Consider the following 45,203-nt stretch of genomic DNA (forward strand, 5'->3'; position numbering starts at 1 on the left):
CGTAATAACGGCAGTATGTTTTTTAAGAATTGGGGGGTTATCTGCCTTCCTTCGTGCCGCCGATAGGCCCCGCCCGGGCAGGAAAAGTAACGCTCATTTCGTATATTAAGCTTCTCACCAAACCTTACTGCCATGTCTGATTCCACGGTCAATAGTCCGTACGTGCTGGCCAGAACGTTTGTGTTCCGGCGCTACGTTACTGCCCGCCACCACCTGGCCGGCCTGCGCCTGACAGCCGAAGCTATCCGCGAGGCACGCCAGCGCCGCCGCCAGGAGCGCCACGATGCGCGTATGCGTATTTTCTACAGTTGGTGCGAGACGTTCCGCGGGTTGGGCTTTATGTTTTAGCACGCTGTACTTACTGCTCCAGCCGCTGGATCATCGCCTTCATCTGGCTAATTTCCCGCTCCTGCGCCACAATGATGCTGTCGGCCAGCTGCCGTACTTCGGGGTCCTGAATAGTGGCCCGTTTACTGACCATAATGGCAATGGAGTGATGCGGAATCATGGCTTTCAGCCAGCTTGTGTCATGCACAAAAGTCTGTGAACGGACCATCAGCAACGCGGTAATAAACACAGAAATACTGCCCGCAATGATGAGCGCATTGTGCCGTTTATTGGTGTACATTTTCTGCATGAACAGCAGCATAACAAGCGCCATGGCTGTAATCATCAGCACGGTCATGTAGAAGCGCGTCAGGCTGAAATACACGTGGTCCAGCGCGTAGGTATTCAGATACATCACGCTATACATGACAACGAACGAGACGCCAAGCATTATGAAAAACCGGCGGTAGTGATGCTGTTCCATGAGGCAGGGAATTAAGGTGTGCAGTCGAATTGGCCTATACGATGCATTCTGCCTTATAGAAGTGCTGTGCCCATATTACATGCTTTTTTCGGCCGAATTCTGTACGTGGCCGCCGCTCCGGTTGCCGGAAACCAACAGCGCCACCGGGTGAGGGTGGCGCTGGAGAATTGCTGATTGTACGGTGAAAATTCAGGCCGTTATGGTGCCTTGTCTGCTTCTGGCAGGAGCCGGAAATACGTGGCCACAAACCGGTCGTTCACCACTTCGCCCTGCACCCGTGCCTGCCTGGTTTTCTGGCAGAAACCGTCCTCGGCGTGGGCGTCGCCGTGCGCGTCAATGTGGGTCCCGTCTACGAAGTAGGCTTTGCCGTTCAGACGCACCGCTAAGTCGCAGCTTTTGCCCGGCAGGCCCAGCCGGCACTGCCCGCAGGCGGCTTCCAGCACCTGCACCGGCCGGCGCTGGTCGGCAACGGCAACTTCCGGTTTAACGGTCGTCGATTGGGCCAGGGCCGGAGCAGCCGGGGCCACCCCCAGAAACAACAGAAACAGCAGGTTTTTCATCGGAAGCCGGGGTTGAGGCCGGTGCTAATAAGACGGATATACTGCGCCTGTCAGCGGCCCTGGCAAAGCGGTAAAGGTGCTCCAGACACGGGCGCTATGCGCCGCACGCTCAGCACAACGGTCGTTCTTCAGTTGCGCAACAACCCTAAAGGGCTACGGAAACTTGGGATACTTGTCGAAATCGGGCTGGCGCTTCTCTACGAAGGCATTGCGGCCTTCCTTTGCTTCCTCCGAGAGGTAGTAAAGCAGCGTGGCGTTGCCGGCCAGCTCCTGAATACCCGCCTGCCCGTCCAGCTCGGCGTTGAAGCTCGATTTGAGCATGCGCAGCGAAAGGGGGCTTTTCTGCAGGATTTTGTTGCACCATTCCACGGTCGTTTCCTCCAGCTTATCAAGCGGTACTACCTTGTTCACCAAGCCCATATCGAGGGCTTCCTGGGCGTCGTACTGGTCGCAGAGGAACCAGATTTCGCGGGCCTTCTTCTGGCCCACCACGCGCGCCAAGTACGAAGCACCGAAACCGCCGTCGAACGAGCCAACCTTTGGGCCGGTCTGGCCGAAGCGGGCGTTGTCGGCGGCAATGGTCAGGTCGCAGACGACGTGCAGCACATGGCCGCCCCCAATGGCCCAGCCGGCCACCATGGCAATTACGGGCTTGGGCAGCGAACGAATCAGCTTCTGTAAATCGAGCACGTTGAGGCGGGGCACGGCATCCTCGCCGATGTAGCCGCCGTGGCCGCGCACGCTCTGGTCGCCGCCCGAGCAGAAGGCCTTACCGCCCTCACCGCTGAACACGACCACGCCGATATCGGTCCGGTCGCGGCAGATGTGCATGGCCTGGATCATCTCATCCACTGTGAGTGGGGTGAAGGCATTGTGTACCTCAGGCCGGTTGATGCTGATTTTGGCGATACCGCCGTGCTGGGTGAACAGGATTTCCTTGAACTCCTTGATGGTAGTCCACTCGATTTTTTCTGACATAGTAAAAGAAGATTACCTCCGCGCACAGGTTTCCCAGTGGTGCGCAGAGCAGTTCTAAAGTGAAGTCCGGACGAAGGTACGGTACTGCTCAAAAAACTCGGCGTTGGTTTTCGAATCGGTGAAGACCTCAAGCAGGGCCGCGCCACCTTCCGGCGCAAAGAAAACCGGCAGGGCGGCTTCAAGTTCAGTGAAACTGGAAATTGGGAAGTAGCGCAGCCCGAAGTCGCGGGCCGTGTTGGCGGCCGTCAGCAGCTGGCGCGTCTCGAAGAACTCCTCCAGTTCGGGCTGCTGGCGCGGCCCGTCGATGATGCGGAAGATGCCGCCTGCGTGGTTGTTGAGCAGGATAACGCGCAGATTGGGCGTGGGATAGTTGTGCCAGAACGCGTTGCGGTCGTAGAAAAACGCCACGTCGCCGGTGAAAAGCACTACCGGCCGGGCCGGCTGGGCCAGCGCCGCGCCCACGGTCGTGCTCGTGCAGCCATCAATACCGCTGGTGCCGCGGTTCGCAAACACCTCGGCCCCGTGCCCGGCCGGCAACCCCAGAATGTTGGCGTAGCGCACGGCCATGCTGTTGGCCAGGTGCAGTGCAGCACCATCGGGCAACTGTTGCAGGGCCCTGGAGATGGTGGTGAACTCGTTAAAAGGCTGGTCAGCGCGCTGCATAAAGCCCGCGAGCAAGCCGGTAGCCCAGTTCTCGGCCGCCAGCCAGGGCCGCAGGTAGGCCGCTTTGGCCGTATCGGCCTCCGCCGGAGCCGACCAGTTCAGGCGGGGCCGCGGGGCTACGCGGGTCGCGTCGGGGGGTAGTACGTTGCGGCCCGGCTCGGTTGGCGCTGGAAGTGCAACGCTTTCTGTCAGACCATGAATATCTTCGTTTTCAGCGCTGAGTGCGGCAAAAAAATCGGCCGGCTCCATCCGGATAACCTGGGTGAGCGACTGGAAGGTATCGGCTACCGGACCGGCCTGCTGGATATGCCAGTGCTGGGCGGGGCGGTGCTGGCGCAGGTAAAGCTTAAGGGCCTTGGAAATAAGCGACTGGCCGAAGGTGATGAGCAGCTCGGGCCGCAGCGCGTCTTTCAGGCCGGGCTCGGGTACGGTCAGAAACACATCCTGGCGGCCTGTAAAGCGTGGGTGCTGGTTGTGGCCGGTGGCGGCGGGCTGGTGCAGGTTGGCAATCAGGTCGCCGACTACCGGCACCTGCCAGGCGGTGGCAAACTCGCGCAGCGCCAGCCGCAGCGGTACTTCGGCCGGGTGCTGGCCACTTACTACCAGCACCCGGGCCGTGTCGTGCAGGGTGTCGCGCAGCTCCCGAAGCGTGGCGGCTGGCAGCTGCGGCCGGCCGGGCAGCTCGCGCGTCACTTTCACCGGCCCAAACGCCAGCTCCTCATCCGGCTTGGGGTAAAATGGTTCGCGCAGCGGCACATTCAGCTGCACCGGCCCGGCCGGAAACTGCTGGGCCAGGTTTACGGCTTCGCTCACGAGGCGCGCCGCGTGCCACCCGGCATCGGGGTGGCTGGTGTCGGCAGGAAATGTAAATGAGCCCTTGGCATGTCGTCCGAACAGGTCGGTCTGGCGAATGGTCTGGCCGTCGAGCTGGTCAATCCACTCCGGCGGGCGGTCGGCCGTGAACACCACCAGCGGTATCTGTTGGAAAAACGCCTCGGCCACGGCCGGCGCGTAGTTGAGGCCGGCCGTACCCGAGGTACACACCAGCGCCACTGCCCGCCGCTGCGCCTGCGCCAGCCCCAGCCCGATAAAGGCCGCCGCCCGCTCGTCGGGTACCGTCCGCACCGTAATAGCAGGGTGGCGGGCGAAGGCAATGGTCAGCGGCGCACACCGGCTGCCCGGCGACAACACCACATCGGTAATGCCCAGCTGCGCACAGATTTCGGGGATATTATGAACTGCTTGCAGGCTATTGGACATGGATAGGTGAAAGAAGCGAGGGGTTAACTGTAAGGGCAAAAGTGGTTTTTATGCTGAGCGAAGGGGAGTCGAAGCATCTCTACCGCAATGGTAACCCTCTACTACTGCAACGAAGCGGTAGAGATGCTTCGGCAAGCTCAGCATGACAACCACTCAGGTCTGTAATCACTCCAGAACCGCCCCAATCGTGCGGAGTTTCATCTCGGTTTCCTGCCACTCTTTGGCTGGGTCGGAGTCGGGGGTGAGGCCGGTGCCGGCATAGAGCACGGCCTGGTCGGGGCGCAGCTGCAGGCAGCGCAGGTTTACGTAGAGGCGGGCGGCGCCGGGCTCGGGCAGGTTCACGGGGCCCAGAAAGCCGGCGTAATAGGCCCGGTCGTAGCCCTCGTGCTGCTTTATAAAATCCAGAGCCGCCTGCCGGGGCATGCCACTTACGGCCGAAGTGGGGTGCAGCAGCCGCAGCATATCGGTGCCCAGCGTGGCGAAGGGTACGTTGCGCAGGTCCACCGCAAAGTCGGTGCGCAGGTGCAGCACGTCGCCGGCGGCCACGGTGCGCGGGCCGGTTTCGTGGTACTCGCGCAGCCGTACCTGCTTGAAACAGTTCACGATGTAGCGGGCAACCAGCGCCTGCTCCTCAATTTCCTTTTGCCGCCAGATGGCCTCGCTCGGGGCGTGGCCCGGCAGCAGCGGCTGGGTGCCGGCCAGCGCCATCGTCCGGAACACCTGGTCTTCGCCCACCTCGGCCAGCACCTCGGGCGTGGCTCCCAGCCAGGTGCCGGCCCCCGGCGCACTCACCAACGACACAAAGGCCGTAGGGTAGCGCCCCTGCAGCTCCTCGAATGCCTGCAGCGCATCAAAGTCTGCCGGCAGCGCCCGATGCACCGCCCGGCTCGATACCACTTTCTGCACCGTGCCGGCCCGCATGGCCTCCATTCCGGCCCGCACCAGCGCCTCGTACTCGGGCCGGGTGGCGGGCCGCGGCGCGTGCCGGGGCCGCACGTGCCAGGCCAGCGAGTCAGGGTCGGCCAGCGCGGCAAACTGCTGGCGCAGCTGGGGCAGCCGGCTGACGGCCGCCGCGCTCAGGCGCACCTCATCGGGTCGGGCCAGGTCAAAATACAGGTCGGCCGGCAAAAACAGCGGCGGGTTGTGGTCGGAATCCTGGAAGGGGAAGAACGCAAAGCCGGCCGGGGCACTGGCCTCCAGCGCGGGCGGCAGGCCCACGTAGGCCGCTTCCACCCGCAAACTCAGGCACAGTCGGGCGGCGGCCTCGCCGGGCAGCCGCCACAGTGCCACCGGCCGGCCGCTGCTTAACGCCAGTGCCACCAGCCGCCGTAGCCGCTGGGCCGGCGGCAAATCAGGGTTCCAGGCAACGGATTGGAGCATAATAAGGGCTTGGGAGGCTTACGGCGGAAGAACGTAGGAACCGGGAAACGGGAGAAAAGATGTGACGAGCAAAAAAGAACGTCATGCTGAAAAGAGAATGTAATGCTTCGACTGCGCGGACGCCAGATGAAGCATGACGTCCTAATTGATTCCTGGCACTTCCTAAACAGCTTCAAAGCATGAGTTACCCTTCCTCACTTCTCACGCTACCAAATACTTCCTACTAAACATCAATAACCGCCATAGTGATGCGGCTGATGCAGACCAGGGCGCCGGTTTCTTCGTGGGTGATGCGGATTTCCCAGACCTGCGTGCGGCGGCCGACGTGCAGGGCCGTGGCCCGCCCGATAACGTGGCCGTCGCGCACACCTTTAATGTGGTTGGCGTTGATTTCGAGGCCCACGCAGGCTTGTTTGGTGGGGTCGGCCAGGCGGGTGTGGGCCGCTATGCTGCCCAGTGTTTCGGCCAGCGCCACCGAAGCGCCGCCGTGCAGCAGGCCCATGGGCTGGTGGGTACGCCCATCAACGGGCATGCGGCCTTCGAGGTAGTCGGCCGTGAGGGCCGTGAGTTCGATGCCCAGCGCATCGGCCAGGGTGGGGCGGGTGCTGACCCAGTGCTTGAGTTGGTCGATTGTCATGAGCAGAGCAGGGGAGAGGAAAAGCGCTGGTTGAACAGACCTGAATGGCTGCCGGCCGGCAACAAAAAACGCCCGAAAACTTGCAGCTTGCGGCCTGAAGCTTGTAGCTTTAGAAGTGCTTCAAGCGTAAACCGCAAAACTAGGGGTAAAGTGAGCGTCAAAAAAATATACCTGATTCGCCACGGGCAAACCGACTTCAACGTGCGCGGCATCGTGCAGGGCAGCGGCATCGATTCGTCGCTCAACGAGGCCGGCCGGCGGCAGGCAGCGCGCTTTTTCGCCGCCTACAGCCACGTGCCCTTCGACAAGGTATACACCTCGCTGCTGCGCCGCACCCACGAGTCGGTGGCCGGTTTCCTGGATCTGGGCCTGCCCCACGAAGCCCACGGCGGCCTGAACGAAATCGGCTGGGGCACCCGCGAGGGCACCCGCATCACGCCCGAAGAAGACGAGGAGTACCACCGCGTGCTACAGGACTGGCACGCTGGCCGCACCAGCTCGGCCCTCGAAGGCGGCGAAAGCCCCGAGCAGGTAGCGGCCCGCCAGCGCCCGTTTATCGAGCTGCTGAAAAGCCGGCCCCGCGAGCAGACGGTGCTCGTGTGCATGCACGGCCGGGCCATGCGGGTGCTGCTGTGCCAGCTGCTGCACTACCCGCTCAGCCAGATGAAAAACTTCGAGCACCACAACCTGGGCCTCTACGAGCTGGAATTCACCGGCTCGCTGTTCACGGTGCGCAATTTTCTGGACACAAGGCATTTGCAGGATGTCAAATGAGAACGGCTAGGACCATCCTAATCGGGCTGCTAGTAAGCATCGTTGGTGCTTTCGCAGCTCATACTGCCACTGCTAATCCAACCCGCGTTTGGAACGGTGCAGAACCAGACACTATTCGTGGATTCGGCTGTTGTCCAGCGTATTGCTATCGGCTAGTTGAGCCTGCCCCCGTTCCACTCGTCGTTCATCACCGGGAGTTAGCAGGCCGGGTATTTGTGGAGTTCGTGGTTGATTCGCTGCTCAACAAAAAGGAGTTTACGATTGCCTGCGCCCGGCTAACCTGGCGCAAAACAGGTAAAAAGTACGCTCTCGATTGCCAGCAACTGAGCGCGGCCCAACGGCAGGAGTTGCTGGCACTGGTGGTTCCCTTGCTACAGTCTTTGCGTTTTGTGCCCGACCGCGCCGACCGCCGGGGCTGCGGGCAGGAGCGGTGGGCGATGCCGGTAACTTTCCGCTGACCGTGGAGTACGCCTTTATGGGATATGCACTTGTCAGCTGGGCCGTAAAACTGCGGCCGGCGAAAATTCGCCCTTTCACTGGTCAATCATGGCAAACTGCTTTCGTTTGCTCCCCCGAATTTTCGGGCTAATTTTGACCCTATTCAATCCAACGACGACGACGCAGATGGCCGAACTCATAAAAATGCCCAAGATGAGCGACACGATGACCGAAGGGGTTATTGCGGCGTGGCTCAAGAAAGTAGGCGATAAAGTAAAATCCGGCGACGTGCTGGCCGAGGTCGAAACCGACAAGGCCACCATGGAGCTCGAAAACTACGAGGACGGCACGCTGCTCTACATCGGCCCCAAGGAAGGTGAGGCGGTGGTAGTAAATGGGCTACTGGCTATTGTAGGCAAGGAAGGCGAGGACATTGCTTCCCTGCTGAAAGACGCCCAGGCCGAAACTGCCCAGCTCGCTACCGGCGAAACGGAAGAGGCTCCGGCTGCCGAAGCCCCGGCCGCTGCCCCCGAGGCTCCCAAGGCTGCTGCGCCGGCTCCGGCTGCACCTGAGCCTGCCAAGGCGGAGGCTCCCAAGCCCGCGGCTCCGGCCGGCAACGGCAAAAAGGCAACGGTCATCCGGATGCCCAAGATGAGCGACACCATGACCGAGGGCACCATTGCCGCCTGGCTGAAAAAGGTGGGCGATAAGGTGAAGTCGGGTGATATTCTGGCCGAAGTGGAAACCGATAAGGCCACCATGGAACTGGACAACTACGAAGACGGCACGCTGCTTTACATTGGTCCCAAGGAAGGGGAAGCGGTGCCCGTAGATGGCGTATTGGCCATTATCGGCGAAGAAGGTGCCGACGTGCAGGCCATGCTCGGCGGCCAGTCGGGCGGTGCTTCCGACGCAGCTCCGGCTCCGGCTGCTGCCGCCGAAGTTGTTGCTCCCGCCTCCGCTTCCACCTCGGCTCCGGCCCCGGTAGCCGAAGCCGCGCCTGCCGCCACCGGTGGCCGCATCTTCGCCTCGCCGCTGGCTAAAAGCATTGCCAAGGATAAAGGCATCGACCTGAACACCATTAAAGGCTCGGGCGAAAACGGCCGCATCGTGTCGCGCGACCTGGAAGACGTAGCAGCTTCGGCCGCGCCCGCCCAGGCTGCTGCGCCCGCTGCGGCCCCGGCTGCTCAGCCCGCCGCAGCTCCGGCTCCGGTGGCTGCCCAGCCGGCTCCGGCTCCGGCCGCTGCGCCTGCCGCCCCAGTCGCCCAGCCCGCCGACGGCACCTATACCGACACGCCGGTGTCGCAGATGCGCAAGGTAATTGCCCGCCGCCTCTCCGAAAGCCTGTTTACGGCCCCGCATTTCTATCTGACGATGGAAATTCTGATGGACCGGGCCATGGAGGTGCGCACCCAGCTCAACGAACTCTCGCCCGTTAAGCTCAGCTTCAACGACCTCGTGATTAAGGCCGCGGCCGTAGCACTACGCCATCATCCGGCCGTAAATTCCTCGTGGCTGGGCGACCGAATCCGTCAGAACCACGTCATCAACATTGGGGTGGCCGTGGCCGTGGATGAGGGCCTGCTGGTGCCGGTGGTGCGCAACGCCGACGGCAAAGGCATGTCGCAGATTGCCACCGAGGTGAAAGAGCTGGCCGGTAAGGCCAAGAGCAAGAAGCTGCAGCCCGCCGAGTGGGAGGGCAGCACCTTCACCATCTCCAACCTAGGTATGTTCGGCATCGACGAGTTCACCGCCATCATCAACCCGCCGGATGCCTGCATCCTGGCCGTGGGCGGCATCAAGCAGACGGCCGTGGTGAAAAACGGTGAGCTGGCCGTGGGCAACATCATGAAGGTAACGCTGAGCTGCGACCACCGCGTGGTGGACGGTGCTACCGGCGCGGCCTTCCTGCAAACGCTCAAGAGCTTGCTCGAAGACCCGCTGCGCATGCTGATTTAACTCGGCCCATTTGTTATAAAGGAAAGCCAGTCCCACCCGGGGCTGGCTTTTTTGTTGGCCTTTGCTAAGCTGCTTCGGGATGGAAGGGGCCACACGGGCTTGTGCGGATTTGGTAATGCTGCGGCTTCCAGAGGCCAGGGCCGAAGTCCGGGTCGCTGTCTGGCCTGCTGACCGGGCCGGCTGCTGTTGCCAGCTATACAGTGGTAATTTGCTATCGAAACATATTGATTACATATAAAAATAACTATACTTACAGCCAGTGGGCGTTGCCTCGGCGGCACCCGATTTCACACCGGTCAATCCAGTATACCTATGAAAAAGACTTTACTGACAATTGCACTGGGCGTGGCCACCGCCACCGCCTACGGACAGGGTCAGAGCATTTCGGGCCAGGTGCTCGACGGTGCCGGCAAACCCGTTATTGGGGCTACGGTGGTGGAAAAAGGCACCAACAACGGCACGGCCACCGACAACGACGGCCGCTTCGTGCTGAAGGCCCGCACGGCTTCGCCCCGCCTGCAAATTAGCTCTATCGGCTACGGGGCGCAGGAGGTAGCCGGCAGTGGGGAGGTGAGCGTGCGCCTGGCCGATGCCACCAACAGCCTCGGCGACGTGCAGGTAGTAGGCTCGCGCAGCCAGAACCGCTCCATCACCGACTCGCCTTCGCCGGTCGATATCATCGATTTGCGCGAGGTGACCACCAAAACCGGCCAGCTCGACGTGAACCAGCTGCTGCAATTCGTGGCGCCTTCGTTCAACTCCAACCGCCAGACCGGCTCCGACGGCGCCGACCACGTGGACCCGGCCTCGTTGCGCGGCCTTGGGCCCGACCAGACGCTGGTGCTCGTGAACGGCAAGCGCCAGCACCAATCGGCGCTGGTGAACCTGTTCGGCTCGCGGGGGCGCGGCAACACGGGCACCGACCTGAACGTGATTCCGGCCGCCAGCATCGAGCGGATTGAGATTCTGCGCGACGGCGCGGCGGCCCAGTACGGCTCCGATGCCATTGCGGGCGTTATCAACATCGTGCTCAAAAGCTCGGTGAAGGAGCTGACGGCCAGCGTGAACTACGGGGCCTACGACGCCCAATACCGCCGCGACGACCAGAAATTCGACGGCGGCAACTTCAACGCCAACCTCAACTACGGCCTCGGGCTGGGCGAGAAGGGCAGCTTCATCAACACCACGGTTGATTTCAACCAGCGCCAGCACACCCAGCGCGCGGCCGTGCCGGCCCCCGATGGCCTGGCCCGCCGCGAGTATGGCGACCCTAAAGTGTCGAACCTCTCGGGCTACCTCAACTCCAAGTTCGCTCTCACCGACCAGACCCATATTTATGTGTTTGGCGGGGCCAACAAGCGCCGGGGCGACGCCTACGCCTGGACCCGCTTCCCCGACGATGACCGGAACGTGCCCGCCATTTACCCCAACGGCTTCGACCCCATCATCACCAGCGACATTATTGATGTGTCGGCCGTGGCAGGCGTGCGCACCAAGCTCGGCGGCTGGGACCTGGACCTGAGCAACAACTTCGGCTCCAACCGCTTCGATTACGGCGTGGAAAACTCGCTCAACGCCTCGCTGGGAGCCAGTTCGCCCACTACCTTCGATGCCGGCGGCTTCCAGCTGCAGCAGAACGTGGTGAACCTGGGCCTGACGCGCAACTACGGCGCCGTGCTGAGCAGCCTGAACGTGGCTGCCGGGGCCGAGTTCCGGCGCGAATGGTACGCGCTTTTCGCGGGCGAGGAAGCCTCGTACCGCAACTACGACCCGGCCGGCACGCCCGATGAGGAGCGCAACGCCAGCGGCTCGCAGGGCTTTCCGGGGTTCCAGCCCACCGACGCCATCAAGGCCGACCGCGACAACGTGGGCGTGTACGCCGATGCCGAATTGAACGTAACGCTGCGCTGGCTGCTGGCCGGCGCCCTGCGCTACGAGCACTACACCGACTTCGGCAGCACGCTCAACTACAAGGCCTCGACCCGCTATAAACTGACCGAGTTTCTGACCCTGCGCGGCACTTACAGCACCGGTTTCCGGGCCCCGTCGTTGGCCCAGATCAACTTCAACTCCACCTTCACCAACTTCATCCAGGGCCAGGCGGTGGAAGTGCTGCTGGCACGCAACAACAGCGCCTTAACCCAGAAACTGGGCATCCCGGCTCTCAGGCAGGAAACCTCCAACAGCGCCAACGTGGGCCTCACCAGCCGCATCGGCTCGGCGCTGAGTTTGACGCTCGACGGCTACTACATCAAGGTAAAAGACCGCGTGGTGCTCACCAGCCAGTTCGGCAACGACGACCCGGTTATCGGGCCCGACCTAGTGGCCTTGAACGTGGGGCAGGCGCAGTTCTTTGCCAACGCCGCCGACACCCGCTCACTGGGCCTCGATGTGGTGCTCAACCACACGGCCCAGCTGGGCACGGCCGGCCGCCTCAACTCCACGCTGGCCGCCAACTTCAACCAGCTGAAAATCGACCGGGTGCAGACTTCGGGCCGGCTGGCGGGCCGTGAGGACGATTTCTTCGGACCCCGCGAGCAGGCCTTCGTGAAGGCGTCGGCCCCGCCGTCGAAAATCAACCTCACCTTCGACTACCAGGTGGCCCGGTTCGGGACGCTGGTGCGGTTCGTGCGCTTTGCCGGCGTGGATTTGATTGACTGGGACGGCAACCCGATGAACTACGACGCCCGCATGACGACTGACGTGACGCTGAGCTACGCCCTGACCAACCAGCTGCAGCTGATTGCGGGCAGCACCAACCTGTTCAACCGCTACCCCACGCTCTTCAATCCGCAGCTCACCGAAACCGGCGGTGCCTGGGACCCGGTGCAGATGGGCGCGAACGGGCGGTTTTACTTTGCTAAATTGCAGGCCCGATTCTAAGCAGCGGTCAGCTGTGCCTAAGCTGTCATCCTGACGAAGGAAGGACCTTATCCTGCGGGAACTGCCAGCGCACCAGCGTGGCAGCCAACCGGGGTAAGGTCCTTCCTTCGTCAGGATGACAGGCTTTTCCCCGACAACTGACAACTCCCAACTGACAACTATCCAATGAAAATCCGCTCTACTACCGTCCTCGGCGTCCGTCATAACGGCCAGGTGGCCCTCGGGGCCGATGGCCAGGCTACCATGGACAAGCACGTAGCCAAAAGCAACGTCCGCAAAGTCCGCAAGCTCCACGAGGGCAAAGTGGTTACCGGCTTTGCCGGCTCCACGGCCGATGCGTTTATGCTGCTCGACAAGTTCGAGGAGAAGCTGGGGGGCTACAACGGCCAGCTGCGCCGCGCGGCCATCGAGCTGGCCAAGGAGTGGCGCAAAGACCAATACCTGCGCAAGCTCGAAGCCATGATGGTGGTTTGCGACAAGGACGAACTGCTCATCATTGCCGGCACCGGCGACGTGCTGGAGCCCGACAACGACGTGGCCGCCATCGGCTCGGGCTCGATGTACGCCCAGGCCGCCGCCCTGGCCCTGAAAAAGCACGCCCCCCACCTCACGGCTCGTCAGATGGTGGAAGAAGCCCTGCACATCGCCGCCGACATCTGCATCTACACCAACCACAACCTCATGATTGAGGAACCGGTATAGCTGTTTTGAGCTGCAAGCCTCAAGCTACAAGCTGCAAGCTTTCAGTTAGGACTATTTAAATCATCTGTTTTTCGTTTTGCCATAGAGCTTGCAGCTTGCAGCTTGAGGCCTGAAGCTCCTAAAAATGCAAATCACCAATTTCCTCAAGCACCACTACCGCCACTTCAACGCCGCCGCCCTCATTGATGCGGCCGAGGGCTACAACAAGCACCTCGCCGACGGTGGCAAGATGATGATAACGCTGGCCGGCGCTATGAGCACCGCCGAAATGGGCATCCAACTGGCCGAGTTGATTCGGCAGGACAAGGTGCAGGTCATCAGCTGCACGGGTGCCAACCTGGAAGAGGACATCTTCAACCTGGTAGCCCACGATTTCTACGAGCGGGTGCCCAACTACCGCGACCTGACGCCCGCCGACGAGCAGGCCCTGCTGGAGCGCCACATGAACCGCGTAACCGACACCTGCATCCCCGAGGAGGAGGCCATGCGCCGCCTGGAGCACTCGGTGCTCAAGTTCTGGGAGAAGGCCGACAAGGCCGGCGAGCAGTACTTCCCGCACGAGTTCTTCTACCAGATTCTGCTGAGCGGCGAGCTGGAGCAGTACTACCAGATTGACCCCAAGGACTCCTGGATGCTGGCCGCCGCCGAGAAAAACCTGCCCATCATCTGCCCCGGTTGGGAAGATTCCACGCTGGGTAACATCTTCGCCGGCCACGTCATTTCGGGCGACATCAAGAACGTGCACACCGTGCGCACCGGCATCGAGTACATGATTTACCTGGCCGGCTGGTACACCGAGCAGGCCACCGACGAAAGCCCGGTTGGCTTCTTCCAGATTGGCGGCGGCATTGCCGGCGACTTCCCCATCTGCGTGGTGCCCATGCTGCACCAGGACCTGGGCCGCACCACGGTGCCGCTGTGGGGCTACTTCTGCCAGATTTCGGACTCGACGACCAGCTACGGCAGCTACTCGGGGGCCGTGCCCAACGAGAAAATCACCTGGGGCAAGCTGGGCCAGGACACGCCCAAATTCATCATCGAGTCGGACGCTACGATTGTAGCGCCGCTGATTTTTGCCATCGTGCTGGGGCAGTAAATCATAATCGAACTGCAGCAGAAACGCCCGTCGCTACTCAGTAGCGACGGGCGTTTGGGTTTTTGTGAGATTAGCGGCTTGTTACATTGGTTTGGCCGCCTTCGCCGCCTGGGCCTGCTGTTGCATTTGCGCCTTCATGGACGCTTTAAACATCGACCAATTCAGGGCGTAGGTTGTCAGGGTAATAACTAGCACGCAGGTCAGGTAGCCTAAAAAGAAGGTCATGAAGCCGCGCCAGAGGCGGCCGGGCAGCTTGATTTTGGTGTGTTTAAGCAGAGTACTGTAGGCCCAGGATACATAGACGAAAGAGAAACACGCATAAATAAAGGCGGCTGTTTTAATCTGGGGCGTACCGTTATAGTGGTATAGAACGGGTAGCATGAAGAGAGCGAAGAAGTTGGAAATAGCCGTGATAAACGCTGCAATAATCAGGCATTCGGCGTAGTTGAAACCTCCTTTCTTCAGAAACAATCTGGCAAACAGCGCCCACACCGGCACCATGGCTACGTAGCACCAACTCATGTATTTGGCCAAGAAGGTGGTCGACTTTACCTGCATCTGCCACACGACATCGGGCATGGTTAGGTCTCTAGGTCCTACCATATCAATGTGCAACACCGCCGAAAGCAGCGCGTAGAAGCCGGTTATCATGAACAGCAGCGACAAGGGCCGGAAATGGTCGACGCGCTTGCCGGCCAGGTAGGCCCGAATGGTGGCCCCCGGCCGCCGTACCATCGTGCGCAGCGTGTACAGAATGCCTTTGTCGATGTGCCAGATGCTATGTAGCACATCGTGGGGCATGTCTTTCAGCGTGAGGCGGTGCGTGTGGTGCGCGTCCTGCCCGCACTGCCCGCAAAACCGGTCGGGCACGGGGTGGCCGCAGTTCAGGCAGTGGGCCGGGCCGTGCGCAGTGGCTGTCGGGGTGAATGTCGCCGCACTTAATACCGGAGTTTCTGCCGGACCTGCCAAGGCAAGGTCTTGGGTAGGTGCAGGGGTAGAAGTTAGTTGCATGAGGAGTGAGATTTGCTGACGGTAAATCTACTCGATTTTGTCTCTCACGCAAACAGGCCCGCCGCTGACGTTCAGCGGCGGGCCTGTTTACTGAGTGTTTCCGCTGATGCCAGCGGCCAGTGCTTCGGTTAGCAACTCGGCTTCGCGCTGCATCCCGGCGAGGCGGGCTTCGAGCAGCAGCCGGGCCGTGGCGCCGCAGTTGTTGCGCAGCTGGCGGCGAGCTTCCAGCTCGAAGATTGTGAGCCAGTTCGTTTTGTCCTCGGGGTTGGCGATGGGGCCGGGGTAGGCGCGCAGGGCCGGGGCAGCGGCCAGTCGGGCCACGTAGGGGGCAGCCCGGCGGGATAGGATTGTCAGTTGCAGCTCCAGGCCCTGGATTTTCGCTTGGCACTGGCGTAACCGGTAGCTCAGCTCCGCTACATCAGGCAACGGTTCGGGCAGAGCGGACGGGGCCCGAAAGCTGCCGCCCGTGCCATCGTACACGAGGCCCTGGCTGGCCAGCGTCAGGCGCGCGTTCTGCCCCCCTAGCTCCGAGGTATCCGACTGATACCCCAGTTCCGCCAGTGCCAAAGAGGAGCGCGCAACTCCCAGCCAGTCGGCCAGCATAGCCTGAGTCAGCCCAAAGTGCGCACGAAGCATACGGTTATCCATAGCCAAAGATGAAGTAGTCCCATGAAGCTAAACAATTTCAGAACAAACAATTTCAAATTGTTTGTTCTGAAATTGTTTAGGTGCGCCAGTGGTATGAAATGGTAGTTTTGGCGGCGCTTGTATTACTGCTACTGGTCTGGTTCACCTGCTGAAACAGGCTGGTTTGGCGGAAGAGGATATGGAAAAAATAGCTAATAAACAGGCCCGCCGCTGATATTCAGTGGCGGGCCTGTTTCGTTTTCGTAATCTCATCATTTACCAAAACGTGTCCGAACTACGTAGAGAACGGTAGAAATCGAAAAAATTAGGAATAAGATTCCAATGCCAATAATAGCTGGTCTGCTCATACTTTCTCCCGCTCTACCGGAGATGCTGTTTATAAAAAACCAGAGCACAGTTGCTCCCCAGATAACTGCTCCTACGATAGTAATTACTGCTACTGCTCTCTTTGAAGCTGTTTAGGAAGTCAAAGGACCGTCATGCTGAGCGGAGCCGAAGCATCTCTACCGCTTCGTTGAACAACTGCTACGAAGCGGTAGAGATGCTTCGACTGCGCTCAGCATGACGGTCCTTTGACTTCCTAAACAGCTTTTTTCTCATAAGTGGTTTCTGTTGCTTGTGCGGCATTAACCTACGCCATTTCCGCCACCGCAACTTCTCTCACCATCCCTACGGCTTCAAAGGCCTGACCCAAATCCAGCATCAAATCCTGGGGGTCTTCTACGCCGATGCTCAGGCGAATCATCTGGGGGGTGATGCCCATTTCCTTCTGATCTTCGAGGGTGATGTCGGAGTGGGTCATGGTACCGGGGTGCTCGGCCAGGCTTTCGGTGCCGCCCAGGCTCACGGCCAGCTTGATGAGTTTTAGAGCATTAAGGAAGCGGAAAGCCTCGGCCTCGCCGCCCTTGATGTCGAACGAAATCATGGAGCCCGGCGAGAGGCACTGGCGGCGGTAGATGTCCTGCTGCACGGGGTTGCCTTCGAGGTGGGTGAGGTAGTGCGTGCGCGCTACCAGCGGGTGCTCGCGCAGCCAGTCGGCAATGGTCTGGGCCGATTGGGCGGCGCGCTCCATGCGCAGCTTCAGCGTTTCGAGGCTGCGCATCAGCATCCAGCCGGTGTTGGGGTCGCACATGGTGCCCATGAACGTGCGCATGGCCTTGATTTCTTTCATCAGGGCGTGGCTACTGAGCGCGGCGCCGGCAATCAGGTCGGAGTGGCCACCCAGAAACTTGGTGGCCGAGTACAGCACCACGTCGGCACCGTGCTTGAGCGGGTGCTGGAATACGGGGCCCAGGAAGGTGTTGTCGACCACGAAGCGCACGGGCTTGTCGGGCGTGGCGTACTGGCGGGCCAGGGCGGCGCAGGCATCCAGGTCGATGAGGTGGTTGGTGGGGTTGGCGGGCGTCTCCACGTATACCATGGCCAGGCGGCCAGGAGCAATGGCCGCGGCCTGAGCCTGCATTTCTTCGGGGCTGGCGCTGGGGCGGAAGCCCACGGCCTCGATGCCGAACTTGCGCAGCACGTTTTTCAGGAAGAAATCGGAGCCGCCGTACACGGGCTCGGAGTGCAGCACTACGTCGCCGGGCTGCAGCAGGGCCAGCAGGGTGGTGCTGATGGCGGCCATGCCCGAGGCAAAGCTGGCAGCTTCCTCGGCCTCATCCCAAAGCGTGAGCCGGTTTTCGAGAATTTCGAGGCTGGGGTTATTGAGGCGGGAGTAGATGAGGCCCATTTCCTCATCGGGCCCCTGCTGGCGCAATCCGTAGGCCAACTCGAAGAAAGCCTTGCCCTCTTCAGCGTTCTTGAACACGAACGTAGACGTCTGGAAAATGGGGGGCTTGATGGCGCCCTCGCTCCAGGCGGGCGTGTAGCCGTAGCTCATCATCAGGCTCTCGGGGTTCAGGCGCTGCCCGGCAATGCAGGCGTGGTCGGCGGGGTTCGTCATGGGGGTGGGAATGAGGGGTGGGAGGGAAATGTGGGTACCGCGAAGTTACCCTTTCTGCCAACCTTCCCTAAATACGTCGTCCTTTCCGCCTTCAACCGCGTACCTTGGCCTACCACCGACCTTCCACCGCCGCGCCATGTCCCTCGACACCTACACCTTCCTCCAGCACACTACCGAAGCCGAAAAAACGACCGTCTATACCCGTGGAGAGGACGAAGACGGCGACGAGGTGCTGATTCCGTGTTCGGCCCTGCTCATCGCTCAAACCGAGCACCAGAAGCTCTACATCACCCTCGAACCCCGCCGCCGCTACCTCACCCACACCCTGATTCCAGGCGAGCCGGAGCCGGAAATCGACTTCCTGCGCGACTACGAAGAAGTGGAAGCCCTGCTCGAAGACGCCGGCCTCGACGGCATCCACGACGGCGAGCAGGGTATCCTCTACCACAACCTGCTGTTCCTGCTAATGAACCCGTAGGTGAGAAGAACGGTGTAGGGTGCGGGGCTTGTCCCCGCCCGCCGTTGAACGACCACAGCAGGTCCCGTTCAACGGCGGGCGGGGGCAAGCCCCGCACCCTACACCGTTCTATCGTCCCTTATAGTCTGCCCGCAGGCCCTCGTAAATCCAGTTGGCCAGGGCCTGGCGGTTGTCGGGGAGCAGGAAGCGGGGCTGGTCGCGGGTGTTGTGGATGTTGCCCAGCTCCATGAATACGGCCGGAGCGTGGCTGTTGCGCACTTCGTAGAGCGAGCTGCGGGGCAGCACATTGCCCGAGTAGGGGCGGTTGGGCTGCGAGCGGGCGTAGCGGTTGGTGAACACCCGGTGAATGTTGCGGGCCGTGCGTGCCCCGGCTGTACTGTTGGCGTGGTGGTAGAAGAAAACGTCGATTTTCTGCCCTTGGCTGCGGCTATCCACATGCAGTGCCAGTAGCCGCTGGTAGGCTCCTTTGTGGCGGGCATGCAGCTTATTGGCCTGCGTGATGCGCTGGCGCAGGCGGGCCAGCTGGTTAAGCGGAATGCGCTGGCGCGGATAGGTTACTTCGTCGCGGTCGATTTTAAGAAACTGCTCGTCGCGGATGCCGTCGTTAGGGTCCTGCACCAGCATGTACACAGTAGCGCCGTGCTCCATCAGTCGCCGGGCCAGGCGCAGCGTTACGTCGTAGGCGTATTCGTCTTCGGCCAGCCGGTGCGGGCCGTACTTACCCACGGCCCCCGGGTCGGGGCCGCCGTGGCCGGGCGAGAGGTAATACACGGCCCCGCGCATCGAGCGGTCGAGCACCCGTACGCGGCTGTATTTAGAACCGAAAACAGGGGCATGCAGCGCCGCAGCCGAACTCCCAGCGGGGTGCCGAGCCGGTGTGGCGGCGGCCTGACTGGCCTTGCCCCGGGCCGGCAGGCGGTAGGTGCGGCCCGCTATCAGGCCCCCTTTGGCCGTCAGGCGGCCCTGGTTCAGGGTCAGAAACTGTTGGAAGTGCCGGGTATCGGGCAAGCCGTTGCGGCGAAGCAGGGCGTGGGCCCCCTCGCCGGAGCGAGCAACGGCCGTGGGGCCACGCTGGCTGAAAACAGGGAGTGCAAAAAGGCAGAACAGGCAGAAAAAAACAACGAAACGCAACAGCAGTAACCTAACAGACGAAACCAAAGCCGACACGGCAGCAAAAACCGGGCAGTAATCGGGAAGCGGTAAAACGGGCGCTCCGCGCCGAACCACCCGCGGGCAGTCCGGCGCGGAGCGCCTTTAAAGGAAAAACGGGACAGCGCCGGCCCCTAGCGGAACAGCGGCCGGGCCGGGTTCCAGATGCCCCACGGAATCATCAGCAGCACGATAAGCAGCGCCACCGTAAACCAGATAAAGGCCTTCTTGTGCTTCAGCACCGGATCGGGCGCTTTCTTGGAAAGGATACGGCCCACCTGCGCGACAATCACGGCCAGAATCATGCCCACCAGGTGCTCCACGGCGAAGAAACGGCTCGTTGCATCCTTCATTACAGCGCCGCCGGCCGTTTCGAAGGCCTTGGCACCCACCGGGCTGATGAAGTACAGAATCAGGCCCAGCAACAGCTGCAGGTGCATCGAGCCCACAAACGACGCGCCCATGCCGTTGTCGGCACCAGTGAACGGGCTACGGTTCTGCCAGCCCGAGAAAGCCCGGAAAATGGCAATCAGACCAAAAACAAGGACGAGCCAGCGGGTCCAGGAGTGGATGAGTAGCAGGGTAGGGTACATAGAACAGGGAATTAGTGAACGGCAAAGGTCGGGGCTGGCGGGCAGTTTTGCATGCCAGAAGCCAAGCGCCGGCCCGGCTGGCAAAAACTGCCTGCCAGATAATTAGTTGCAGCCTGGCATCGCCTGGTTTTCGGGGACGGACAACGCCGGCACCGGTTCCTGCTTGTGCCCCTCGAAGTCGAAGACCTTCTCGGCCGTAAACTTATCGCCCTCCTGGCGCAGAATGGCCAGGTTGGTAATGTTGAGCTTCAAATCGAAGGTCTGCTGGTTGAGGTACTGCATCACCGGGCCCAACAGCTCGGGCGTGGTGTCGTGCAGGGCCAGCGAAATGTGCGGCAGCCAGCAGTCGTGGCCGCTGAACCTGTCGGTGCGCAGGCATAGCGGTGCGGTGGCCTGCCGCACGCGGTGATGGAGCTGGTTGAGCGCGTCGGAGCGCAGCACCGGAATATATATAACGGGGTTGGGACCCGGAAAAATGCCCAGTCCGGTGGTGTGGGCCTCGAACGGGCGGGTGTTGCGGGCCACGTCGCGCAGCACCTGCCGCAGGGCCGCGCCCTTGCGCACGCCCGCCAGCTGGTAGGTAATGTGCGGATCGGGCGTGGCCTGCACATCGTCGAGGCCAAACTCGGTTTCCAGGCTACGGATAATGGAGTTGATGCGGTCGGCGTTCTGCGGGTTGAGCAGCGAGGTTATGGCGAGCATCGGCGAAGGGGCTGAAAACACGGTCAAAATAGGAGCAGGCGGCTTATGAGTAAGGTATGAAGCTATGTAAAAAGCCAGATAACGCCTGACGTGCGCATCCGAATGAACGGCTTTTTAAACAGCTGCTACAGATAGGAGGCGGACCACCTACTACGCAGAATGCACCGGTGCGGCCGTGGAGGCAGCCCCGGCCCTGGCAGCGGGCGGCAGCAACGAAGATACTAGCCCCGAAATTACAGCCGGGTTTTCAAGCCGCGCCGGCCTTATATTGAAGCCCTAAACCCACCCATCCCATGAACCGTCGAATCTTCCTGCGCCAGGGCTCCCTCACCGGCCTGAGCCTGTCCGTTCTCTCACTGGCCGCCTGCTCCGCGCCCGCCGACCAAACCCCGGCTGCCGCCGGGGCCGCTGAAGTTGCCTCCGGAGACGCATCTGCCACCCCCGAAACTGCCGACTTTGCGCTGCTCGAACTTACGCTGGCTGAGCTGCAGGACAAGATGACCCGCGGCGAAATGACCTCGCGCGACATCACCGAGCTGTACCTTAACCGCATTGAGGCCCTCAACCGGCAGGGCCCGAAGCTGAACGCGGTGCTGCTTACCAACCCCGAAGCCCTCGATCTGGCCGCCGCCCTCGATCAGGAGCGGAAGGAAGGTAAAATCCGCGGGCCGCTCCACGGTATTCCCATTCTGCTGAAAGATAACATCGACACCGCCGACCAGCAGCCCACCACCGCCGGCTCGCTGGCCCTGGCCGGCCACCGGGCCAAGCAGGATGCCTTTATTGTAGAGAAGCTGCGGGCCGCCGGGGCCGTGGTACTGGGCAAAACCAACCTCAGCGAGTGGGCCAACTTCCGCTCGACGCGCAGCACCAGCGGCTGGAGCAGCGTGGGCGGCCAGACCAAAAACCCCTACATCCTCGACCGCACACCCAGCGGCTCCTCAGCCGGCTCGGGCGCGGCGGCGGCGGCCAGCTTCTGCGCCGCTGCCATCGGCACCGAAACCGATGGCTCCATTGTGTCGCCGGCTTCGTGCAGCGGGCTGGTGGGCGTGAAACCCACGGTGGGCCTCTGGAGCCGTGCCGGTATCATCCCCATCTCGGCCACCCAGGACACGGCCGGCCCCATGACGCGCACCGTGCACGACGCGGCTCTGCTGCTGGGCCCCCTCGCCGGCCCCGACCCCCGCGACCCGGCCACCAAAGCCGGTACCGGCAAAGCTGCCCCCGATTACACCACTTTCCTCAAGTCCGACGCCCTAAAGGGCCAGCGCCTGGGCGTGGAGAAAGGCCACCTCACGGGCTCCTCCGAAGCCGTGCCGCTACTGCTGGCGGCCCTGGAAGTACTCAAAGCCCAGGGCGCGACCATTGTGGAAGTCGAAGTCGAGAAGCTCACCGACCCGCTCGGGCAGGCCGAGTACGACGTGCTGCTGTATGAGTTCAAGGACGGCGTAAACCAGTACCTGGCTACGGCCGGCGCGCAGGTGAAAACCCTGGCCGACGTCATCAAATTCAACACCGAAAACAAGGGCAAAGCCATGCCCTTCTTCCAGCAGGAAATCCTGGAAGCCTCCGAAAAGCTTGGCGACCTGAAAACGCCCGCCTACCAAACGGCCCTCAAAAAGTCGCAGGGTGGGGCCCGCGCTGCTCTTGATGGCGTACTGAGTAAGAACCGCCTGGCCGCCATCGTGGCCATCACCAACGCCCCCGCCCGCTGCATCGACCTGATCAACGGCGACTCGGGCGGCGGGCCGGGCTTTTCATCGCCGGCCGCTATGGCGGGCTACCCGCACGTTACGGTGCCTATGGGCCAGGCGCACGGCCTGCCCGTAGGTTTGTCGTTTGTGGGCGCGCCCTGGCAGGAAGGCCCGCTGCTGGGCCTGGCCTACGCCTACGAGCAGGCCTCTAAGAAGCGCGCCGCCCCGCAGTTTAAAGGGCCATTTGTGGGGTAGGGGCGTGGGCTATATGCTTGTAGCGCGAAGCTCCAGCTCCGCGTATCGATTAACGAGGTCGTATGGCCGTCAGCAACGATACGCGAAGCTGGAGCTTCGCGCTACTGCCGTTTTTCGGAGTCGCGCTACCGCTATTATAACTAGTCGCCCCGATTGCCCGAGCAGGCCAGCCGGCCACGGTCTGCACAACAATGCATCAGCTGTCGGCGTAAACTCATGTAGATACATATATATTCAACCAAGATTCTTCTTCATGATCAAGCCCACAACCCAAGTCCCTAGCCTCAAAGTTGACCTGATTGGCGGCGGTAGCTTCAGCCTCGCCGATGCCAAGCCCGAGTACATGACGATGCTGGTATTCTACCGCGGCCACCATTGCCCGGTTTGCCGCAAAAACCTGCAGCAGCTGCAAACAAAGCTCGCCGACTTTGAGGCCCTTGGAATCAAGGCCGTGGCCATTTCGACCAACACCCTGGAGCTGGCCGAGCAAACCAAGCAGGACTGGAAAATTGCCGACGTGCCGCTGGGCTACGGCCTGAGCACCGAGAAAGCCCGCGAGTGGGGCCTGTACATCTCCAAGGGCATCAGCGACTCGGAGCCGGCCGAATTCAGTGAACCCGGCCTGTTTCTGGTGCTCCCCGACGGCACGCTCTACGCCGCCTCCATCCAAACCATGCCCTTCACCCGCCCCGATTTCGAGGACCTGCTCGGCGGCCTCAGGTTCGTGAAAGACAAGAATTACCCGGCCCGCGGTGAAGCCTAACTGCCCCCGTGTTTCGGTCATGCAACGGCCCGGCAGTTTCGTACTGCCGGGCCGTTGGCGTGTTGGGGCGGGTCGGCAGACGCGGGCTGAGTTACGTATCTTGCTTGACGCCTTTTCCGCTTCCGTCATGCTGCCCATCACCCAGTTTTCCCAGCTCGACCTCACCCAGCGCTACACTTATGCCGACTACCTCACCTGGCAATTTACTGAGCGGGTGGAACTAATCAAGGGAAAAGTTCGCCCGATGAGCCCGGCCCCGAAGCGGCGACACCAGGATATTTCGCGCAACGTCAGCATCCCTATTGCCGGGTTTCTGCGCGGTAAAGAGTGCCGAACCTGCGCAGCTCCTTTCGACGTGCGCTTGAGCCGGGCCACACCCAACGGCGACGCCAGCATCGAAACCGTCGTGCAGCCCGACATCTGCGTCGCCTGCGACCCGGCGAAGCTCGATGAGCGCGGCTGCCTCGGCGCGCCCGACTGGATTATCGAAATCGTGAGCCCCGGCAACGTGGCCCGCGACACCCGCGACAAGCTGGAACTCTACGAAGAAGCTGGCGTGCGCGAATACTGGATTGTACTGCCCGAGCAGCAAAACGTGCTGGTGTACCTGCTCGACGACGCCACCGGGCGCTACGAACTGCGCGGCGAATTCCACACGCCCGGTCCCATTCCGGTAGCCACGTTGCCGGAACTGGTGATGGAGTGGGCGGAGGTATTTGAGGGGGTGTGAAAGGAGAAGCTAAAGACTTAACTTCAATGCATTTGCTTCTGCCCACCATTTAGGCAGTTCTAATCGGGTGACCAAGCTGCCAGCGTCATATAAGCAGTAATCATGGTTTTCTTGAAGTATGATAGATGCTTGGGTAGCGAAATGACTTGTCAATTCTAGGCAGATGATTTCGGCTATGACGTGAGTATTATTATAGAAGATCGACCCAAAATTTCTGTAGATACTGATGTCGATATTCAGTGAGTAGAGGTCAATATTGTGGTTTGCCAATTGACTCAATTCTTGGATATTGTTCTCTTCCAGATAGCTTTTGGTAAAGGCAAGCTCTGCACTCATCTCAGCCACTTCAACAAAAAGGCCCCCGAACTCAACGGGCCCATCTTTGACTTCAGGTCCCATTATTCTACACCTGATGAATTCCAGTATCTCATTGGTTGAATGGTGTTTAATATTGATTGTAGCTGTGGCTGTGCTCATAGCGTTGCTTGTGGGCGGAGAATAGGACAAGGGAGAACAACGCCGTACCTTTGCGGCTTCATAGCTCCTGCATAGATAGTAGATGATTTCCATTTCCGACCTCGATTTCCATTTCGGCTCCCGCGCCCTTTACGACAAGGCCAGCCTGCACATCAAGCCCAAGGACAAAATTGGGCTGATTGGGCTCAACGGCAAGGGCAAGTCCACGTTGCTGCGCCTTCTGGTAGGCGAGTATAAGCCCGATGGCGGCTCCATCTCGATGAGCAAGGACGTGAGCCTGGGCTTCCTGAACCAGGATTTGCTCAGCTACGACTCGCACGAGTCCATCCTGATGGTGGCCATGCAGGCCTTCGGCGAGGCGCTGGATATTCAGAAGAAGATTGACGAAATCCTGCTGGAGTTCGAAACCAACTACTCCGACGAGTTGGTAGAGAAGCTGGCCGACGCGCAGGAACGCTTCGAGCTGCTGGGCGGCTACACCATGCAGGCCCGCACCGAGGAGATTCTGGAGGGCCTGGGCTTTACTACCGAGGAGCTGCAGCGGCCGCTGAAGCTGTTTTCGGGTGGCTGGCGGATGCGGGTGATGCTGGCCAAAATCCTGCTTCAGCAACCCTCGCTGCTGCTGCTCGACGAACCCACCAACCACCTGGACCTCCCGAGTATCAAGTGGATTGAGAACTACCTGGCCGGCTACGAGGGCGCGGTGATTATCGTGAGCCACGACCGCGAATTCCTTGACCGCACCACCAACACCACCGTAGAGGTGGCCGGCGGCAAGCTGGTGCCCTACGCCGGCAACTACAGCTACTACCTCGAAGAAAAGGAGGAGCGCAACGCCATCCAGAAGGGCGCTTTTGAGAATCAGCAGGCCCAGATAAAGCAGGCCGAGCGGTTTATTGAGCGCTTCAAGGCCAAGGCCAGCAAGGCCAAGCAGGCCCAGAGCCGCGTGAAAGCCCTCGACAAGCTGGAGCGCGTGGAGGATGTGGCCTCGGCCGATGCCCGGGTGAACATGAAGTTCAACTTCACCGTGCATCCTGGCCGCCACATTTTGCGCATGGAGCACGTGGGCAAGAAGTATGGCGAGAAAATCATCTTCCGCGACACCACCGTGCACATCGAGCGGGGCGACAAAATCGCGCTTATCGGGGCCAACGGCAAGGGAAAATCCACGCTCATGCGGCTGGTGGCGGGCCAGGAGGCGCCTACCAACGGCAACCACCAGCTGGGCCACAACGTCATCATGTCGTTCTACGCCCAGCATCAGCTCGAAAGCCTGCGCATCGAAAACGAGATTCTGCAGGAGATGATTGAGGCCGGCTCGAAGCGCAACGAAATGGAGCTGCGCTCGGTGCTGGGTTCGTTCCTGTTCTCGGGCGAGGAGGTCTACAAGAAAATAAAGGTGCTATCAGGCGGCGAGAAAAGCCGGGTGGCGCTGGCCAAAACCCTGATTTCGGAGGCCAACTTCCTACTGCTCGACGAACCGACCAACCACCTCGACATGCAGTCGGTCAACATCTTGATTCAGGCGCTGGAGCAGTATCAGGGCACCTATATCGTCATCAGCCACGACCGGTTCTTCGTGGAGAATGTGGCCAACAAAATCTGGTTTATCGAGGACTACCAGCTCAAGGAGTACCCCGGCACCTACGCCGAGTACGAGCAGTGGCAGGAGGACCGCGAGAAGGACGCTAAAAAAGCCGGCCTGCCCAGCCCCTCGGCCAACAAACCGCTGCCCAAAGAGGAGCCCAAAGCCGACCTCTCGCCCGCTAAAACCCCTTCGCCCGACCAGAAAAAGGCCCTCAAGGAGCTGGCCGAAGTAGAGAAGAAAATTGACGAGCGCGAAAAGGAGCTGGCCGAATACGAAAGACAGCTGGCCGACCCCAAAATCTACGACAACGCTGCCCAGCTCAAGGATGCCACCCTCAAATTTGAGCAGGTGAAAAAGGAGCTGGCCCAGCTCAACGACCGGTGGGAAATGCTGGCGGAAATGTAAGATTTCCAACCTGATACCAAAAGCCCCACCCGAAGCTGCGTGCTTCGGGTGGGGCTTTTGCGTTGAGCCATGTCCTGTCACCCAAAACATACCTGGTTTAGTCGGCCAATCGCATAACCGGCGTCTGTTTGGCAGCGGCCCGAAAGCCAATGGTGCCCGCTTTCAGGCCGCTGCCGCTTCCTCTACCACGTCTGCCATGTGTCTCGTTGAGGTTGCGCTCGATAAGTCGTTGTTACTGGCTTACGATCAATGCCTAAGCCCATTAGGCGGTTTCTGGCCTCTGTGGCGCTACTTTCACTCATGGGCAAAGGGCTTACGCACTGTTAAGCTTACCTAGACAAGAGGTAAATTATATATATCCGTAAATAATTAATCAAATATTGAAGAATGTTGTTTAACTATGGAACTACAAACGTCAAACAAATCTCACTCCAAACCCCCCAACAAACATGGCAGCTCCTCTATTCCTGGCCGAAATGCTCGACATCCGGGTTGACGACCCCATTGCTTTCACCTTCTTTACTGGTTACATGGCCATGCTGGCGGCCTCCGTTTTCTTCTTTGCCGAGCGGAGCGCGGTGGAAGGCAAATGGAAACTTTCCCTGCTGGTGTCAGGCCTGATTACGGGCATCGCCGCCGTGCACTACTACTACATGCGCGACTACTATCTGGCCACGCAACAAACCCCCACGGCCCTGCGCTACATCGACTGGACGCTGACCGTGCCGCTGATGTGCGTCGAGTTCTACCTGCTCACCAAAGCGGCCGGTGCTAAAATCGGCCTGTTGTGGCGGCTGATTGCTGCCTCCGTACTGATGTTGGTGGCCGGTTACATCGGCGAGGCTTTCACCGACGGTTCGACCTTCCACTCGGTACTGTGGGGAAGCATTTCCACGGTCGGCTACGTGTACATTCTTTACACGGCCTGGTATGGCGAAGTCGCTCAACTGGCAAAATCTACGGGCGACGAAATTGTTATCAAGGGCATTCGGGCCCTGGGCTGGTTCGTGCTGGTAGGCTGGGCCATTTACCCCATCGGCTACATGTGCATGAAGGGCGGCTGGCTGAACACGGGCCTGGGCTGGGAGGCTTCGAGCGTCGACCTGTTCTATAACATTGCCGACGTGATCAATAAAATCGGTTTTGGCCTGGTAATCTACGGTATTGCCGTGTCGGGTAAGAGCGCTGCTGCCGTGAACGAAACCATGCCTACTGCTCCCACCAAAGGTACCACGTTGCCCGCCTGATTTTGGCGCGGGGTTGATTGCAGGCCCATTTCGTAGGGTCTGGATGTCCCGACTGGTTTACCCATTCCCGCCCTCCACCAGCATGATGCAGGGGGGCGGGAATGTCTTTTTTAGACCCGGCCCGTAGCATTCCAGCCACGTACCTGGAAATACTTTCCTTATCAACATGACTCCATCAACCTCTGCTACGGCCACGTCGGGCCCCGACCGGCGCTACTCCTACGCGGCGGTGCTGGGGGCCGTGGCCGTGGGCTTACTGGCTCCCGGGGCCGCCGCCTGGCTGCTGGCTCCGGTGCTACTGGGCGGCATGGTGGTGCTGGGTGTGGCCCACGGCGCCTGCGACCAGTTTGTGGTGCCGGCCACGCACCCAACGCTGGCCCGGAGCCGGAGCCGCTACTGGGCGGGCTTTCTGGTGGGCTATCTAGGGTTGGCGGCGGCCGTGGGTTTGTTGTGGTGGTGGCAGCCGGCGGCGGCAGTAGCGCTGTTTTTTGGGCTTACGGCCTGGCACTGGGGCTCGGGCGATGCCCCGACCCAGGCTCGCCACCGCAGCCAGTGGCTGGCCCATAGCCTGCTGCGGGGCACGCTGCTGTTTGCCGTGCCCCTCTGGCATTGGCCCACCGAAACCCTGGATATCGTGCGGGGGCTGCTGGCGCTGGCCGGCGCCGCCAACCTGCCCGCCACGCCCGGCCTCTTGGGCGTTGGCTTGCTGCCCGCGGTGTTGGCGGGGCTGCTGCTGCTGTGGCTGAGCTATTACTGGCAGCAGCAGGGGCAACTGGCCCGCACCGACGCGCTGGAAACCGGACTGCTACTAGTGTTGCTGGTGGTGCTGCCACCGGTGCTGGCGGCGGGCGTGTACTTCGTTTTCTGGCACAGCCTCCAGCATGTGCTGCGCATGAACCAGCTGATGGACCGCAACCCAACCGCCCCCCGGCGCAGCCTGTGGGCCGAGCTCCGCTTCTTCCTGCGCCGCTCGGCTCCGTTGCTGCTCATCAGCCTGGCGGGGCTGGTATTGGTGTTTGGCCTGGCCTGGACCCGCACGGCCAGCGGCCCGGTGCTCGTGAGCCTGGCGCTGCTGGCCGCTTCCGTCGTCACGCTCCCGCACGCCCTGCTCGTTACGCTCGGCATGGATGCAGCGCAATGGAAGCCCCGCCACTAGCCCAGGCCCGGGTTGGTCGCCTTAACCGGCCGAGTACGCTTTAGCAACAGCACAGCCTTTGGGTGTAGCATTTGCGAAACTGTCCTAACGACCGGTGGCAAATGCTGGCCGAAGTATAGCCGCCCCGCCCCCTAAAATCGAAAGCCTCTCCTGAAGCATGGTGCTTCGGGAGAGGCTTTTTTGTGGTGAACTTATACGCTAACGTTTTGCAGCTACAAGAGGTTGACGTTTACGAAGCATTAAACTGTTTGCCACCAAAAAGCTTGATACGAAGTGTAAAGCTTAATTTAACCACTTGTTAGCCAAATTCTTGTAGCTACTGCTATCTGATGCTCTTCTATTTCTGGCCAATGGTCTTGAAGCCAAAAAGTATTTGTGGTTCGTCATAATCATAGAATGAAATATAAACTGTCGCTGTCTTCTCTTTTCCTTTTTCGTTCAGATATGTGATTTCATACTGGTCAAGTTTAGCTAAGCCTAAGAAACCGTTTTCAGATTTATAGTCGCAACAACTTGAAAGTCGCTTATACTTTATGGTCTTTCCTTTTGCGTCACGAAGTAAGTCAAGATATGCTCTTTGATTTGCTGGTCCACCTTCTGGTCCAGTCCCAGCCAAAATAGGTTTTTCAGAAGTAAAACCATATTTGTCGTTGTTGGCCGTTTTTGTAAGCCATAGAATTGGATGAACTACAATTGCGTTTTTTGCTGTGTCATTACATTTTTCAACCTTCTTTAAAGCTATTTTCATTCCAAGATCATTCGCTTTATTATAGTCAAGGCAGGCAGAGTCTTTTTTGTCAAGCATTTCATAAACAAGACCACGATTATAATAAGCCTCTGCATAATTATTGTCAAGCTGAATAGCATTAGAGTAGTCTGCCAAAGCTCCTTCATAATCTGTTAAACGCTTGCGTGCTGTCCCACGATTGATAAAGCCTTTCTTATAGTTGGGATACAATTTAAGCGTCTGTTCAAAGTCCGATAATGCTTCTTCATATCTGTATAGCATTGATTTTGCAATCCCTCTATTATACCAAGCTACATATTCGTCACCTTTGAGTTCTATTGATTTGTCAAATAAGTTAATTGCTTCTTCAAGTTGTCCCGCTTGTGCCTTCTCAAGCCCTTGCTCGTAATATTTTTGAGCATCTTGGCCAAATGCTGTTGTCCAAATTGTCCAGCAAATTGCTGTTAATATTATTTTTTTCATTGTCTATTTATGTTTACTGTGTCGTTCGTTAAAGTTGCAGGTAATATCCGGGTTGCCGAAACTCAATACTCTTACAAGTTTCGGCGACCCGCGCTATTGATGCAAGTACCCTTCGGGAAGCATACCGAATCAGAATGCTTCCCGAAACTTCGGCTTGATGCATCCCAACCTATCAAATTAAGAATATAACCCGGTGAGTCTGGCGCGTAGCTCTCAGTAGCAGTAATGCCACCACACCCCAGCGGGTCCTCAAGTATACAGTGTTTCACTGGAAACTAACCGCTTGCGGTAGTGGAGCTCGGGCAGGCGAATTAGTGCGGAGGAGGGCGCAGGGAGGCCCAAACCTTATCCAGATAAGAATCATTCTTATCTGGAAAGTGTTGCTTACCTTTGGCCCCGGCAACAAGCTCCGGCATCGGCCGCTGCTTCGCAAGGCGCGGCGGCAGCTGGCCGAAACCGGTTGCAACGCTGACCTGACCACCGACTTCCCACTTATCAACCTTACCACTATGGCTCACGAGCAAGAGGGGCGCGCGCCCGAAAACAACACCACCGAGTACTTCATGAACGATACGTCCGTGGCCAAGTGCCCGTTCTCGGGTGGCTCGACCACGCAGGCGGCCGGCGGCGGCACCCGCAACCGCGACTGGTGGCCCAACCAGTTGCGCCTGAATATCCTGCGCCAGCAGTCGAACCTCTCCAACCCCATGGGCGAGGACTTCAACTACGCCGAGGAATTCAAGAAGCTCGATTTGCCGGCTGTAAAGCAGGATTTGTTCGAGCTGATGACCACCTCGCAGGACTGGTGGCCCGCCGACTACGGCCATTACGGCCCGTTTTTTATCCGCATGGCCTGGCACAGCGCCGGCACCTACCGCATTGCCGATGGCCGCGGCGGCGCCGGCTCGGGTATGCAGCGCTTCGCCCCGCTCAACAGCTGGCCCGACAACGCCAACCTCGACAAGGCCCGGCTGCTGCTGTGGCCCGTTAAGCAGAAATACGGCAACCAGCTTTCCTGGGCCGACCTCATGATTCTGGCCGGCAACTGCGCCCTCGAATCGATGGGCTTGCCCACCTTCGGCTTCGCCGGGGGCCGGGCCGATGTATGGGAGCCGCTGGACGAAATCTACTGGGGCTCGGAGCGCGAGTGGCTGGGCGGCGACAAGCGCTACAGCGGCGACCGGCAACTCGAAAACCCGTTGGCTGCCGTGCAGATGGGCCTTATCTACGTGAACCCCGAAGGCCCCAACGGCAACCCCGACCCGCTCGGCTCGGCCCGCGACATCCGCGAAACTTTCGGCCGCATGGCCATGAACGACGAGGAAACCGTGGCCCTGATTGCCGGCGGCCACACGTTCGGTAAAACCCACGGCGCCGCCGACCCCGCCAAGTACATCGAGCACGAGCCCGCCGCCGCTGGCATTGCCGAGCAAAGCAAGGGCTGGCTGAACTCGTTTGGCAAAGGCCACTCCGAAGACACCATTACCAGCGGCCTGGAGGGTGCCTGGACCACCACGCCCGCCAAGTGGAGCAACGACTACTTCAAGCACCTGTTCGAGTTTGAGTGGGAGCTGACCAAGAGCCCCGCCGGGGCCCAGCAGTGGCAGCCCAAAAACAACGGCGGCGCGGGCACCGTGCCCGATGCCCACGACCCCAGCAGGTCGCACGCGCCGTTCATGACCACCGCCGATATTGCCCTGCGCGAAGACCCGATTTACGAGAAGATTTCGCGCCACTTCCACGAAAACCCCGAGGAGTTTGCCGACGCTTTCTCGCGCGCCTGGTTCAAGCTCACCCACCGCGACATGGGCCCCATCGAGCGGTACCTCGGCCCCGAGGTGCCCACCGAGGAACTTATCTGGCAGGACCCGGTGCCGGTGGCCAATTACGAGCAGATCGACGAGACCGACGTAGCTAAGCTCAAGGGCATGCTACTGGCCTCGGCCGTATCGGTGCCCCAACTTGTGCGCACGGCCTGGGCCTCGGCCTCCACGTTCCGCGGCTCCGACAAGCGCGGCGGTGCCAACGGTGCCCGGCTGCGGCTGGCTCCCCAGAAGTACTGGGAGGTCAATAACGCCGCCGAGTTGAGTACGGTGCTCGACACGTTGGAAAGCATCCAGCAGGAGTTTAACGACGGCCAGACCGGCGGTAAGCGCGTGTCGCTGGCCGACCTGATTGTGCTCGGCGGCAACGCCGGCATCGAGGAGGCCGCCCGCCTGGCCGGCCATGAAGGCGTGCAGGTACCCTTCAGGCCCGGCCGCACCGACGCGACTCCCGAGCAAACCGACGTGCAGTCGTTTGCCGCGCTGGAGCCCCACGCCGATGGCTTCCGCAACTACCTCAAACTAAACCACGAGGCTGCTCCCGAAGCCATGCTCATCGACCGGGCCCAGCTCCTGACGCTGACCGCCCCCGAAATGACCGTGCTTATCGGTGGCCTGCGGGTGCTCGATACCAACTTCGACCAGTCGAAGAACGGCGTGTTCACCGACCGTCCCGGCCAGCTCACGAACGATTACTTCGTGAACCTGCTCGACATGGGCACCACCTGGAAAGCTACGAGCAAGGAAGACCAGCTCTTCGAAGGCCGCGACCGGAAAACCGGCGTGGTAAAGTGGACCGGTACCCGCGTCGACCTCATCTTCGGCTCGAACTCGGAGCTGCGCGGCGTGGCCGAAGTGTACGGCACCCACCAGGCCGAGCCCAAGTTCGTGCGCGACTTCGTAGCTGCCTGGAACAAGGTGATGGAAGCCGACCGCTTCGATTTGCACCGGTAAGCCGCTTGCGCTGTAAAAACTGCTCAGCCATAAAAATCCCCGCTCGAAGCCATGTGCTTTGGGCGGGGATTTTTGTTTGTGCGTCAACGTTTCGGGGGCCGGATGAACAGCATCAACACCCCTTACTTAGCGGGTAGCCGGTAGCCCAGGCGCAGGCCCGCCTGCTGCTGGTTGGGGTTACCGAGCAAAAAGAACGTGCTGGCCTGCCAGCGGGGCGTAAACTGCCCCTGCGCCTCTACGAAGCCCGACCAACGGCTTTGCGTAGGAATGATTTGATAGGTTTTGGCGGTGGCGGCTCCTCCCAGCAGCTGCCAGCGCGTGCCGCCAAAACCCGTGCCCAGGCCCAGCCGGTGCTGGGGGTTGGCCGGACCGTAACCCAAGTAGTTTAGCTCGGCCAGCGCATACACTGTCTCGCGGCGGCCCAGGCGCAGGGCAACCTGAACATCTAAGTCGCTCGGCTTATCGCCGAAGCTAATGCGGTGGTAGCCCAGATTTCCGAACATCACACCATAGCCCAGGCCGTACCACCGACGGTCGAGGCGCATATAAGGGTTGACGGCCAGGATAGTCGTGCTGAATGGGGTGGGAGACGTGGGGCTGTAGCGGCTGGTATCAATGAGCGTCGGCTGATTGGTGCCGGCGTGGAGGCGGACGCCGTAGGTGGCTTCGGCCTTGTGAACGTCTCCATCGGGGTCCTGGCCGGGGAGCCTGGTAAAAGAGGCATCAAGGGTACCCGTGACGTAGCGGTGGCGGTAAGCCTGCAGCTGCGAGGCCCCGCCGCAACCCGCGCCGCCGCCGCTGCCGCCGCCGGTGTTTTGCCGCCGCTCAAAGGAGCCCACGCTCAGGGCTCCGCTGATAGTGCTGTACTGCTGCCGGCCTGGCCGCAGGCTGTCGGGGGCCGGTATCTGGCTGGTGAGCACGAATACGGTGGCGGCCAGGCCCAGGGGCAGCGCCACGCGGGCGGGTTGGGCGGCGGCATCGGCAGCGCCCAGCAGCAGTGAACCGCCTTCGAGCAGCACCACTGCCAGCAGCAATGTTTTAACAACCAGCACTTCGGGCAACACCAGCGCCACCGGCCCCAACCAGGCCGTGGCCACCAGCAGCGCCACCACCGCCAGCAGGTTGCGTACCGGCTGCTGCACTGGCCCCAGGTCAGGGAAGGCCACGCTGCCCCGCCGCACGCGCCAGGCCCAAAGAGCCAGCACGGCCGGCCCCAGCAGCAGCAGCACCCACTGCACCTGTTTGAGGGCCACGCCCGCGTGCAGGTGCACGGCGCTGCCCACCTGCTCGCCGGCCGGGTCGCGCCAGAACTCAATCAGGAAGCGGCCCGTGAGCAGCAGGCCCAGGTGCAGCAGGCGCTGGCTGCCGCCGGGCCAGGTGCGCCGCCGTGTAATCAGAATCACTGCGCCCACGCCCGCGCACAGCATCAGCGAGTAGAGTTGGGTAGGATGCACGGGCAGCGAGTGGGTGGCCCCGGCCGGTAGCTGACCCTGCACCGCCTGCACCAGGTAGGGCAGCGTGTCGGGCGGATAAGTGAGGCCCCAGCCGCTGGCCGTGGGTTCGCCGAAGCAGCAGCCCGTGAGTACGCAGCCCACGCACTGCACCACCAGGGCCGCGCACATGGGCAGCGCAAACGCATCGAACACGTGCCAGCTAAAGCCGAAGGGCCGCCGGAGCGCCAGCAGCGTAAGGGTGCCCGCCAGCGCCCCGCCCAGCACCGTGCGCGCCTCCGAAGCGGGCCAGTAGCCAGTGCGTAGCAGCCCGTTCCACTCGGGGCCGGTGAGGGCCAGCAGCTTGGTGCCCAGTATGAAGGCCAGCGTGGTGCAGGCCAGCACTACCAGCCAGGGCCGCAGGGCATACCCCCGCCGCCAGCCTTCCCATACCAGCAACGCCAGATTGAGCGCGAAGGCCAGCACGTAGAACAGGAAATAGAAATCGGTGGGCGTGGCGGCGGGTACGGCCAGCGTCCAGGTATTGGTAGCGAATAGGAGCATGGGCTGTAGTAGTAAAATGGGGGGAGCAGTTAACTTCCACTAACGAGCGAGGCAAACCGCGAAAGTCTCGAATAGAGAGGCCGCCGCTCGACCCGGTAACAGGAATTCGGCGGCGGCCTTATATATGCATAGGAATCGGAAGGGTAAGGGCAGACCAAGCGGCCCGGCACCGCAAATAGGGGGATGAATAATGGGTGGAAGATACCTTCATCTATTCTTCATCCGCCAACCAAAACTCGGTCTGTTCAGACTTTATACCACCTCGTTATAATTAAAAAATCGCCCTTGCCGGGCATAGCAGGTGCGAAATTCAGGTACTTTTGAATACCGTTCCGGTAGCGCGTGTTTTTTGGGTTTTCCGGTAAAAAGTTGCCGGCGCCGGAGCGGCCACGGTCGGGTTAGGCGGTTGGGGCGGGTACCGGGCGGGCGGGCGGGAGCTGTGGCCGCGACCCGCCGTAGTGCACGATGTTCTCAATCATGCCCTTGAAGATGACGGAGTGGAAGGGCACCATGGCGTACCAGTAGAGTCGGCCGGCGAGGCCGTGGGGGCGGAAGGCAGCTAATTGTTCCAGGGTGTGCGTGCCATCGTCGTTGGGCAGGATGCGGAACTGCAGCCAGGCTTCGCCGGGGAGCTTCATTTCGGCGTAGAGCAGCAGGCGGCCGTTGGCGCGGTCGGCCACCAGCACGCGCCAGAAATCGAGCGGGTCGCCGGCGCGCAGGTCGGTGGGCGAGCGGCGGCCCCGGCGTAGGCCCACGCCGCCGGCCAGCTTATCGAGCAGGCCCCGGATGCGCCAGAGCCAGTCTACCTTATACCAGCCCCGCTCGCCGCCGATGCTCCACACGTTCTGGATTACCTGCTGGGGCGGGCGCGTAAAGCACACTGTCTGTCGGTCGCGAAACAGGCCGAACTGGGGCATCTGGATATGGTCCATGAACTGTTTTCCCATTACGCCGCTGCTTATCGCGTCGCTCCAGCTACTCACCACCTCGTTCTGCTCGATGCGCTGGAAAGCCAGCCGCACGGCCGCGTCGTAGCTCATGCACGTGTGTGGCACCACGGCGTCGATGCTGCGGGCGGGGTCGGCCACGGTGTCGTTGCGCAGGCTTTCGACCAGGCTCTGGGCCAGCGAGAACGTGGTGCTGGTTACCAGATACAGCCACCACGACGAGAGCCGGGGTGTGAGTACGGGCACCGTAACGATGTAGCGTTGCAGCCCGCGCGCCCGGGCCAGCCCCAGCAGCATCTGGCGGTACGTGAGCACGTCGGGGCCACCGATATCGAACGAGCGGCCGAGGCAGGCGGGGTTATCGAGCACCTGCATCAGGTAAAACATCACGTCGCGGATGCCGATAGGCTGGCAGCGCGAGTTGAGCCAGCGGGGCGTGACCATCACGGGCAGCTTCTCGACCAAATCCCGGATAATCTCGAAGGAAGCCGAGCCCGAACCGATAATAATGCTGGCCCGCAGTACGGTCAGCTGGGCTGTTTGAACCTTGCTAAGCACCTTTTCTACGGCTTTGCGGGAGCGTAGATGCACGCTCAGCGCCCGGTCGTTGGCGATGCCCGACAGGTAGATGACCTGCCGGCAGCCGGTGCGGCTGAGGTAGTGGGCAAAGTGCCGGGCCGACTGCTGTTCCAGCCGGAAAAAATCCTTGTCGTGCCCGCTCATCGAGTGTACCAGGTAGTAAGTCACATCGATATCGAGGGGCAAATCGGCCAGCGAATCGGGCCGCAACAGGTCGCCCTCAGCCACGGTGATGCCAGCACGCAGCCGCTCGGGAAACTCGAAGCGGCGGGCGTCGCGCACGAGGCAGGTAACGTGGTGCCCTGCCTCGACGAGCGTTGGCAGCAGGCGTTGGCCAATGTAGCCGGTGGCCCCGGTGAGGAGAATGTGCATGGAGTTGGAGCTGTTGGCTGAGAGCTTATAGCTGTTAGCTTTCGGGCTGACAACCGAGGCTGGAGCCAAGCGCCAGGACCTCAGTTGTTCAACTGCTTATACAGGTGAGAGGTTATAGGTAGGACGTGAGAGAATAAAACTGTCATTCTGAGCGAAGGCGCAGCCGCAGCCGAAGAATCTCTACCGAATTGTATAATCGTCGTTACAACGACGTGGTAGAGATTCTTCGGCTGCGGCTGCGTCTTCGCTCAGAATGACGTTCTGTTTAGTCTGGTTCCCGTACCGTTTCTCACTTCTCACTTCTCACTTCTCACTTCTCACTTCTCACTTCTCATGCTACTTGTGCTTCGGACGCCGCCTGCGCCTGCTGGCCACCCGGTCGCGCTCGGCTTTGCGCTCGGCCCGCAGTAGCAGGCGTTCTTCGTAGCGGCTCAGCAGCTGGCGGCGCACAAAGTGGGCGAGGTCGGAGAGCGAAACCAAGCGAGTGGTGCGCAGGAAGCTTAGGATGTCGCGGCGGCGCAGCACGCTAACGCCCGGCAGGCCCTGGGCCAGCAGAAACTGTTTGATTTCCGACACCCGCAGCAACCCAGCCACGGCAGGCCGCTCGACGGTGGCATTGTACTCGGCCGGACGATGAACCTGCAAACCGGCCGGCGAAGCAACCAGTATGCCCACCCACTCGGGCAGCAGGGGCAGCAGCTTGGCCAAGTGCTTTTCGGTGACGACGAACGTGACGAAATCGTAGGCCCGGCCGTAGCAGGGCAGCTGCCGGGGCACGCGCTGCAGCGTGTCGGCGTCGCCCTTCAGCTCGTAGCCGTGCATGAACTGCTCGGTAATGTGCACAACGTCGGCGCGGGTGGTGCCAGTGGGCAGCTCGTCAATAAAAACCCCGCCCGTCAGCAGCGGGTACAGCAAGGGGCGGATGTCCGCGTCGTTCATTCTGCTAGCTGTTAGCTGCCAGCCATTAGCTGTTAGCTGACGTTCAACATCGGCTTGCGGCTTAAAGCTTGCAGCTCAAAACTAAATTACGCGTACCCGGTCGCGGTGAGTATCGTCGCACAGAATTTCGAGGCCCTTGTAGGCCAGGGGGCGGCCGGTGTTGTGGGTGAGGCCGTCGTTTTCGTATAGGTGGGCTACGTCGAGCACTAGTTGGGTGTATTTCCGCTCGCCCAGCTCGATGGCCACCGGCCGGCCAAGTCCGGCATCGAAGGTGGCCAGGGCCTGGTCAATTTCTTCCAGAATCTTACTCATAGCTCAGAAGGACGGGTACGAGGAGGAAATATAGAAAGATGCGCGCAGTTATACCGCGCCACCAGCCTACAACTGCCACAAAAAACGGCCCCACCCACTCCGACAGGAGTAGGTGGGGCCGTAAACGGTTGCAAAGGCCGCCGCTTATTTCTTGAGTAGCTGAAGCAGGGCTTCGGCGGCCGGCTCCGAGGAAGCCGGATTCTGGCCCGTGATGAGGTTGCCGGCCTGGGTTACGTAAGGGGCCCAGTCGGCGCCTTTCGAGTAGTTACCGCCGTTTTCCTTCAGCATGTCTTCCACCAGGAAAGGCACTATGTTGGTCAACTGCACAGCCTCTTCTTCCGAGTTCGTGAAGCCGGCCACCGATTTGCCTTTCACCAGCGGCTCGCCATTGGCGGCTTTGGTGTGGCGCAGCACGCCGGGGGCGTGGCATACAGCCGCTACGGGCTTACCGGCGGCATGCATGGTTTCAATCAGCTCGATGGACTTTTTGTCCTCGGCCAAATCCCAGAGGGGGCCGTGGCCGCCGGGGTAGAACACGGCATCGTAATCAGCGCCCGAAACCGAGTCGAGCTTCACGGTCGAAGCCAGGACTTTCTGGGCCTCGTCGTCGGCCTTGAAGCGCTTGGTAGCGTCGGTCTGGGCATCGGCGGTGTCGCTTTTAGGGTCGAGGGGCGGCTGGCCGCCTTTGGGCGAGGCCACGGTCAGCGTTGCGCCGGCATCTTTGAATACGTAGTAAGGGGCCGCAAATTCTTCGAGCCAGAAACCGGTTTTTTCGCCGGTATTGCCCAGTTGGTCATGCGAGGTGAGCACCATCAGAATTTTCATGAGAATCGTTTTTAGGGTAAGGAAAAAGAACGGTAAACGTATTACTACAGCGTAGCGGCCAGGCCGTAGCGCGAAACCTTGCGCTCGGCCAGCACGGGCACAATCTGGCCTACTACAATCTGCTGGAAATGTTCGGAGTCGATGTGCGCCTGCAACGCGGCTTCATCTGCGTACTGCTCATACATGAACAAGTGGGTGGCATCGGTGGGGTCGACGTGCACGGTGTACACGAGGTTGCCCGGCTCCAGGCGGCGCACGGCGGCGGCTGCCTGCTGCATCAGGCGCAGTACCTCGGCCTCGTGGCCGGGCTGCACGCGCCACTCGGCGGCCACGCAGATAATGGTTGAGGGGGATGCGGACATGGTAGCTGGAAAAGAAGGCGAGGAGAACGGTCGTCGGGGCTATTGCAGCCGACCCGAAGGCCACGTAGGGGCGGGGCTTGGTTAGGCTACCTTCACTACGGCCTTGCCGGTGTTGTCGCCCTGGAAGAGGCCCAGGAAAGCGGCCGGAATCTGGTCGAAGCCCTCAGTAACGGTTTCCTCGAACTGCAGCTTGCCCTGGCTGTACCACTCGCCGAGCTGCTTTACGCCCTCGGGCCAGCGGCTGATGTAGTCGCTCACGATGAAGCCCTGGAGCTTGGTGCTGGTTTTAAGCAGCTTGCTTTCGGGCCGCGGACCCATGGGCACTTCGGTGGCGTTGTACATCGAAATCTGACCGCAGATGGCAATGCGGGCGTGCTTGTTGAGCAGGTCGTACACGGCATCGGTAATGGGGCCGCCCACGTTGTCGAAGTAGCAATCCACGCCGTTGGGCGCGGCGGCGGCCAGGGCCGCGGGCACGTCGGCGGTTTTGTAGTTGATGGCTTCATCGAAGCCCAGCTCTTTCAGATACGCCACTTTCTCGTTGGTGCCGGCCGTGCCAATCACGCGGGCGCCTTTTATTTTGGCTAGCTGGCCCACCACCATGCCTACTGCGCCGGCCGCGCCCGACACCACCACCGTTTCGCCTTCCTTAGGGTCGCAGATATCGAGCAGCCCGAAGTAGGCCGTCAGGCCCGTCATACCCAGCAGGCCGAGGTAGTAGCTGATGGGGGCCTGGTCGGCGGGTACCTGTTGCAGGCTCCTGGCCGGGGCCACGCTGTATTCCTGCCAGGGCAGGTTACCCACCACCAGGCTGCCTACCGGCAGCTGGTCGGCCTGGCTTTCCACCACTTCGGCCACCACGCCCCCGGCAATCGGCTCGCCCACCTCAAATGGCGCCACATACGATTTAGCGCTGCTCATCCGGCCCCGCATATAGGGGTCGACGCTTACGTAGCGGGTTTTGAGAAGCACGTCGCCACTGTTAAGAGCGGGCAATTCGCGGGTTTCAAATTTGAACTGGGCTTCGGTCGGCTCGCCCTGGGGGCGGCTGGCGAGAAGAATGGTGTTGGTTTTCATAGCGGAAGTGGGTTGTAAGTGAGCGGGGAGTAAGAAGCTGTTTAGAAAGTACCCGGAATCAATCAGAACGTCATGCTGAGCGCAGCCGAAGCATCTCTACCGCTTCGTTGCAGTAGTTCAACGAAGCGGTAGAGATGCTTCGGCTGCGCTCAGCATGACGTTCTTTTGACTTTCTAAACAGCTTCTAAATAAGAAAGAGAACGTGCGGCCGGGCATAGCCGGCGCAACACGTTCTCTTTGCAACAGGCTATTGCCCGACTAAGCCGCGTTGGTCGTGGTAGTCAGGTTGACTTCGATGTTGCCTTTGGTGGCGCGCGAATAGGGGCAGATGCCGTGGGCAGCTTCTACCAGCTGCTCGGCCTGGCCCTGCGAGAAGCCCGGCAGATTTACGTGCAGATCGGCCGAGATGCCGTAACCGCCATCTTCGGCCTGACCGAAGCCGATGAGCGCTTCCACCGTCACGTCCTGCAGTTTCACGCCGGCCTGGCGGGCGGCTACGCCCAGTGCACCCTCGAAGCAGGCCGCGTAGCCCGCCGCAAACAGCTGCTCGGGGTTGGTGGCGCCGGCTTTGCCAGGGCCGCCCATTTCCTTGGGTGTGCTCAGCGTCAGGTTCAGCGCGTCGTTGCTGGTGCTGATGGCACCGTCGCGGCCACCTTTGGCTTTTGCCTGGGCCGTAAATACTTTGTTGGTGAGTTTCATAGGGAACGATGAAAAGAAGAAAAAAAGCTATTGCAGCTTGGTAAGCAATTTGTTAAGCTGGTTACGCAGCGCCACAAAATCTTCGGTTGGCATACCGAGGCGGGTCAGCATCTGCTCCGGAACCCGGCAGGCCGGCTCGTGCAGCGCCTTGCCATCGGGCAGCAGCTCAATGATAACGGAACGCTCGTCGTGGGCAGCGCGGCGGCGGCTAAGCCACTGCCGCTGCTCCATGCGTTTCAGCAGCGGGGTAAGAGTGCCCGAATCGAGTAGCAGGTGTTCGCCTATTTCCTTCACCGTTAGTTCCTTGTGCTCCCAAAGTAGCATCAGCACCAGATACTGCGGGTACGTAAGGCCCAATTCCTGCAGCAGCGGCTGGTAGGCCTTCGTCAGCATTCGGGAGGCCGCATACAGGGGGAAACAGAGCTGGTTTTCGAGCAACAGCATGGGGTTAGATGAATCGGGCAAAAGCGGGGCTGCTGAGTCGGTCATGGTATGGTAAACGCGAAAAAGGTTGTGTATGTTTTAATAGTGCGCAATCAATCTGTAAAAAGAGTTGGCCAGAAACCACCTCCGGTTTCTGGCCAACAAAACTGTACAGCAGGTAAAGGCCGTTTCTGGGGGGCTCAGGCCTTTTCGTAGGCCTGGAAGCCGCCAATCAGGTTGCGCACATGGGTAAACCCCTGCTGCTGCAGAAAAGCTTTGGCAGCAGCCGAGCGGCTGCCCCCTTTGCAATGTACTACTACCTCCTGGTCGTGCAGGTCGTCCAGCTCCTGCAGTTTGCCGGGCAAGTCGCCCAGCGGAATATTGCGGCTGCCAGGAATGTGGCTTTCCTCGTTTTCCCAGGTTTCGCGCACGTCGATGATAACAGGGGAAGTATTTTGGGTCAGGCGTTCTTTCAGTTCAACGGCTGTAATGTCAGTCATAGCAAAGTAGGCAGATCAGTGAAAAGCTCTGGTTGGAAAGGAGGGCGGTAGGAGTGCAGGCGCAACAATAGCAAAAAAGCCAGACAATAAGCACCTGCTTCGTTTTAAAAATTACTGGCCACCTATTGCCAGCCGTTGCGTCAGTAGCTGGCCATCGGGCAGCAGCAGGCGCACAAAGTACAGCCCGGCCGGTAGCGGCAGCCGCAGCTCGGGTCGGCCGGCTTCGGCAGCAGGCTGCTCCCAAACCACCCGGCCCAGGGCATCGAGCACCGTGGCGTGGCGGTAGGGGCCAGGCACCAGCACCCGGCCGTTGGGGCTGGGGTTGGGGGCAAGGCGGTAGCGGGCGGCCAGTTCGGTGGCCGGCGTGGTCGTTACTACGCTGCCGCCCATCAGCGGCCGCAGCATTAGGGCGCCGGCGGGGCTGTAGTTGGTGGCGGGGTTAAACGTTTGCCAGGCCCCCTGCGAGCCGAAGTACAGGTAGTCGGGCGGGGAAGCGTTGTTTAAATCGTAACCGAATTCCACAAACTGCGTGGTAGGGGCCTGGCCGTAGCCGGCAAAAAAGCGGCCGCTCACTTTCACCGGCGTATCAAACACCACCTCTACATAGGGCTGGCCGGCTGGCAGCGTAAGGGGTACCACAAAGGTTTTGGTGGCTTTAGGCTCGGCCATTGGCTGGCCACTACCCTCTACCACATCCCAGATGGCAGCCGTAAGTGTGCGGCCGCCGGCCGTGGCCAGCACCGGGTACAGGCGCAGCGCCCGCACCTGATCGGGCTGGTTGAGGTCGAAGCGCAGGGCGTAGTAACTGGGCGGGCCGGTCGAGGCGGGTGCCAGGCTCAACGACGCTTCCGCCGTGCCGTCGTCGTAGGCGAAGTAGTCGCTCAGGTCGGTGCGGCGGCTGGCGGTGTCGTTGGCGAGCGTGCGCGGGTCGGTTTCGTTGGTGATGAGCACCACCCGCTGCCGCAGCTGCTTGGCGGCGGGGGTAAGCGGTACGGTAGGAGTGCTGGGGTTGCCCGCTATCGGGAACTGCCGGATTCCGGCATCGAGCGAGGCATTGCCCCGTAAAAAGATGGACGTGGTGTTGTCGGGCAGCACATCGAGCAGGCCCAGCCAGGTAATGGGCGTGGGGGCGGGGCCGGCATCGAGGTTGTTGGCCGTAGTGGCGGCCGTACCAGCGTTGCGCGTTGCCAGCTCGCCGGTGGGGTTGGCGTTGAACTGATTGACCGGCATAGCCGTGTAGCGGCGCAGGGCGCTGGCCAGGGCGCGGCTGGTGGCAATGTCGCGGAACGTAGAGTCGGTGGCCGAGCGGTTGCGGTCGAGGCGCACGTAGTCCACACTCCAGGCGTCGCGGGCGTTGTAGAGGTAGCCGCTGGTACGAATCCGGAACTGGAAGTTGCCATGCAGGTAGCCTTCCTTATCGAGCGGCAGGGCCTTGAAGCGGAAGTTGGTGGTGTCGCCCGGGCTATTCAACTGCCATACCTGGTCCCAGAGGCCGTTACGGTTCCTGAACTCAACGTAGAGCGCGATGGGCCGGGTACCGCCGGATTCGGGCCGGCCGCGCCGGGTGCCGGCCTGCCAGAAGAAGCTTAGGTATACCTTGTCGGTAGGCAGCAAACCGCTCAGGTCGATGGGCTGCGAAGTGAGCGAATCGGCGTCGCCTACCCGGCCAATGGCCCCGCGGGGCCGGCCTTGGCCGTCGAGGCCGTCGAGGGTGGCCACGTTGCGCGAAATAGGCCGCCGCGGGTAGCGGTTGTTCACCAGCGCCCCGCCCGTGGGCTCCCAGCGCTGGGCATCGGGCCGTCCCTCAGGCTGGCGCGCAAAATCATCGAAAAACGGCAGCGGTAGTACCACTGCTGGACGGGCCGCGGCGGAAGCATTCACCGGCGCGTGGGCCGGTTCCGAGCCCAGCGGCCCCAACAGCTGCGCTTGGCCAAACAGGGGCGTCAGCAGCAGCAGTAGCAATACAAAACGGTAGCAATAGGTCATAGCAAAAGAGAAAAAGCGGTTTTCCGAGGCAAAATACCCAATCGTCAGGCTCAGGAGTACCCCTATAAACGAAGTAAGGCCCGCTGGCGTGCAACGAACCTTGCTTTTTTAAGCAGAACGACGTAGGGGCGGGGCTTGCCCCCGCCCGCCGTAGGAACAGACGGTTCAGCACCCAAAATACCCGTTGAAAGGTGCCTGTTCAATGGTAACCGGTCTGCTGGTATCGTTTAATGGCGGGCGGGAGCAAGCCCCGCCCCTACGTCGTTCTGCTGACCGTTAGTCCACCCCCTTTAGCGGGCCAGAGCCGGCTACCCACAGGTCTACGAGCTGACCCATGCGGATGGTGCTGCCGGCGCCGGGCACCGGGCGCTGCTTGATGACCATGCCGTCGGCCTCGCCGTTGGGGGCTGGTTCGTAGAAGATTTCGCCCACCTGCAGGCCCTGGCCCACGAGCAGGGTGGTGGCCTCATCGGCGGGCATGTTCACGAGGTTGGGCACCGGAAACTCCTGGTTGCCCAGCCCGTCGCCCACTTCCAGGTCTACGCGGGTGCCCTTGGTGATGGGGTCGCCGGCCGCTATTTCCTTGCCGTTCACCGACTGCCGTAGCACCGCATCCTTCAGAATATTGGGCACGAACTTGAGCTGACCAACTACCAGATCGTAGCTCTTAAGAATCATCTGGGCGTTTTTCACCGAGCCGTCGGTGAGCTTGGGCATCTTGATAACGGGCGGGTTCTTCATCGACACCGTTACGTAAATCTTGCGGCCCTCCTTCACCTGCTCGCCCGCCTTCGGCTCCTGCTGCAGCACCGTGCCGGGCTTGATGCCGGAGTTGTACGTGCTGTCATCAACCAGATAATCGAGGTTCCGCTCGTCGAGGTAATCCTCCAGGTCGGCCTGGTTCATGCCCGTTACCTTGGGCACCACAATGGTTTCGCCGTGGTTGGTGGTGATGGGCAGATACACCTGGAAAAACCCGAACACCAGCGCCCCCACGAGCACCACTATCAGGAGCAAATGCTTAACTAAATCGGCTGGCGTATCGGAGCGGAGAAAAGACATTCAGTAGGGAGAAGCTAGGAGTTGGAAGCTGGGAGCCAGAAGAGCAAAGTTAGGATATGCACTCGGCAAAATGGCAGAACGACGTAGGGGCGGGGCTTGTCCCCGCCCGCCGTTGAACGATTACCCTTGATGCGGCGCGAACGGCGGGGGGGGGGAAACC

Annotated in this window: 41 protein-coding genes; 15 read left to right on the forward strand and 26 right to left on the reverse strand. The window is 60.9% G+C overall.

The features are described 5' to 3' along the window. Positions 1-132 precede the first annotated feature (132 nt). Complete coding sequence (locus HW554_RS16255; protein WP_176909637.1) at positions 133-348, forward strand: hypothetical protein; 216 nt, start codon at positions 133-135, stop codon at positions 346-348. Positions 349-358: 10 nt separating this feature from the next. On the opposite strand, the gene HW554_RS16260 is transcribed toward HW554_RS16255, so the two are convergent. The 6 genes from HW554_RS16260 to HW554_RS16285 all read right to left on the reverse strand — a co-directional run bounded on the left by HW554_RS16260 (position 359) and on the right by HW554_RS16285 (position 6,289). Then, a complete protein-coding gene (locus tag HW554_RS16260) occupies positions 359-811 on the reverse strand; it encodes a DUF305 domain-containing protein (RefSeq protein WP_176909638.1) in 453 nt (150 codons plus the stop codon). A 197-nt stretch (positions 812-1,008) separates the two neighbouring features. Further along, positions 1,009-1,371 (reverse strand): DUF6370 family protein, encoded by a 363-nt coding sequence (locus HW554_RS16265; RefSeq protein WP_218134749.1) that lies wholly within the window; start codon positions 1,369-1,371, stop codon positions 1,009-1,011. Between the two features lie 153 nt (positions 1,372-1,524). Beyond that, entirely contained in the window at positions 1,525-2,349 is an 825-nt protein-coding gene (gene menB / locus HW554_RS16270) for a 1,4-dihydroxy-2-naphthoyl-CoA synthase (protein ID WP_176899792.1), read from the reverse strand. A gap of 54 nt (positions 2,350-2,403) precedes the next feature. Continuing rightward, positions 2,404-4,272: a 2-succinyl-5-enolpyruvyl-6-hydroxy-3-cyclohexene-1-carboxylic-acid synthase gene (gene menD / locus HW554_RS16275; protein ID WP_176909639.1), complete on the reverse strand. Its 1,869-nt coding sequence runs from the start codon at positions 4,270-4,272 to the stop codon at positions 2,404-2,406. 165 nt (positions 4,273-4,437) lie between these two features. Beyond that, positions 4,438-5,652, reverse strand: coding sequence for a chorismate-binding protein (locus HW554_RS16280; protein WP_176909640.1), 1,215 nt, complete (start codon positions 5,650-5,652; stop codon positions 4,438-4,440). Positions 5,653-5,875: 223 nt separating this feature from the next. Further along, a complete protein-coding gene (locus HW554_RS16285; protein WP_176909641.1) occupies positions 5,876-6,289 on the reverse strand; it encodes a hotdog fold thioesterase in 414 nt (137 codons plus the stop codon). A gap of 150 nt (positions 6,290-6,439) precedes the next feature. On the opposite strand from HW554_RS16285, the gene HW554_RS16290 reads away from it, so the two are divergent. The 6 genes from HW554_RS16290 to HW554_RS16315 all read left to right on the forward strand — a co-directional run bounded on the left by HW554_RS16290 (position 6,440) and on the right by HW554_RS16315 (position 14,141). Then, a complete protein-coding gene (locus tag HW554_RS16290) occupies positions 6,440-7,063 on the forward strand; it encodes a histidine phosphatase family protein (protein WP_176909642.1) in 624 nt (207 codons plus the stop codon). Between the two features lie 215 nt (positions 7,064-7,278). Continuing rightward, a complete protein-coding gene (locus HW554_RS16295) occupies positions 7,279-7,521 on the forward strand; it encodes a hypothetical protein (protein WP_176909643.1) in 243 nt (80 codons plus the stop codon). 166 nt (positions 7,522-7,687) lie between these two features. After that, positions 7,688-9,460, forward strand: coding sequence for a pyruvate dehydrogenase complex dihydrolipoamide acetyltransferase (locus tag HW554_RS16300; protein WP_176909644.1), 1,773 nt, complete (start codon positions 7,688-7,690; stop codon positions 9,458-9,460). Positions 9,461-9,772: 312 nt separating this feature from the next. Next, complete coding sequence (locus tag HW554_RS16305; protein ID WP_176909645.1) at positions 9,773-12,343, forward strand: TonB-dependent receptor; 2,571 nt, start codon at positions 9,773-9,775, stop codon at positions 12,341-12,343. A 165-nt stretch (positions 12,344-12,508) separates the two neighbouring features. Continuing rightward, positions 12,509-13,045: an ATP-dependent protease subunit HslV gene (gene hslV, locus HW554_RS16310; RefSeq protein WP_176909646.1), complete on the forward strand. Its 537-nt coding sequence runs from the start codon at positions 12,509-12,511 to the stop codon at positions 13,043-13,045. Positions 13,046-13,169: 124 nt separating this feature from the next. After that, positions 13,170-14,141, forward strand: a complete 972-nt coding sequence (locus HW554_RS16315; protein WP_176909647.1) for a deoxyhypusine synthase family protein — start codon at positions 13,170-13,172, stop codon at positions 14,139-14,141. A gap of 81 nt (positions 14,142-14,222) precedes the next feature. Here the strand turns inward: HW554_RS16315 and HW554_RS16320 are convergent, their stop codons facing one another. From HW554_RS16320 to HW554_RS16330, 3 genes are all read right to left on the reverse strand, one after another. Next, positions 14,223-15,011, reverse strand: a complete 789-nt coding sequence (locus HW554_RS16320; RefSeq protein WP_176909648.1) for a DUF3667 domain-containing protein — start codon at positions 15,009-15,011, stop codon at positions 14,223-14,225. 228 nt (positions 15,012-15,239) lie between these two features. Further along, entirely contained in the window at positions 15,240-15,788 is a 549-nt protein-coding gene (locus tag HW554_RS16325; protein WP_176909649.1) for a hypothetical protein, read from the reverse strand. Between the two features lie 643 nt (positions 15,789-16,431). Continuing rightward, positions 16,432-17,742: a cystathionine gamma-synthase family protein gene (locus HW554_RS16330; protein WP_176909650.1), complete on the reverse strand. Its 1,311-nt coding sequence runs from the start codon at positions 17,740-17,742 to the stop codon at positions 16,432-16,434. 136 nt (positions 17,743-17,878) lie between these two features. Between HW554_RS16330 and HW554_RS16335 the strand changes: the two genes are divergently transcribed. Further along, positions 17,879-18,220 (forward strand): hypothetical protein, encoded by a 342-nt coding sequence (locus tag HW554_RS16335; RefSeq protein WP_176909651.1) that lies wholly within the window; start codon positions 17,879-17,881, stop codon positions 18,218-18,220. 108 nt (positions 18,221-18,328) lie between these two features. Here the strand turns inward: HW554_RS16335 and HW554_RS16340 are convergent, their stop codons facing one another. From HW554_RS16340 to HW554_RS16350, 3 genes are all read right to left on the reverse strand, one after another. Further along, the gene (locus tag HW554_RS16340; protein ID WP_246285366.1) at positions 18,329-19,351 is read right to left on the reverse strand and encodes an N-acetylmuramoyl-L-alanine amidase family protein; all 1,023 of its coding nucleotides are present in this window, start codon (positions 19,349-19,351) and stop codon (positions 18,329-18,331) included. A gap of 152 nt (positions 19,352-19,503) precedes the next feature. Beyond that, on the reverse strand, positions 19,504-19,962 hold the full coding sequence (locus HW554_RS16345) for a hypothetical protein (protein WP_176909652.1): 459 nt from the start codon (positions 19,960-19,962) through the stop codon (positions 19,504-19,506). A gap of 102 nt (positions 19,963-20,064) precedes the next feature. After that, positions 20,065-20,664: a 2'-5' RNA ligase family protein gene (locus HW554_RS16350; protein ID WP_176909653.1), complete on the reverse strand. Its 600-nt coding sequence runs from the start codon at positions 20,662-20,664 to the stop codon at positions 20,065-20,067. 293 nt (positions 20,665-20,957) lie between these two features. Between HW554_RS16350 and HW554_RS16355 the strand changes: the two genes are divergently transcribed. The 3 genes from HW554_RS16355 (at position 20,958) to HW554_RS16365 (ending at position 24,106) form a co-directional block, all read left to right on the forward strand. Further along, entirely contained in the window at positions 20,958-22,613 is a 1,656-nt protein-coding gene (locus HW554_RS16355; RefSeq protein WP_176909654.1) for an amidase, read from the forward strand. Between the two features lie 253 nt (positions 22,614-22,866). Beyond that, positions 22,867-23,376: a peroxiredoxin-like family protein gene (locus HW554_RS16360; protein ID WP_176909655.1), complete on the forward strand. Its 510-nt coding sequence runs from the start codon at positions 22,867-22,869 to the stop codon at positions 23,374-23,376. Positions 23,377-23,503: 127 nt separating this feature from the next. Beyond that, positions 23,504-24,106: a Uma2 family endonuclease gene (locus HW554_RS16365; protein WP_176909656.1), complete on the forward strand. Its 603-nt coding sequence runs from the start codon at positions 23,504-23,506 to the stop codon at positions 24,104-24,106. A gap of 9 nt (positions 24,107-24,115) precedes the next feature. Here HW554_RS16365 and HW554_RS16370 read toward each other — a convergent pair whose 3' ends face one another. Continuing rightward, positions 24,116-24,505 carry a hypothetical protein gene (locus HW554_RS16370; protein WP_176909657.1) on the reverse strand — a complete coding sequence of 130 codons (390 nt, stop codon included), beginning with the start codon at positions 24,503-24,505 and terminating at the stop codon, positions 24,116-24,118. 160 nt (positions 24,506-24,665) lie between these two features. Here HW554_RS16370 and HW554_RS16375 point away from each other — a divergent pair, with 160 nt between their 5' ends. The 3 genes from HW554_RS16375 to HW554_RS16385 all read left to right on the forward strand — a co-directional run bounded on the left by HW554_RS16375 (position 24,666) and on the right by HW554_RS16385 (position 28,979). Then, positions 24,666-26,576, forward strand: coding sequence for an ABC-F family ATP-binding cassette domain-containing protein (locus HW554_RS16375; protein WP_176909658.1), 1,911 nt, complete (start codon positions 24,666-24,668; stop codon positions 26,574-26,576). A 449-nt stretch (positions 26,577-27,025) separates the two neighbouring features. Next, positions 27,026-27,823: a bacteriorhodopsin gene (locus tag HW554_RS16380; protein ID WP_116942733.1), complete on the forward strand. Its 798-nt coding sequence runs from the start codon at positions 27,026-27,028 to the stop codon at positions 27,821-27,823. 166 nt (positions 27,824-27,989) lie between these two features. Further along, the gene (locus HW554_RS16385; protein ID WP_176909659.1) at positions 27,990-28,979 is read left to right on the forward strand and encodes a Brp/Blh family beta-carotene 15,15'-dioxygenase; all 990 of its coding nucleotides are present in this window, start codon (positions 27,990-27,992) and stop codon (positions 28,977-28,979) included. A gap of 337 nt (positions 28,980-29,316) precedes the next feature. Here the strand turns inward: HW554_RS16385 and HW554_RS16390 are convergent, their stop codons facing one another. Continuing rightward, on the reverse strand, positions 29,317-30,189 hold the full coding sequence (locus HW554_RS16390) for a tetratricopeptide repeat protein (RefSeq protein WP_176909660.1): 873 nt from the start codon (positions 30,187-30,189) through the stop codon (positions 29,317-29,319). Between the two features lie 563 nt (positions 30,190-30,752). Between HW554_RS16390 and katG the strand changes: the two genes are divergently transcribed. After that, positions 30,753-32,966: a catalase/peroxidase HPI gene (gene katG / locus HW554_RS16395; protein WP_176909674.1), complete on the forward strand. Its 2,214-nt coding sequence runs from the start codon at positions 30,753-30,755 to the stop codon at positions 32,964-32,966. Positions 32,967-33,088: 122 nt separating this feature from the next. Here the strand turns inward: katG and HW554_RS16400 are convergent, their stop codons facing one another. From HW554_RS16400 to HW554_RS16455, 12 genes are all read right to left on the reverse strand, one after another. Beyond that, on the reverse strand, positions 33,089-34,960 hold the full coding sequence (locus tag HW554_RS16400; protein WP_176909661.1) for a prolipoprotein diacylglyceryl transferase family protein: 1,872 nt from the start codon (positions 34,958-34,960) through the stop codon (positions 33,089-33,091). A 398-nt stretch (positions 34,961-35,358) separates the two neighbouring features. Then, positions 35,359-36,858: an SDR family oxidoreductase gene (locus HW554_RS16405; protein ID WP_176909662.1), complete on the reverse strand. Its 1,500-nt coding sequence runs from the start codon at positions 36,856-36,858 to the stop codon at positions 35,359-35,361. A gap of 336 nt (positions 36,859-37,194) precedes the next feature. Further along, positions 37,195-37,797 carry a sce7726 family protein gene (locus HW554_RS16410; RefSeq protein WP_176909663.1) on the reverse strand — a complete coding sequence of 201 codons (603 nt, stop codon included), beginning with the start codon at positions 37,795-37,797 and terminating at the stop codon, positions 37,195-37,197. Positions 37,798-37,878: 81 nt separating this feature from the next. After that, a complete protein-coding gene (locus HW554_RS16415) occupies positions 37,879-38,109 on the reverse strand; it encodes a hypothetical protein (RefSeq protein ID WP_176900707.1) in 231 nt (76 codons plus the stop codon). Positions 38,110-38,253: 144 nt separating this feature from the next. Then, positions 38,254-38,934 (reverse strand): type 1 glutamine amidotransferase domain-containing protein, encoded by a 681-nt coding sequence (locus HW554_RS16420; protein WP_176909664.1) that lies wholly within the window; start codon positions 38,932-38,934, stop codon positions 38,254-38,256. A gap of 44 nt (positions 38,935-38,978) precedes the next feature. Continuing rightward, positions 38,979-39,296 carry a putative quinol monooxygenase gene (locus HW554_RS16425; RefSeq protein ID WP_176909665.1) on the reverse strand — a complete coding sequence of 106 codons (318 nt, stop codon included), beginning with the start codon at positions 39,294-39,296 and terminating at the stop codon, positions 38,979-38,981. Positions 39,297-39,377: 81 nt separating this feature from the next. Beyond that, the gene (locus HW554_RS16430; protein ID WP_176909666.1) at positions 39,378-40,373 is read right to left on the reverse strand and encodes an NADP-dependent oxidoreductase; all 996 of its coding nucleotides are present in this window, start codon (positions 40,371-40,373) and stop codon (positions 39,378-39,380) included. 258 nt (positions 40,374-40,631) lie between these two features. Continuing rightward, positions 40,632-41,072 carry an organic hydroperoxide resistance protein gene (locus HW554_RS16435; protein WP_176909667.1) on the reverse strand — a complete coding sequence of 147 codons (441 nt, stop codon included), beginning with the start codon at positions 41,070-41,072 and terminating at the stop codon, positions 40,632-40,634. Positions 41,073-41,099: 27 nt separating this feature from the next. Next, the gene (locus HW554_RS16440; RefSeq protein ID WP_176909668.1) at positions 41,100-41,561 is read right to left on the reverse strand and encodes a MarR family winged helix-turn-helix transcriptional regulator; all 462 of its coding nucleotides are present in this window, start codon (positions 41,559-41,561) and stop codon (positions 41,100-41,102) included. A gap of 134 nt (positions 41,562-41,695) precedes the next feature. Further along, positions 41,696-41,995: a rhodanese-like domain-containing protein gene (locus HW554_RS16445; RefSeq protein WP_176909669.1), complete on the reverse strand. Its 300-nt coding sequence runs from the start codon at positions 41,993-41,995 to the stop codon at positions 41,696-41,698. 111 nt (positions 41,996-42,106) lie between these two features. Next, positions 42,107-43,981 (reverse strand): hypothetical protein, encoded by a 1,875-nt coding sequence (locus tag HW554_RS16450; protein ID WP_176909670.1) that lies wholly within the window; start codon positions 43,979-43,981, stop codon positions 42,107-42,109. Between the two features lie 276 nt (positions 43,982-44,257). Next, positions 44,258-45,043: a PASTA domain-containing protein gene (locus HW554_RS16455; RefSeq protein ID WP_176909671.1), complete on the reverse strand. Its 786-nt coding sequence runs from the start codon at positions 45,041-45,043 to the stop codon at positions 44,258-44,260. Positions 45,044-45,203 lie beyond the last annotated feature (160 nt).

It is taken from the genome of Hymenobacter lapidiphilus, assembly GCF_013377885.1.
Classification (GTDB): Bacteria; Bacteroidota; Bacteroidia; order Cytophagales; family Hymenobacteraceae; genus Hymenobacter; species Hymenobacter lapidiphilus.

Coding starts and splice junctions, on each gene's coding strand:
- HW554_RS16255 (WP_176909637.1), top strand. CDS start 133: ATGTCTGATTCCACGGTCAATAGTCCGTACGTGCTGGCCAGAACGTTT.
- HW554_RS16260 (WP_176909638.1), bottom strand. CDS start 811: ATGGAACAGCATCACTACCGCCGGTTTTTCATAATGCTTGGCGTCTCG.
- HW554_RS16265 (WP_218134749.1), bottom strand. CDS start 1,371: ATGAAAAACCTGCTGTTTCTGTTGTTTCTGGGGGTGGCCCCGGCTGCT.
- menB (WP_176899792.1), bottom strand. CDS start 2,349: ATGTCAGAAAAAATCGAGTGGACTACCATCAAGGAGTTCAAGGAAATC.
- menD (WP_176909639.1), bottom strand. CDS start 4,272: ATGTCCAATAGCCTGCAAGCAGTTCATAATATCCCCGAAATCTGTGCG.
- HW554_RS16280 (WP_176909640.1), bottom strand. CDS start 5,652: ATGCTCCAATCCGTTGCCTGGAACCCTGATTTGCCGCCGGCCCAGCGG.
- HW554_RS16285 (WP_176909641.1), bottom strand. CDS start 6,289: ATGACAATCGACCAACTCAAGCACTGGGTCAGCACCCGCCCCACCCTG.
- HW554_RS16300 (WP_176909644.1), top strand. CDS start 7,688: ATGGCCGAACTCATAAAAATGCCCAAGATGAGCGACACGATGACCGAA.
- HW554_RS16305 (WP_176909645.1), top strand. CDS start 9,773: ATGAAAAAGACTTTACTGACAATTGCACTGGGCGTGGCCACCGCCACC.
- hslV (WP_176909646.1), top strand. CDS start 12,509: ATGAAAATCCGCTCTACTACCGTCCTCGGCGTCCGTCATAACGGCCAG.
- HW554_RS16315 (WP_176909647.1), top strand. CDS start 13,170: ATGCAAATCACCAATTTCCTCAAGCACCACTACCGCCACTTCAACGCC.
- HW554_RS16325 (WP_176909649.1), bottom strand. CDS start 15,788: ATGCTTCGTGCGCACTTTGGGCTGACTCAGGCTATGCTGGCCGACTGG.
- HW554_RS16330 (WP_176909650.1), bottom strand. CDS start 17,742: ATGACGAACCCCGCCGACCACGCCTGCATTGCCGGGCAGCGCCTGAAC.
- HW554_RS16335 (WP_176909651.1), top strand. CDS start 17,879: ATGTCCCTCGACACCTACACCTTCCTCCAGCACACTACCGAAGCCGAA.
- HW554_RS16345 (WP_176909652.1), bottom strand. CDS start 19,962: ATGTACCCTACCCTGCTACTCATCCACTCCTGGACCCGCTGGCTCGTC.
- HW554_RS16350 (WP_176909653.1), bottom strand. CDS start 20,664: ATGCTCGCCATAACCTCGCTGCTCAACCCGCAGAACGCCGACCGCATC.
- HW554_RS16355 (WP_176909654.1), top strand. CDS start 20,958: ATGAACCGTCGAATCTTCCTGCGCCAGGGCTCCCTCACCGGCCTGAGC.
- HW554_RS16360 (WP_176909655.1), top strand. CDS start 22,867: ATGATCAAGCCCACAACCCAAGTCCCTAGCCTCAAAGTTGACCTGATT.
- HW554_RS16365 (WP_176909656.1), top strand. CDS start 23,504: ATGCTGCCCATCACCCAGTTTTCCCAGCTCGACCTCACCCAGCGCTAC.
- HW554_RS16370 (WP_176909657.1), bottom strand. CDS start 24,505: ATGGGACCTGAAGTCAAAGATGGGCCCGTTGAGTTCGGGGGCCTTTTT.
- HW554_RS16375 (WP_176909658.1), top strand. CDS start 24,666: ATGATTTCCATTTCCGACCTCGATTTCCATTTCGGCTCCCGCGCCCTT.
- HW554_RS16380 (WP_116942733.1), top strand. CDS start 27,026: ATGGCAGCTCCTCTATTCCTGGCCGAAATGCTCGACATCCGGGTTGAC.
- HW554_RS16385 (WP_176909659.1), top strand. CDS start 27,990: ATGACTCCATCAACCTCTGCTACGGCCACGTCGGGCCCCGACCGGCGC.
- HW554_RS16390 (WP_176909660.1), bottom strand. CDS start 30,189: ATGAAAAAAATAATATTAACAGCAATTTGCTGGACAATTTGGACAACA.
- katG (WP_176909674.1), top strand. CDS start 30,753: ATGAACGATACGTCCGTGGCCAAGTGCCCGTTCTCGGGTGGCTCGACC.
- HW554_RS16400 (WP_176909661.1), bottom strand. CDS start 34,960: ATGCTCCTATTCGCTACCAATACCTGGACGCTGGCCGTACCCGCCGCC.
- HW554_RS16405 (WP_176909662.1), bottom strand. CDS start 36,858: ATGCACATTCTCCTCACCGGGGCCACCGGCTACATTGGCCAACGCCTG.
- HW554_RS16410 (WP_176909663.1), bottom strand. CDS start 37,797: ATGAACGACGCGGACATCCGCCCCTTGCTGTACCCGCTGCTGACGGGC.
- HW554_RS16415 (WP_176900707.1), bottom strand. CDS start 38,109: ATGAGTAAGATTCTGGAAGAAATTGACCAGGCCCTGGCCACCTTCGAT.
- HW554_RS16420 (WP_176909664.1), bottom strand. CDS start 38,934: ATGAAAATTCTGATGGTGCTCACCTCGCATGACCAACTGGGCAATACC.
- HW554_RS16425 (WP_176909665.1), bottom strand. CDS start 39,296: ATGTCCGCATCCCCCTCAACCATTATCTGCGTGGCCGCCGAGTGGCGC.
- HW554_RS16430 (WP_176909666.1), bottom strand. CDS start 40,373: ATGAAAACCAACACCATTCTTCTCGCCAGCCGCCCCCAGGGCGAGCCG.
- HW554_RS16435 (WP_176909667.1), bottom strand. CDS start 41,072: ATGAAACTCACCAACAAAGTATTTACGGCCCAGGCAAAAGCCAAAGGT.
- HW554_RS16440 (WP_176909668.1), bottom strand. CDS start 41,561: ATGACCGACTCAGCAGCCCCGCTTTTGCCCGATTCATCTAACCCCATG.
- HW554_RS16445 (WP_176909669.1), bottom strand. CDS start 41,995: ATGACTGACATTACAGCCGTTGAACTGAAAGAACGCCTGACCCAAAAT.
- HW554_RS16450 (WP_176909670.1), bottom strand. CDS start 43,981: ATGACCTATTGCTACCGTTTTGTATTGCTACTGCTGCTGCTGACGCCC.
- HW554_RS16455 (WP_176909671.1), bottom strand. CDS start 45,043: ATGTCTTTTCTCCGCTCCGATACGCCAGCCGATTTAGTTAAGCATTTG.